A 57053-nucleotide genomic window follows, 5' to 3' on the forward strand; every position below is an offset into this window, starting at 1 on the left:
AGGGAAATCTCGGCGTCGTAGAGCGCTGCCGTGATGCGGAAGATGATCGAGCCATGGATGGGCCCGGGGACTGTAACGGGGTTGACAACAAGTTCACAATCGACTGCGCCGACACCCGCGTGCTCGAAACTCGCCGTCATTGGGTCACTTCGACTTACGCAACCTGCATCATCTAAGTCGCGAAGACGAACGGGATTGCGCTCCCACAGCTTCACGTAGCTGATGCGGCACGCTGGTCGTGCACACTGATGCCAAAGTATTGGCGACACCATCGTGCAATAGATTTGCCTCCTCACTTGCATGACTCTGTGCATGGCATCCGACCATGCAGACGTGCTCAGTGGAAAGGAAAATCGCGTCATGACACTCTTGTCTCTCATCACGCAGCTTCTATCAGCGTTTCGCGAATTCGTCGCACCTCGCTACCGGCCGGAGTGCCACTACATGCGCGGCCCCGGACCAGCCTACGAGCGCCGCATGGTCCCGGTCGACGCGAGGCGCGCAATGCCGAGACCGCGCGGCCGATGACGACGCGGTGCCTCGGCGACGAGCACCGTTTGTACCTGCAAGAGCCCAACTTCCACCTCGCGTTGTCAACCGCTGCGCAGCCGGAGAGCGTCCGAACGCTAATTAGGTCAGCGATATTACGATGAAATCTGCACACGACGTCCCGATCCTCGTCCAGCCGGCCATGGTCCTTGCTCCCGAAGGAGACACCCCGGTCGAAGCATTCAATGTCATGGCTTGCCTGACTGAGATTGAGCTTCTGGTCAAAAACATCTGGGAGCCCAAGATCCGTTTCGATCTGCAGGCCAGCACGGACATGCCGGTCGTGACATGGTGTCGTGCAAGCCTGCAAAGCGCTATCATGCACTTGCTATTCAATGCGCGCGACGCAATGCCGGACGGCGGCGTGATCTCGATTGTCGCTGCTCCCCGATATCAGGGGCGCGTCGCGACGGGGATTGAGGTGCGTGTAACCGACAACGGCCTCGGCATGACGAGCAATACGCTGCTCCATGCCATCGATCCTTTTTTCACTACGAAGACGACCGGGTTGGGCGGCCTAGGCTTGCCTATGGTCATGTGTTTCGCCCAGGAGGCAGGAGGACGCCTCCACATCGAAAGCGAACCAGGCGTCGGCACGATCGTGACGTTGTGGTTGCCTATTCACAGGTTAGAAACCGCTTCAGTGGGGGACCGCGCGTCTGATCTCCGGACCGTTCTGACGGCCGCCACGACGAGCTGTCTCCGACCGGTCACCTCGGGCCCAAATGCCTTAGATTGAGGAGTTCCCGCTGTGACGACGCCGAACGTACTGACACCAAGCAAGGTTCTGTTTCTTCTCACCGGCCTTGCAGGATCGCTGCTCATCAGCCTGTCGGCCCAGCTGCCCTCGGCCAATATTGCCGACATCCAGGGAGGCCTATTTTCCACGCCAGACGAGGCATCCTGGATCTTGACGGTCTACATCATGGCCAGTTTCGCCGGGATCGTCACCTCCGGCCCACTCATCAGGTTCCTCAGCATCGGCCGATATCTCACGGTGAGCGCAAGCACCTTCACGATCACGGCGTTGGCCTGCGCCACAGCCCCCAATATCGGAGTGATGATCGCGACGCGGACAATCCAGGGTTTCGTGGCCGGCGGGTTCGGTCCGGCCGCCTTCGTCGCCGTCTTCATGGTCACGGGCGGGCCGCGACTTCCGTTCGGCGTGACCCTGCTCGCCTTCGTGCTTCTGTTCCCCGGCTCGATAGGACCAGTCCTTGTCGAAGACAGCCTTGGCTGGCAGATGCTGTTCCTGATCCAGGCTGGTTTCGGCGCGACGTTGGCGCTCGCGGCCTGGGCCTGGGTGCCGCGTCAGCCTGATCCGGATTGGTCCGCCCTTAAGACTGATTGGATCGCCGTGGTCCTGCTCTCGCTCGCCCTCGCGACGCTGATGCTTATCCTCAGTCAAGGCACGCGGCGATTCTGGTTCGAGAGCGAAATCATTGTTTGGTGCGGGGCGGCTTGCATCGCCGCGTGGGCTGGATTCCTGTTCCTGGTGCGGTTTTCACCAATGCCGATCATACAACCCCGGCTTCTTGCGACGCGCAATTTCGGCATCCCGATCGCCCTCAATCTGGTGTTTCGCGTCGGCCTGGTCGTGACCGCTTATCTCGTGCCGCAGTTCCTCGCAGTCGTGCAAGGCTATCAGCCGCTGGAACTCGCTGAACTGTTCTTATGGGCTGCGATCCCGCAGCTTCTCGCAATTCCGCTGGTCTGGTGGCTCATGCATTGTTTTGACATGCGGGTGGTCATGGCGCTCGGCCTGGCGTTCTGCGCTGTCGGTACGGCCTTGGCTGTTGGTGGCACCGGCCTCTATGCCGCCGAGCAGTTCCGCCCCACCCTTGTCGTCTTTGCGATAGGTCAATTGCTGTTCCTGGGACCAGTCTTGGTCATTGGCACGAGCTCTCTGAAGCCCGCGGACCTTCCGACTGCCTCCGTTGTTTTCAACATAGCGACGCTCGGTGGCACGACCCTCGGGATCGGCCTGGTATCCCATTTCGTAACCGAGCGAGAAAAGTTTCACTCGAGCGTCATTACCGAGAAGGTGTCACTCTACAACGCGCTCGATGCTGATCGTCTGGAGACCCTCGCGGGAGGGTTGGCAAGCCGGCTGGTCGACGACAACGGCACGACGGCCCGAGCGGTCGCGCTCTTGGCATCCATTGCACGGCGCGAGGCCTGGGTCCTGGCTTTCAATGACGGCTTCCTTCTGATCGTTGGCGTGTTGCTGATCGGAGCGATCGGGATTGTCGCCATCGGCAGGTCGCCACCTTTGCGGCCGCTTAGCGTCGCCATGGGAGAAATACCATGAAGCTATTGAGCGCTGGCCTGAGCAGTCTTCTCGTAGCCGGGATGGTATTCGTCGCCGCCTCCACTTCGATGGCTCCAGGGCGATGGTTCACAAGTCTGCTTTCGACCACGACCGACAATGCTTACGTGCGTGGCGATGTTACGTCTATTAGTCCCAGGATCAGCGGTTACATCACGGAAGTGGCCATACGTGACAATCAGGCGGTGAAAGCCGGGGACATCCTGTTCCGGATTGATGACGGCGACTACCGTGCCCGGGTTGACCAAGCTGCCGCCGGAGTTGCCATGCAGCGCGCGCTACTGGCCAATCTGACCAGCCGGATCGATTTGCAGCACGCTACTATTGAACAGACACTGGCGGCATTACAGGGCGCCGAAGCCGATGCCACCCGCGCCGCGCGCAACTTTCGGCGCACTCAACAACTGAACAAGGGCGGCTGGGCTTCGCAGTCTATAAGCGATCAGACGGAAGCGGACCATCTCCGGGCGCGTGCCAAGATCGCTGAAGCGCAGGCAAATCTGGCCGCCGCTCGGCAGCAGATGCATGTGCTAGAGACCCAGCGCCCGCAGCTTGAGGCCGATATCGCCGCAGCTGCGGCGGCTCTTACGCTGGCAGAAATCGAACTCGAAAGTACCGTCGTGCAGTCGCCCGCGGACGGCTGGGTCGGCGAACGCGAGGCCAGAGTTGGGCAGTATGTCCGCGCGGGCACTCTGCTGGTCGCGGTCGTGCCTCGAAACTTCTGGGTTGTAGCCAATTTCAAGGAGACGCAGATCCCGGCGCTGCGGATCGGCGACAGTATTGCAATCTCAATCGACGCGATCCCCGGGAGAGAGTTCAGGGGGCGGGTCGAGAGCTTCTCACCAGCCAGCGGAGCACAATTTGCGCTCCTACCACCGGACAACGCGACCGGCAATTTCACCCGAATTGTTCAGCGCATTCCAGTCAAGATCACTTTTGACGCGGGGCAGCCGGACCTTGATCATCTGCGGCCCGGTATGTCAGCGGTGGTGGCTCTGTCACTAGGCAACCATCCCGGAGTACAGAATCGAACCTCGGCGGCGCAAATCGATGATCCCGAAAGCTCAGGCAGCTCCGTGCGACCTGGCAATCCACGATGACGAATTGTGGTCGAGAAAGAGGATATCAAGGCCTTCGCTGCCAAATTCGATCCGCAGCCTTTCCATCTGGATGAAGCGGCGGCGCATGAAACGATCTTCGGCGGATTGGCGGCGAGCGGCTGGCATACCGCGGCCATGACAATGCGTCTCCTGGTAGACAGCGAAATCAAGCCGGCGGGCGGGATCGTGGGTGCTGGGTTCGACGAATTCCGCTGGCCGCGTCCGGTGCGACCCGGGGACGAACTGCGTCTTGAGAGCGAGGTTCTCGATGCGCGACCGTCGCAGTCGCGCCCTCGCCAGGGTCTAATCAAAGTGCGCACGACCACGCTGAACCAGATCAATGAACCCGTGCAGATCATGATCGCCAGTTTGGTCGTGTTGCGCCGGCCAGAAGAGATCGCGAATTGCTATCTGGCAACGAGGGTTCGCTCGCTGCGCAAACAATCCAAAGGTATTGCCAACACCATTGTATAATAGTTTTTCCTGCGCTGGCAGTCGATCCTTGTGGCGCATTCGAACAGATCGGGTGGACACAGAAGGCGACATGTCAGTCCGAATCCAGATCGCCATCGCGCCCAGGAACGCGGTTCAGTTCATGGCCGAGGATTCAAGGATCTCCACCACGCGATGGTCATGGCTCGCGACGTCGTATTTGCTCGATAGCGGAGAGCGCGCATGTGCGTCTGCGTAACGCCGCGGCACATCGCCAATCGTAGATGAGGAGAGACATCATGGCCTTTATCATTAAAGTCAATGGTCAGACGCATAGCGTAGATGTCGACGACGACACTCCTCTGTTGTGGGTACTGCGCGACGTGCTTGGCATGACCGGCACCAAATTCGGCTGCGGCCTGGCGCTCTGCGGCGCGTGTACGGTGCATGTCGACGGCGTCGCCACCCGTTCCTGCATCACGCCGATCGACAGTATTGGCGAGGCCCGGATCACCACCATCGAGGCGATCGGCGCGACGGCGGAGGGCGCAAAGATCCAGAAGGCCTGGCTCGATCGAGAGGTCGTTCAGTGCGGCTACTGCCAGTCCGGCCAGATCATGTCTGCTGCGGAACTCCTCGCTTCCAACCCCAATCCAACCGATGCCGATATCGACGATGCGATGTCCGGCAACATTTGCCGTTGCGGGACCTACGTCCGCATTCGCGAGGCCATCAAGCAGGCCGCGGCGAGCTGAGAGGGAGGTAGCCATGATAATCGACCAACAGACGTCTCAAGCCTCCGTCCGGGATGAACTGCCATCGGTAAATACTCTCTCCCGACGCAGCTTTCTCCGGGCCAGCGCTGCTGCGGGCGGAGGTCTCATGCTGGGTTTCAGCCTGCCGTTCGCTACCGGCGAAGCCGAAGCGGCCGCCGGCGATGTTTTCGCGCCGAACGCCTTCGTACGCATCGGCAGTGATGGCAAGATCTCCCTGATCATGCCTTACGTCGAAATGGGTCAAGGCACCTACACGGCGATCCCGATGCTGATCGCTGAAGAGCTGGAGGTGGACCTCAAACAAGTGCAGCTGCAGCACGCTCCGCCCGATGAAAAGCTCTACATGAACCCATTGCTGGGAATTCAGGCGACGGGAAACTCGAACGCGATCCGCGGGGCATGGGAGCCGCTGCGCCAGGCCGGTGCGGCCGCTAGGACCATGCTCGTGGCCGCGGCTGCGGACCGCTGGAAAGTCGATCCGGCGACCTGCCGCGCCGAAAGCGGCGAAGTGGTTCACGCGGCGACCGGGAGACGTCTTGGCTATGGAGAACTCGCCGCCGATGCGGCCCGCATGCCGGTTCCCCCAAGCATCGAGCTCAAGCGACCTGAAGATTTCAGGCTGATCGGCACCCCGGTGAAGCGTCTCGACACGCCCGCGAAAGTAAACGGAACAGCGGTCTTCGGCATTGATGTTCGCCCGCCCGGAGTGAAGGTCGCGACTCTTGCGCAGTCGCCGGTGTTCGGCGGCCGCGTGAAGAGCATCGATGATGCCGCCGCAAGCGTCGTCAATGGCGTGCGTCAGATCGTGAGGCTCGATGATGCCGTCGCCGTGGTTGCTGACCACATGGGCGCCGCCAAAAAGGGCCTTGAGGCGCTGGTGATCGAATGGGACGACGGGCCGCACGCCGGGCTCACCACCGAAGCGATTGCCGCCGAGCTCGAACAGGCGTCGCTCAAGTCGGGAGCCGTTGCGGAAAACATTGGCGACGTCGACCGGGGGATGGCGGAGGCCGTCACCAAAGTCGACGCAATCTACCAGCTTCCGTTCCTCGCGCACGCGACGATGGAACCGATGAACTGTACCGTCCACGTGCGCAAGGACGGCTGCGAAATCTGGGTCGGCACCCAGGCGCTCGCGCGGGCTCAGGCAACCGCGGCGCAGACTGCGGGCCTCCCGCTGGACAAGGTTGTCGTGCACAATCACCTGATCGGCGGCGGTTTCGGCCGCAGGCTCGAGGCAGACTGGGTCGCTCGCGCTGTCGAGATCGCCAAACACGTCGACGGTCCCGTCAAGGTCGTGTGGACGCGCGAAGAAGACATCCAGCACGACATGTATCGGCCCATGTTCGCCCACCGGATGTCGGCCGGCCTCGACGGCAATGGAATGCCGGTCGCCTGGAACAACCACTATGCCGGCTCGTCGGTCATCGCGAGATACCTGCCGCCAGCGTTCAACAATGGTCTCGATCCAGACACGACCGAAGGTGCCATCGATCTCGTCTACAATCTCCCGAATCTGCGCGTCGAATACGTGCAGGTGGAGCCGCCTGGCATTCCGACCGCGTTCTGGCGCAGCGTCGGACCGTCGCGCAATGTCTTCGTGACCGAAAGCTTCATGGACGAGCTGGCGGTGGCGGCGAAACAGGACCCGGTCGCATACAGGCTCGCGCTGCTCGACAAGACGCCCCGAGCAAGGGCCGTACTCGAGCTTGCCGCCGACAAGGCGGGCTGGGGAGAGAAGCAGCCGCCACGGGTCGGCCGGGGGGTCTCGGTACAGAACGCATTTGCAACTTACATGGCACTGATTGCCGAGGTCGAAGTGGCGAAGGATGGCGCAGTGCGCGTTCGGCGCGTCGTCTGCGCGGTCGACTGCGGCACCGTCGTTAATCCCGACACCGTCGAGGCCCAGATTCAGGGCGCGATCATGTTCGGCATCACCGCGGCGCTTTACGGCGAGATCACGCTCAGGAACGGTCGTGTCGAGCAGACCAATTTCGACAGCTACCAGATCCTGCGCATGAACGAGGCGCCGGCTGTCGAGGTGCACATCGTTCAGAGCTCCGAAGCGCCTGGCGGCATGGGCGAGGCAGGAACTTCATGCATTGTCCCCGCCGTCGCCAATGCGATCTTCGCGGCCACGGGTAGGCGCCTGCGAACGCTACCCGTCGACACCACCGCTTTGAAGCAGCCGGCATGAACGGAAACACGGCATGATCGACATCAGCAATTGCGATTCTTTCGTTCATCGTGACTTAAGCACGTCGTCAAAGTTTAACTTTAGGTGCCAAGTAGAGACCGGAAAGGAGTATCGCCATGGTCACACGCGGTTTTATCGGTAGGCCGGGCAATACCGATCAGGCTACCCGTCTTCCGCCTGGTCAACATGTCGTCACAGACTTTCCAGTCTTGTCAGCAGGGCCGACGCCCCGGATCAGAACCGAGGATTGGACATTCACCCTCAAAGTCGGACCACGCATTGTGACGAAATGGAACTGGGCTGAGTTTCATGCTCTGCCGCAGACCAAAATGACGCGGGACATCCATTGCGTGACGACCTGGTCGAAGTTCAACACCTTTTGGGAAGGTGTACTGATCGACGATCTTCTGGCCGCGGCCAATCTTGAGGCGCCGACCGCCTACACGCTCGCGCATTCTTATGAAGGCTACTCCACCAACGTGCCATCAGCCGACCTCCTTGTTGGCAAGGCGATGGTGGCAACCAAGTACGCCGGCCAACCCCTTGCGGCCGAGCATGGCGGACCGGCGCGGCTGCTTGTGCCGCATCTCTATTTCTGGAAATCCGCGAAATGGGTGAATGCGCTGCAGTTCACCGAGCGCGATGAACTCGGTTTCTGGGAATTGCGCGGCTACCATCGCTACGGCGACCCTTGGCGCGAACAGCGCTACACAAACGATTGACGCGCCGATGCACTGGCAAAGCGCTATCATCACGCGGATCGAGAAGCTGTCGCCGCGCGTGAAAAGCTTCTTCTTTCGCCTTCCGGAGCCCATTTCGTTCCGGCCCGGTCAGCATCTTGTGCTACGGCTGACCGCACTAGACGGTTATCGCGCCCAACGCAGCTACTCGATCGCTTCCGCGCCCGGGCCTGGTAAGGCCGAAGAGCTCGAACTCACGATTGAAAGATTCGACGACGGCGAGGTCTCACCATTCATGCATGACGCCGCGCAGGTGGACGATGAAATCGAGCTGGGCGGCCCGATCGGTGGACACTTCAACTGGAGCCCTGAGGATGGCGGCCCCGTGCTTTTCATTGGCGGCGGCTCAGGCGTGGTGCCCTTCATGTCGATGCTGCGCCACCGGGCAGCGATCGGGTCGAGGGTTCCAGTTGCTCTGGTTTCTCAGCGCGATTGCGTGAGGATTTGCTGTTCTTCGACGAACTATCGGAATTGGCTGCCTTCGACGATGGCTTTAGCCTGATGGTGACGCTGACGCGGGAGGCCGTCGCGCACTCATTCCGGGCTGGACGCATCGATGCCGCTTTCATCGCGGGCGTTGTCTCGGCCATGAAGATGCCGCTGCGCCATGTGCTGATTTGTGGTTCAGATCCGTTCGTGGAGACGGCGGCCGAAGGAACGATCGCGGCCGGAATAGATTCGGCCTTGATCAAGACTGAACGCTACGGGAGTTGACCGGGCGGTCCCAAAACTCCTTCGAATCTCGTGCAAGAAATAGCGAGTCCGCCGAAGTCGGCCCTCTAGAAATTGGACGTGCCCGAGCGGCAGGCGGACCGTCCGGATGGATTCCGACGGAAAACTCAAGCTCCAGGCACTGCCCGGTTTCTCAACCGATACCGGGTATTCGCCAAGCCGGCCGCGCCGGTGGGAGTGAGCACTCCAACGTACAACAGACTCACCAGGCTTTCTTCGGGATTGGCCTCGGCGCTGCCGCCAGTGCAAGGGCCTTCAAGGTCAGCATGGAGGAGGCGCCGACGGCCAGGCCTCTGGTGAGGCGGAGGATCTCGCGTCGGCTGTAGTTCATGGTTTACGCGAGGTTGATTTACGCTGTGGCTGCAGTCGATCTTGGCGGCGATCACGAGCGAACCTGGCGCCGCTCAGGCGGCGATCGCCTCGTCGACCGACTATGCGATCAGGTTCGCCTAGAACAGAGGGTCCGGCCCAAACCCACGAAGCCACCTCGAACGAGCTCGCAGTCTTGGGAGGCGCGCAGGCTCTTCCCGCGTTCCTCTGTTGCCTGGAAGCCCAGCCAGAGCCGTCACTGAGTCCCCACGGCGAGAACGATTTTTCCGTGCGGCGGAGGACGCCGGCCCTCCAAAATGTAGTGAGCCTCGCGGGCGTCCGCGAGCGGCAGGACGGCGCCTACCCGTGTTCTCAGATTGCCGCGGTTGATCAGCTCGGTGAGTTCTGTCAGGTGCCTGGTTGTGACTTTGACCAGGAAGAAGGTCGCATCGACGCCGCGATTCTTTGCAAGCTCCTGATCGGGTTGGGACACGGCCGAAATCAGCTTGCCGCCGTGGCGCAGGACCTGGAACGAGCGGTTCTGCGTATCGCCGCCGACGAGATCGAGGACTGCGTCCACATCCCGGGCCGCGTCCTCGAAGCGCTCGGTCTGAAAATCGACCACCGTGTCTGCCCCAAGCTCGCGCACAAACGCAACTTTGTCGGTCGCTGCCGTTGTGATGGTCCGAATGCCGGCACGGCGGGCGAGTTGCACCGCGTACGCCCCAACGTTGCCTGCGCCTCCGTGTATGAGCACGGTCTGGCCTGCTGTGAGCTGCGCCTCGTCGAACAGTCCCTGCCAGGCGGTTACCGCGATCACAGGAACTGAGGCCGCTTCAACGTGCGTGAGAGTGGTCGGCTTGTGGGCAATCATGCTCACCGAAGCCAGCGCATATTCGGCGTAAGCGCCAATGAAGCGCGGATTAGTGACGCCATAAACCTGATCGCCGACGCGCAGGCCGGTGACGCCCGGCCCGACGGTCTCGATCTCTCCTGACAGGTCGGAACCCAGCGTGAGGGGAAGCGGTTGCGGAAGCACGCTCCTTCCGCCTCTGATCCAGCCATCCCACGGCCCTACCCCGGCGGCATGGACTTTGACGAGGACTTCTCCGGGGCCCGGACTGGGCACGGGAACGCGATCGAACTGCATCATTTCCGGAGGGCCGAACTCATGTATGCGCCAAGCCTTCATAGACGTGCCGACTTGGCCCCGGGCTTCTTCATGAGAGATGCTGATTGTCGTCATCGGATGCTCCTTGCATCTGTCGTGTCTTGGCAGATCTCACGCACCATCAGCTGCGGCCAGCGGCGTGGCGCGGAAGCTGATCGCCAGGCGGTTGAAGGCGTTCATCAGGCCGATCGCGATCGTCAAATCAGCGAGTTCCTTTTCGCCGAACGTAGCGCGAGCCTCGGCATAGGCCTCCTCGGGCACATGCGTGTCGCTGACCCGAGTGAGCACTTCGGCCCACTTCAGTGCCGCCTTCTCCTGGCTGCTGAACAGGCGCCCGGCCTCATCCCAGGCCGGGACGAGCACGAGCTTCTCGACCGGCACGCCCGCCTTGAGCAGGTCGCGGCTGTGCATGTCGATGCAGTAGGCGCAGCCATTGATCTGCGAGATGCGAAGATAGACAAGTTCGATCAGGGCTGCCGGCAATCCGCTCTGGGCAACATAGCCGTAGACGGCGCCGAGAGCCTTCATGCCACCCGGAGCGGCGGCCGCATAGTTCATGCGCTGGGGCATGGTGGCGGTCCTTACTGCTGCTGCGGGATGGTCAGTGTGTCTGTGGGATCGGTGATAAAGACGGCGAGCAAGCTTGCCGGTTCGGTGGCGCTGGCGTTCTCACTCACCCTGTGGTGCGAGCCAGGGTTCTCGTAGAAGCCCTCGCCGACCTGGTAGACTTTGGCGGGTTCGCCATCGACCTGGCTGCGAATAGCGCCAGAAAGTACATGGGCGTAGATGAAAGCGGACTTGGTATGGAAATGGGGCGCCGACTTGCCGCCGGGCGGGTAGATCACCTCAACAGCGATCAGGCTCTTGCCTGGGATGTTCGGGATGGCGCGCTCGAAGACAGGCCTCACCGTCTCATCGAAACCCTGCGCTCCTATTTTCTGGGAGACAGGAATCACCGTCTTGTGCTCCGGCCCGTTGGCGTACAGGGTTGTACTGGCGAGTGCGACTGCGATGCCCGCTGCGCCGATGAAACCCGTTAACTTGATCATTCTCATTGTTTTGTCCTCATGTTGGGATCAGGGTTGCGGCGATCTTGCAGCCAGCATGGGCGCAAAGCAGACGCAAGATTGAGTAAAACGACTGTAGCATCAGTCGGACTGGCAATAGCTGACGGCCGGCTACTCGGCTCGTCCAAGCGTTGCAGTCCGCCTCTTCCTCAAGGGCCACGGGCATATTGGCGTTGCCAAACAGACGCACCGTGTCGTCCTCAGAATCCACGCGGCGGTACAAACAGGCAGATTGTGTGCCCCTCACTCGCTCCGGCCGCCGAACACCAATGAAACACGCCGTCGGGACTGTTCTTGATGCGGCTGTCTGTGTAGGTAATCACTTCTCCCGTGCCCTTTATAACGTAGCCTTCGGGCCGCTCTCCGATGGCATTGTATGCGACTTCGCGGCAATCGTAGCCGGAGCAGCAGGAGAAGGGATAAGACCACCCCTGCGGCTGCGCAGCGGTCGGCGACGCGTCATGCGCACTCGCCTCCGACGCCACGAGGAACACCCGTGCGCCGACCACAAGAGCTGCGGCCAGGCGCAGCAGCGTTATGCCTGCGAAGCCGTCTCCGGGTGCGGGCTTGCTACCGTCGTCAACGACACAGCCGACATGACAGCGGCAGATCGGGTAGTAGACTGCCTGCTTCGGTCTCATAATGGGAACTCCTGTACTTGGCGTCAGCAGATCGGCGCAACAGGCTGCTGGCTGTGGAAGTTCGGCTCTTGCAGGTACGAAACGGTACACTCACCCCGGGCACCCATTGCGTCGTCCGGCTCCGTATTGTCATCGCCCGCGCGGTCTCGGCATTACGCGCCTCGCGTCGACCGTGACCGGGCGGCGTGCGTAAGCTGGTCCCGGGCCGCGCATGTAGTGGAGCTCCGGCCGATAGCGAGGCGCTACTAGTTTGCGAAGCGCCGATAGATGCTGGGTGACGAGAGACAAGAGTTTCATGACGCGATCTCCTTTCCACTGAGCACGTCTGCATGGTCGAATGCCATGTACAGATTCATGCAAGTGTGGAGGCAAATCTATTGTACGATGGTGTCCCCAATACTTTGGCATCAGTCTGGGCCGCTAAGCGCGGCCATAAGCTGCAGTTCTGATCGAAGCGGCCGTCACGAAAACAGGCTTCCGTGTCGGCCCCAAGTTGATCTGGCCTCTTTGCTCGGCGGCCGTCGTGGCGATATCGGCCGCAGTCAGCCGTTCAACATACTCGCGCATGTCCCGGGATTGCCGACGTGACCCTTTGTTGCCGCAAAGCGAACAAGGCGCGAAAGGGCTTCCACGACGTAGTTCAAGGTAGTTCAAGGATGCACAAGACGTGATGCACCTCGCTGAATTCGGAACCTGCAAAGAGCGTCGGACTTTCTCCCGTTCGCGTCTTCTCGCATTTCTGCGCACCCGTTGAGCGGTTAATCGGTCGACCGTCTCGCCTTCGGTTGCTGCCCCTCGCCACATGTGCGCGAGCATGCGCCCAAGGCAATGCCTAGGTTTTGTTGTGCGGTGGTGTCGGTCTCAATTATCGCAGCGCCTGCTCAGTGCGCGAGCCGATCCAAAAGTATTGCCGATACTATCGTGCAATAGATTTGGCGCGAATGTCAGTCCATCTGGGCCTATATCCGGATGTCGATTGGCTCTCGTGCGGCGCCCATGGCGCTCGCCCGGATTCATTCAATCGGAACCCTGATCAACCCCGTCTTCCATCTGAGCGACGAATGGAGGTTCTCATGAAAACGGTTCGTGTCATGGCGACAGCAGCCCTGATCATCGGGGGCGCGTCATGAGCCGTAGCTTCGACGCGATCATCATCGGCGCCGGGCAGGCGGGACCCTCGCTCGCCGGGCGCTTGACGGCCGCCGGCATGAAGGTCGCGCTAATCGAACGCAAATACCTCGGCGGAACCTGCGTCAACACCGGCTGCATGCCTACAAAGGCGATGGTCGCGAGCGCCTATGCGGCGCATCTCGCCAGACGCGCCGGCGATTATGGCGTCTCGGTCGGAAGGGAAATCGCAATTGACATGAAGAAGGTCCACGCGCGCGCCGCCAAAATAACACTCGATTCCCGTTCGGGCCTTGAGAACTGGTTGACCGGCATGGAGAACTGCACCGTCATCCGCGGCCATGCCCGGTTCGTCGACCCGCACACGGTCAATGTCGGCGGCGAAACGCTCTCAGCGCAGAGGATCTTCATCAATGTCGGTGGACGGGCGGCGAGACCGGATATGCCCGGCATCGACCACGTCAAGGTCCTCGACAACACCGACATGGTCGCGCTTGACCAGGTGCCGCGCCACCTCGTCGTTGTTGGCGGCAGCTATGTCGGACTCGAATTTGCACAGATGTTCCGCCGTTTTGGCGCCGAAGTGACTGTCGTGGAAAAAGGGCCTCGTTTGGTCTCGCGCGAGGACGACGATGTCGCTGCAACGATCAAACACATTCTCGAACGCGAAGGCATTGCGATCAGACTGGACGCCGAATGCATCCGCTTTGAACAATACGGCGATGAAATCCGCGTCGGCCTTCACTGCGAGCGCGAGCCCCGCGACGTGCTCGGCAGTCATGTTCTGCTCGCTGTCGGGCGCCGCCCTAACACCGATGACCTCGGCTTGGAGGAGGTAGGAATCGCGCGGGACGCCCGCGGTTTTATTAGGGTTGACGATCATCTCGCGACCAACATCGAGGGTGTCTTCGCGCTCGGCGATTGCAACGGCCGCGGTGCCTTCACCCACACGGCGTACAATGATTTTGAGATCGTTGCGGCCAATCTGCTTGACCGCGAAAGCCGCAAGGTCAGCGACCGTGTTCCGGGCTACGCGCTCTACATCGACCCGCCGCTGGGACGCGCCGCCATGAGCGAAGCGGAAGCGCGAAAGGCCGGCCTCCCCGTTCTCGTCGGCACGCGGCCGATGACTCGGGTTGGGCGTGCTGTCGAGAAGGGCGAGACGCTCGGATTCATGAAGGTCGTCGCCAATGCCGAAACGGGCAAGATCCTCGGCGCCGCGATTCTCGGGACGGGCGGTGACGAGGCGATTCACGGCATACTCGACGCAATTAACGCAGGCACACAGTATCGCGACCTTCAATGGGCAGTGCCGATCCATCCGACGGTCTCGGAGCTAATACCAACTGTGATCGGTGCAATGCAGTAGAGTGGTTGGGCGGGTACTCGCCACGAAGGCAGCAGTGGAGGATCGATACCAAAGTCTGATAGACCTTAGTAGGAGTAACCCCAATACTGCGTGAGTGAGTTCCATCCTCCGGCGTGGGGCGTGGACTAATGGCTGGCGCGAGGGCTCCGACTCTGGGCCTGGGCAATTCGGGCCATCGAGGTGTCCACGTGGCCAAATCCGCTACCATGTGGCGTTTCGCTTGAGAGGTGACGAGCCTGCGGGACGCTTCACAGAGGTCGGGCCATGAATCCAAGTTCTGCAGAGATTGCAATTCCGTCCTACACTCTTCAGAAATGGCAGCGAATTGTCGACCTGTTGGCCAATATCGTGCACGTTCCGTCGGCGGTGGTGTGCAAACTCGACCCGCCGCACTATACGCATTACAGTATCTTGGCTTCTAGCAACTCGGAGGGAAATCCTTTTCCAGTCGATGACACCTTCTCGATGGATATTGGGACCTTTTGCGAAACTGTAATCAAGAGCCGCGAACCGCTGCTTGTCATCAACGCCTTGGAAGACGATCAGTGGAAACTGGCTCCCGAGATCCAAGTGGGGATGGTCTCGTATTTGGGATTCCCCGTTGTCTGGCCTGATGGGCGGATGTTTGGAACCATCTGCGTCCTTGATGATAAAGCCAATCGATACAGCGACCTCTACCAGGAACTCCTATTGCATTGCCGCGATGTCCTACAAGCGGACCTGCAGACGCTGGTCCGCTTCGGCCACGAACTCGAGGATCAAAAGGCACATCTCAGTGAACTGTTCGCACGGGTTCCAGAAGCTGTTGTCATGGTCGATGGCGACTTCAGGATTACGCGTGTCAACCCGGAGTTTACGAAGATTTTTGGGTACACGGCAGAAGAAGCGATCGGTCAGGGAATCAAGGAACTCATTGCGCTCGACGATCGGCAGGAGGAGGTCGAAGGTTTCTTGTATCGGATGTTCCATACGGGGGAGGCATTCGCCGGTGAGACCATCCGCAGACGTAAGGACGGCAAGCATGTGCCAGTCTCCCTTATCTGCGTTCCGGTTCCATCCAATGGTGGTGGGAGGGTTGGGTACGTGATCTATCGCGATATGACAGATACGAAGCGCCTCGAGGATGAGCGGCGGCGATATCACGAAATTCAGTTGGAACTCGCACACGCAAGCCGAATCGCGACGCTAGGGCAACTGTCCGCGTCAATTGCGCACGAGCTTAACCAGCCGCTGTCGGGCATCATAACCAATGCCGGCACCTGCCTTCGTATGCTGGCCGCCGATCCACCGAACATGGACGGCGTGCGAGAAGCCGTGCGGCGCACGATGCGAGACGGTGACCGCGCCTCGCAGGTTATCACGCGGCTGCGTGCTCTGTTTAGCAACAAAGAGCCCGCATTTGAGCCAGTGGACCTTAATGACGCGGTGCGAGAGGTGGTTGCGCTGTCGCTTGGTGAGATCCGGAACAGTCAGGTGATTTTGCGGACTGAACTTGCCGACGACCTCCCGTGTGTCTCGGCAGATCGTATTCAGTTGCAGCAAGTCGTCCTGAATCTGCTACGGAACGCGTTGGATGCGATGACCACGGTCGATGATCGTCCAAGAGACTTGCTGATCAGAACCGAACGGGAGGAGGAGGATTCGGTGCGGTTGAGCGTGAAAGATGCGGGGGTCGGTTTCGACCCTCACACTATGAAAAAACTATTCGAGGCTTTTTACAGTACAAAGAATGCCGGGATGGGAGTCGGACTTGCAGTGAGCCGCTCGATCATTGAGAACCATCATGGCCGCCTATCAGCGGCTCTAAACGATGGCCCGGGGGCTACGTTTTCGTTTTCTGTTCCACGGCCATGAGAATGCCGGTTCGCCCAGTCCTGATCTGCGGTTCGAATCCTTTCGTGGAGACGGCGACTGAGGGAACGTTCGCGGCTGGAATAGATCCGGCCTTGATCAAGACCGAGCGCTACTGGTTGCCAGATCCCGAGTTAATATGCGATTCCGAGCCTCGCCGCCATGTTAACCAAGTCGGGGAGAGAGCCAGCCTTCATTTTACGCATCACCTGGCCTCGGTGTGCCTTCACGGTGATCTCGCTGATGCCGAGCTCGAAGCCGACCTGCTTGTTCAGCAGACCGGAGACCACCAGTGCCATGACCTCTTGCTCCCGGCGGCTGAGGGATGCGTGACGATCCCGCAACTCATGGATCTCGGAGTTTAGGGCAAGCGAGTTTCTGCTGCGCTCGAGCGCCTGCTCGATCGCAGTCAGTAGCACCTCGTTGCTGAACGGCTTCGTGAGGAACTCGGCGGCCCCGGCCTTCATCGCCTTGACGGTCATCGGCACATCGCCGTAACCCGTAACGAAGATGATCGGCATGTCGGTCCGCTCGACTGAGACGGACTGCTGCAGATCGAGCCCGTTGAGATCCGGAAGATTGACGTCCAAGATCAAGCAGTTCGGAACCACCGGACGGGGACAGGCGAGGAATTCCCGCGCCGACTCGAATATCTCCGACTGCCAGCCAGCGGAACGGATCAGCAACTCCAGCGATTCGCGCACGGAAACATCATCGTCGACGACGAACACGACAGCCATTTCGTGCGACATGGATGCAGACCTCGCTTCGTCGCTAGGTGCAGTCGCCAGATCCGTATTCATCACTTATATCTCCACGAGATGGCCACAAAATGGCGTGCGCTAGGTCCTACTGAGCGCTGAACTGAGCGCCTCCTCAAGGGCAGCATCGCTGAACGGCTTGAACAGGCACTCCACCGCGCCCTGCTCAAGCAAACGCGGGCGCACGGTGTCGTCCCGGTGCGCAGTGATGTAAACGATCGGAATCGGAAAGCCCCGACGTTTGAGTTCCCGCTGCAGCTCGGGACCTGTCATCCCCGGCATAGAGACGTCGAGGATCAGGCATCTGGTCTTGCCGATGGTATCGGACGCCAGAAACTCTTCCGCCGAGGAGAACGCCCGCACGCTGAAGCCGAATTCCTTAATCAGATCGGGTAATGACTCGCGTACGGACTCGTCGTCATCGACGACCGATACGAGTGGATGCGCAATTTTCATGAAATCCCCGCTACACTTTGGGCACTGCTGATGACTGACGCCCCCGCCGCGCTGATATCTTGCGCGGGTGCCTCATCCCCTGAGAACCTGGGGATCGAAAACGAAAACGTGGCCCCGGGGCCATCATTGGATACTGCCCACAAGCGGCCGTTGTGGCTCTCGATGATAGAACGGCTGACGGACAAGCCTATCCCCATACCGTCGCTCTTAGTCGTGTAGAACGCCTCAAAGAGCCGCTCCGTATCCTCGGGTCCGAGACCGACGCCGGCGTCCTGCACGGTCAGGCGTACATGATCGTCCTCGTCCAGATCGGTCCTCAAGAGCAACCGCCTCGGGCGATCGTCAACACCGCTCATCGCATCCGCAGCATTACGCAGCAGGTTCATAATGACCTGCTGAAGCTGGATACGGTCTCCGCCAACAAACGGAAGCCCGACGGCAAATTCGGTGCGTAGAACCACCCGGCTTCTCTGAAGATCACTCCACAACAGATCGATCACCTCTCGTGCAGCCTCGTTGAGATCGACCGGCTCGATCGCCGCGGTTCTCTTGCTGAAGAGTGCGCGCAGCCGCGTGATCACGTCGGCTGCACGGTTGCCGTCGCGGATGGTGCGCCGCGCGGTCTCCCGCGCGCCGTCCATGTTCGGTGGATCGGCGGCCAGCATACGAAGGCAGGTGCCGGCATTGGTTATGATGCCCGACAGCGGCTGGNTGTTCGGTGGATCGGCGGCCAGCATACGAAGGCAGGTGCCGGCATTGGTTATGATGCCCGACAGCGGCTGGTTGACTTCATGGGCAATCGACGCTGTCAACGCTCCGAGGCTAGTGATCCTGGTGACATGTGCGAGTTCCGAGCGGGCCTCAGTGAGTGCCTCGTCCGCGAGCCGACGCTCCGTGACGTCCTGGACCGCAGCTAAACACTCCAATCGGCCATCCTGGTGACGGACCACACGACCGAAGGTGCGCAGGTACTTCACCCTGTCATCTGGCATCCGCAGCCGGATCTCGTAACCCGGATAGCCGTGGCCAGCGCGAACCCGATCCAATTGCGCCGACAGCGAGGGCATGTCGTCCGGGTGGACTCGCGCACGAAACTGCTCGAGCGTTACAACGCCATTCGGGTCAAACTCGAAGATACGACAGAGTTCTTCCGAAAACGCGATCTCGTCCGTGTCCACGCGCCAGGAGAAGCTACCGGTCGAACTGAGCTGTTGACCTTCGGCGAGCAGTGTTTCACTGCGCCTAAGCGCTGCCTCAGTACGCGCGCGTTCGATGGCGATGCTCGCGAGGTGCGTCGCATGCGCGATGAGACTCTGATGCTGAGGCGACGGGCCCGCAGGCTGGCGCTGATAGAGGCAAAGGGTGCCAAGGACCCGTCCATCCTTTGCGTAAATTGGCGTGCTCCAGACCGACCGCAGTCCGTGTTCCAGAACATGGATTCGAGCAAAGGAGTCGCGCCAGCGTGGGTCCGTATCCATGTCCTCCGCAACTACCTGCACCTTCTGACGAACTGCTATCGCGCAGGGCAATGCGTCGCCGCTAAGAGAGAGCCCAGCAATTGGGTCGGTGTAACTGGCAGGCAGCGAAGGCGCCACGCTATATTCGATGGTTGAGCCGCTCCAATCGATCGGGTGGACATCGCAATAGCAGCCTGGGCCAGCCCCCTCGACCATCTTGCAGAGCTCGCTGAGAACGTCGTGGAGCGGACTGCCGGACGCAATCATCTCCAGCAGATGCTTCTCGAGGGCGAGATTGGTTTCCGCGCGTTTGCGGTCGTCAATGTCGGTATTGACCCCATACCATTTAACGATCTTTCCGGACGCATCGCGCAACGGGTTGGTGCGAAACAGAAGCCATCTATACTCACCATCAAACCGGCGCAGCCGCGCCTCCGCTTCTCCTTGCTTTCCGGAAGCCATGATGGACTGCCACGTGGCAGTCAGCCCGCTCAGATCGTCGGGATAGACCGCGACGGTCCAGCCCCAACCCTGCGCCTGCTCGGCTGAGAGGCCGACATAGTCGAGATAGTGCTGGCTGAAGAATTCGGCTGAACCATCAGGACGAGCCGACCAAGCGAAAGCCGGAATGGTGTCGATGATTAGTTTGAAACTGCGCTCGCTCTGGCGAAGCGCTTGCTCGGCGCGCTTCCGGTCGTCAATGTCGATGCTTACTCCGTACCATTTGACGATATTCCCGGATTCGTCGCACAGTGGGTTGGCACGAACTAGAAACCATCGATAAATGCCGTCGAAACGGCGGAGGCGTGCCTCAGCTTCCCCCGATTTTCCGGATGCTAAAATGGCCTCCCAAGCAGCAGTAAGTCCGTCTACGTCGTCTGGATGGACCGATGCTGTCAGGTCCCAGTAATCGGACAGCGCAGTTGTCGGTACCCAATCCTTTGATTGGCCGATCGAAAGGCCCGCATAATGAAGATAGTGCTGGTTGAAGAATTCGGTGGAACCATCTGGACGGGCAGACCATGCCAGAACGGGAATCGTGTTGATGATCTCGTTGAGATTGCGCTCGCGCGCCGCGAGGGCTTCTTCGGCGCGCTTGCGCTCGTCAATGTCAATGAGCAGGTTGTACCAGCGGACGATGCGCCCGTTCGTGTCCCGAAGTGGAGATCCGCGAGACTGAAACCAGCGGTAGACGCCATCGAAACGTCGAGCGCGGACTTCGTCCGTGAAGGGCTCACCCGACGCGATCGATCGAGTGAAGTACTCGACAGCACGCGGTAGATCCTCCGGGTGTGTCATATCGCTGGTTGCCCAGCGCTTCAACTCCTCAAGTGGCTTGCCAAAGAACTCGATGATCTGGCGGTTAACGTATTCGAGCTCACCATTTGGCGTAAAGGCCGCGATCATGCCCGGAATACTGTCCACGATCGATCGGGCATAACTTTCGCTTGCACTGAGCGCCTCCTCAGCCCGCTTGCGATCATCGATATCGACCAGCAAATGAAACCAACGGAGGATGTTGCCTTGCGGATCACGCAAAGGCAGGCCAAGGACGTTGTGCCAGCGATAGACGCCGTCAGCACGGCGGTGGCGGCTCTCGACATTGTAGGCGCTGCCCTTTCGGTGCGCATCCAGCTGAGCAGCGATCGTCCGCTCCAGATCATCTGGATGGACGACGTCAGAGGCCTTCCAGCCTTTCAGTTCTTCGAATGTTTTGCCGAAGTAATCGAGGGTGAACTGATTGAGACCCTCGACCTCGCCCGACGGTGTGGTCACGGCGACCGGCATCGGAATGCTATCGACGATCAGCTGAAAATCGAGCTCCCGCCGCCGCAAGGTCTCCTCAGCTCGACGAAAATCCTCGACGTCTGTGCCCACTCCACACCATTTGATGATCTGTCCGCCGTCGTCGCGCATCGGGCTGCACTGGACGCGGAACCAATGGTACTGCCCATCGAAGCCCCGTACGCGCGCTTCCAAGTCGCCGGGCTCGCCAGTCGCCAGAATCGATCGCCAGCGTTCGAGTACCGTGGGCAAGTCGTCTGGATTTACCGCGGCCTGCCACTCCCAGCCATGGGCTTCATCAAGGCTGAGACCGGTGTAGTCGGACCAGCGTTGATTGGCGAAGTCGAAATGCCCGTCGGGCTGCGCAGTCCACACCATCGCCGGAAGCGCGTCGAAGACGCGNCGAAGACGCGGCCGAGATCGATCTCCATTGCCATCCTTTCGCGTGTGTCTGCGCGCATGAGCATGCGCCGGGCCAATCCAAAGGTCTATTGTGCCTTGGTGTCGGTTTTGGGCGGTAAATAGGTCTCGCCGTTCCACCAAGACAAAAGTATTGCCGATACCATCGTGCAATAGATTTGGCTGCTCTGACAGTCGACCTGTGTGGTACGAATCCCCGGACACGTGGACGTTGGCGAGGCCACTTTTTCTCGTCGCCGAGGATGTAGCAGCGGCTGTGACGTCATCGTTTGCGCGGCAGCATCAACCAGGAGGACCTCATGCTCAAGATATTCGGCGCGGTTGGATCGGGCTCAGTTCCGATCGAGGCCACGCTGACGCTGCTCGGAATTCCCTACGAGGTGATCGAGGCGGTCACTTGGGAGGACGAAGCGGCGCGCAAGCGGGTCGAGACGGTTAATCCGCTCGGCCAGGTCCCGGCGCTGGTGCTGCCGTCCGGCGAGATCATGACCGAAAGTGCTGCGATTTTGATTTATCTCGCCGATCTCTATCCACAGGCACGGCTGGCGCCAGGACTCAACGACCCCGCACGCGCGCAATATCTACGCTGGATGACCTATGTGTCGGCGGCGATCTACGCGTTTGCCTGGATCAAGGACGACGCGATGCGTATCGCCGCCAGCAAAGATGACGCGCCGCGCGTGATCGATCGCGTTCATGACCGGATCGCCGATTGCTGGCGCAAGATGGACGAGCAGATCACACCCAGCCACTACATCCTCGGCGACGAACTCTCTGTGCTGGATCTCTATGTGACGGTGATCTCGCGCTTCGGCCCTTGGCGCACGCGCTTTTACAAGAGCGCGCCTAAGATGGCCGAAATCGTCCGCCAGATCGATGCCGACCCGCGCCTCAAGGAGTTCTGGGCGAAGCGGTTTCCATTTTACGAGGGATGGGAGCAGTAAGCGCCACGTCACTCTCGAAATGAACTTGAGTTCGAGAGGCATCTTTAGGACGCCACCGTAGGCCAAGCCTTGGGTGAATTGTCGTCGACAAAGAGCAATATAAGAGGCGCAGATGCCGAGTTCGACCCCCTTCGTGCGCGAGAATAGGCACCAGCCGAGTGTTCTATTCTTCTTGGTGCCCCGTCTTCTTATCGGACCGGATCGCTAATCACGCAAACCAATCCAAAAGTATCGGCAATACCTTCGTGCAATAGATTTGCGCAGGCTGTCGCTTCATCTGTGTGTATCCCGATTGCATCGGCGGACGAGGCTGAAAGCCCTGCCCTGGAATGCGGCGCCCTCCAGCGAAATTGGGCAATATTCCAACAACGGAGTAGGACAATGAATTACGCAAAGACTGACGAAGCTGTCAGGAAGCTTACCCCGGCGCAATATCGGGTAACGCAGGAGAGCGGCACCGAGCGCCCCTTCACAGGGGAATATCATGACAACAAGGAGCCGGGCATCTATGTCGACGTCGTTTCCGGCGAACCGTTGTTCGCTTCGGCCGACAAGTTTGATTCCGGCTCCGGCTGGCCAAGCTTCACGAAGCCGATTGTATCGGCAAATGTCAACGAACTGCGGGACGACTCGCATGGCATGATTCGCACCGAGGTTCGCTCGGTACATGGCGACAGTCATCTTGGCCATCTGTTTCCCGACGGCCCCGAAGACCGGGGCGGGCTACGCTATTGCATCAATTCCGCTGCGCTGCGTTTCATTCCGCGCGACGAAATGGAGGCCGCGGGCTACGCCGCGTACCTCGACCAAGTGGAGGACATCTAAATGACCGAGAAAGCTGTTCTGGCTGGTGGCTGCTTCTGGGGCATGCAGGACTTGATCCGCAAGCTGCCTGGCGTAATTGAGACCCGCGTCGGCTACACCGGCGGCAACGTGCTGTACGCGACCTATCGCAATCACGGCGATCATGCCGAGGGCATAGAGATCGTCTTCGATCCCGAGATGACCAGCTATCGCCGGATACTGGAGTACTTCTTCCAGATTCACGATCCCACCACGAAAAATCGGCAGGGCAACGACTTCGGCAGCTCCTACCGCTCGGCAATCTACTACGTCGACGATGAGCAGAAGCGCATAGCAGAGGACACCATCGCAGATGTGGACGCTTCGGGCCTGTGGCCGGGTAAAGTCGTCACCGAGGTCGAGCCGGTGGGAGACTTCTGGTACGCGGAACCGGAGCACCAGGATTACCTGGAGCGCTACCCCGGCGGCTACAGCTGCCATTACCCTCGCTCCGACTGGGTGCTGCCCCGCCGGGTCGCGGCCGAATAGGCGCCCAGCCCAGTTCCGGCTGGGAAGAACAGCGAGCCATGCACATTCCGTTATGCCCCGTCGGTGCGCTTGGCCTGACCGCCGCGAAACCCCGGGTATCGCGGCGACCGATGCGGCAGGAAGGGCAGTCCGCCAACAAGTTTGCCGCAGGCCGAGTTTCATTCCATGCCGATAAGCGCACCAGCCAAGTTCGGATGATCCAAGGAGAAACGAATTGAAGGCCGAGACGACCAACGCCGATGACTTCTCTGCTTTCCTCGACCGCCTTGGTAGGCTTCCCACTGGCTTCTCACGGGGCATCTACGAAGGGTCGCCGTATGGCGTCACTATCGACAGATCGGCCGGCTGGACGAAGTTGTTCGCCCGTGAACTCGGGGGCCGCGAAATCGTTAGCTTCAATCTCTATCAGACCCCGGCGGGTGAGGTTCATCTTCGACCGTGCGAGATGTCCTCGGCCAAAGTGATCGACTTCGTCCGTGGCTTCTCCGCGGACACGGCTGGATGGCGGAACACGACGCGCTGGCCACTGAGAGGAGTTGACCGGTCATGACTTTTCGAGACTCCCGCCCCTACACGCGGCGCTTGCGGCGCAGAAAGCCGCAGCGACAGTGATCAACATGTTTCTCTGGAAGCTTCTAGAACAGGAGCGGGGCGCGATTTCCGGTAGCCGAATGAGCGAATTCCTCGTGAACATTTCAGGGTCTGGCCCTGCAGCCGCAAGCATGGAGATTTGGGCGGGCATGGCTTTGCTCGGAGTGCTGGGATTTGTTCTAGGTTTCGCGCTCAACCATGGATCAATCTGCACCGTTATCGCCACGAGGGAACTGGTTTCGGAGAAGAGGCCCGCAAGATTCATCGCGCTCGTCGAATGCGCCGTCTGGGCGACCCTCGTCTACGCAATCCTGGAAACACCACCGATGATGCAGGAAGGTTGGTCGCCACTCGGCTACCTGGTTCCGGCAGCCATCTTGTTCGGGCTTGGCACCTATGTGAACGGCGCTTGTGTGTTCGGGTCAGTCGGCCATTTCGGGAATGGGGAAATCGACTTCGGATTCGCGTTTCTCGCCATCTTTGCGGTGTTCTATATAGAATCTCTGATTGGCTTGCTGCCGGATCAGCCGCCGATAAGTGCTCCCCCGCCGCTTGGGGCGGTGCTTCTCGCACTTGCACTGTCGGCCATCCTGGCGCTGAGGCTCGGTGTGTCATTCAGATCCGAGTCCAACTTCCGGCGGCTGACGCTGTCGATGGGAGCGGTCGGAATCACCTTTACGATCCTGGCAGTTTTTGCGCCTGGGTTCTCGATCACTGCATCGGTTGGATCGATCGTTTCGATACCCGTCGCGGGCGCCGTGATTGCAGTCTGCATGTTCGGCGGCAGTCTTTTCTCCGCAAGATTCCGGAAGCGCCGATTCAAGCTGAAATGGCCGACAATCAACACCATTGTCAGGAGAACACTAGGGGGCATCCTTATGGGATTGGGTGCGCTACTCATTCCCGGTGGGAACGATACGCTGCTGATGATTGGATTCCCCATGGGGGCATGGCAGGCCGTGCTCGCCTACGCTTTGTTCGTTGCGACGCTTGCCGTTCTCATCGCCAAATTCGGTTCGATGGCAAGGTCTTGGTCATGACGGCGGCTATGTCAGGACATTGCGCTTGCGAGCGCCTCCACCATCCCAGGGGGAAGTGCAACGAGCGCACGGCGAAACAAATAGCGATCTGCCCTGTGCAAGTGTGAAGCCTCCGCGACTCCGCCGCTCGGTCGTAAAGATCACAGCGCCGCTGCAAGCCGCGGCGCTTTATGAACTTTCTCGCGACCCGAGGCGGCGCCCTTGCTGCAGTCACCGTGGCGAGCGCAGGGGCTGGTGAGCGAGGTTGTTCCGGCCAAGCGGCCGTCGCCACGCGCTTTGGAGATTGCCGGTTCGATCGCCCGGTTGCGATTACGCCTACGCAACAAGGACGTGCTCGCCGGCTGCCGAAATGACGTGGGAGGACTGCGTATCGAGCACCGGCTGGCCGTCGAGGCTTCGCCAATCCGGCTCGCCGATGACGGTGGGGAGCGATGAAGGCTGGAACTGTCGAGTTCCTAAGCAACCCTCAACGACGAGGTGTGGTTGACAGCAATCGAGCATTCACTCGAACGGAGCAGGACCGCCCTGCTTTCGATCCGGAGGTCCGGCTGCCGCCGGCATCGTCGCCCACCGCTCAGCCGTCGCGAGCAGGAGGTGTCCTGGCGGGGTATAGTTTCTGGGCTGTTGAGCAAGCAGGCCGGCTTCGAGCTCGGCATTCGGAGATTACGGTGAAGGAATACCGTGGCCAAGTGATGCGAAAGATGCAGGCAACTTCCCTCGCCGACTCGGTAACGATGGCGGCAAGTCGTGCCGCAATTGCACTCTAGCGGCGTATGCCGCGGTATGCCGCCAGCTTTACTCATTAGCCAATCTCGGTGACTGATCCCGGCGCGGTTGTCGCTACCCGGCGTTCGCGTGCAGATCACCCGCGGCTGGTTCACTCAATAGTCCCACTTTCAACTGCCAAACCTGACGCGATAGCGCGGCGCGCAGCGCCTGTTTGTAACACCGTGAACGGCATCCACCACTCCAAAGGTATCGCCGACACCATCGTGCAATAGATTTGCATCTGCTGATGGTTGATCTTTTTCCCGCATCCGCACGGTCGGGTAGACAGAGGAGAACGTCATGTCAGCAGTATCGCTACCGCCCACTCGGCGCGAACTACTTGCCGCCACGGCTGCCGCCATCGGCCGCTGCGGCACGAGATCTGACGCCCGCAACCGGTCATTGACCCAGGCAAATTCCTATAGCAATGGAGAGACACCCATGAAACGGGCGCAGAAGAGTCATGTCACGGCAGCCGCACAATATGCCGTCCGTGGACGCAGGAACAACGTTGTCGCGGCAGTGGCTCTTGTTGCCGCTGTTATGGGTGCCAGGCCAGCCATGGCCGACAGCACGGCTTCGAACGCGATCGCAGCGAATCCCAATAAATCCGTTGCGACGTTGCCGGTAGATGCCACGTCGTCGAAGAGGCAGGTTCGAGTGGAGCGTCGCACGCCCGCCTATTGGCGTGTAACATTCGACAACCCGCCATTCAATATCTTCGGGCCAAAATCGATACCGCAGCTCGACGAGGTGATCACCGCGATCGAAAACGATCCAGACCTCAAAGTCGTCGTATTCGACAGCGCAGTTCCAGGCTTCTTCCTCACCCACTATGATTTTATTCCCCCGCTGTCGGCTTCCACGGGCCTGCCTTCCGGCACGACTGGCCTTCACCCGCTTCCCGATATGCTGGTCCGTCTGTCTCGTGCGCCAATCGTATCGATCAGTTTGATCCGCGGACGAGCAACCGGCGTCGGGAGCGAATTGGCTCTGGCAAGCGATATGCGTTTCGCAAGCCGTGAAAAAGCGATCCTGTCTCAATGGGAAGTTGGCGCCGCACTTGTGCCAGGTGGCGGACCGATGGCGCGCCTTCCACGACTCGTAGGTCGCGGACGTGCACTGGAGATACTCCTCGGTGCCGAGGACATCGATGGCGATCTGGCCGAGAAATACGGCTACGTCAATCGCTCCTTTCCGGATGATCAGCTTGACGGCTTCGTAGACGCGTTCGCCATGCGCGTTGCAACGTTCGACAACCAGGCGATCGCCGACACCAAACGGCTCGTCGACTTCGCAAGCCTGCCTTCGGACCCGGAGATCGCTGCCGGATGGGATGCGTTCATCACGTCCGTGCAGCGCCCTCAGGCTCAGGCCAAGATCAAGCAGCTCATGGAACTGGGACTGCAAACTGATCCCGAGATCGAGGAGAGGCTTGGCCACTACACGGCAACACTCGGGCAGGACTAGCTCTCACCTTTCAGTAGGTTGTCCTCCGGTCCGAACCGGGGAGCTGAGGTTGTCGAAGCTTCGGTGATTCTCGGAGGATCAAAGCAGGTCGAGAGCGGGCAAATGCCGGAGGCCGTCGCCGAAGCCGCAGGCGACTGCCCGCGGACGAGGCCGACGACGCCGAGCTCTATGCCAGCATCGACACCATGGTCTGAAGCACAACCTGCTTGTTAACCCCGTCGATGAGACATTTCACGTCCACGGCGGTGGTCGCCGCCTGGCAGCGTTGCAGAAGCTCGCGACCGAAGGTCACGTCGCGCCGGACGAGAAGATCATGTGCAAGGTTGAGGACCCCGATGAGGCCGAGGAAACCTCGACCATCGAAAACGTGGTGCGCCGGCACGCATCCCGCCGACCAGTTCGTCGCCTTTGCGGCGCTCGTCGACAAGGGCCGCAGTAGGGAAGAAATCGCAAACCGCTTCGGCGACTGCCGGCCTGGTCGAGCGCCGACTGAAGCTCGCCCGTGTCGCAGTAGAGATCCTCGATACCTTCCGCAAAAATGAGATGTCGCTCGAATGCGTGATGGCCTTCACGCTGAGCGAGGATCACGCGCCAGTGCAAGGTATCCCCTACAGCCCTAGGCAACACCAGCTGCGCACTTCGTTCCGCCGTGCCGTGCCTCCTGCGTATCGACGCGAACGGTCCGCCGTCCGGAGTCAACGCTCCCGGTCATCGTCCAACGAGCGCTGCGTGTCGCGGTTTTGGCGCTCAACACGGTCCACCTGCTGCTCGGCCTTCTTTCCCGCCGCGGAGCCCGGCGCGGCCCGTTTGTCGGGCTGCCGTGGGTTTTGCTCGTTCGCGCGGTCCTGTGTCTTGGCCTGCTGGCCCTTTTCGCGCAGTAGGCGGCCTTCGTCGCGCTCCGTATCAGTGGCCACGGTTGCGCCTGTGGCCGCCTGCACCCGCACATCATTCAGCCGTTCATTCAGGAGGTCGTCCATTTCCTCGCGGATACCGGCAAGCTCATGCTTGTCCTCCTTCTTCGACAAGGAGCCTTCGATCCGATCGAAGGCTTTGTTGACATCCGCGATCTTCCGGCGAAGTTCGAGCGGCGAAAATCCCATGCTCACGATCTCCTGTATGTGATTGGTTAGATTAATTAGAGTATCAACTTTTTCGATCGACGGCGATAGCGATGTCTCCTCCCCGCCTGATGCCGGCGCCGCGCGAAGTTCGGCCCGCTGAACGGCCGCGACTTCGGCGATCGCAGCCGAAAATGCATTGGCGGCTGTGTCCGCTTGCAACCCGGGCATAGCCTCGCGCGTCATAGTGGCGGTCAGCTGCCAGCCACGCGTAATCCCGGCCTCATAGGCGGCAATTGTCTTTGCCTCAAAAATGGCCTGCCGCTTCGCTTCGACGCGCTCAGCGATCGTCGGCGACACAGAGTAACGCGTGTCCCGCTTCGATCGTTCGTACGCCCCGGCCTGGCGCATATTGAACGGCCGCGAAGCGGGAAAGTCCATGCGGCTGGTCGCAACCATGGCAATCCCCTCCTCGCGGGCTTTTTCGGCGAATGCTGCGCGCAAGTCGTAAAGGTCCGCTTGGCTGAAATGTAGCTGCCGGCCACTTTCCGAGCGCGCCAGGATCATCGCGTGCACATGGACGTGCCCGGTCTCAGGATGATGCGCGATCGCCCATTTGTGGTCGGGAATCTTTTCGGCAAGCACGTTCTCGGCCGCGCGCAGCAACGCACGCGCGTCTGTGCCGGCCCTCGCCGAAAAGACGACGTGATAGACGTTGCGTGGCTCCACCGTCTTGAAATCCGCCTTCCACGACGCGTACAGGGCTTGCGCGGCCTTGTCCGCGCGCTGGCCGGCAGGCAGCTCGTCACCGTCGGACTTGATCACGCCGGCGTTGGCGCGAATGAATTTCTGCAAAAAATATTGGCCGCCTCTTTCGCTCGAGACGGCCGCTTTGATCTCGGCCTTGCCGGCCACACCAGCGTCCTTCAGCCGGGCCGTGATCCCGTCATCCGCGCGTTGCAAGATACGGCTCCTGCCGTTTTGGTGATCGGCCCTCTGCAACGCTTTGGCCAGCGCGGCAGCTTTCATGTCGGTGTAGGCATAGACCTTCGCGGTGTGGCCGGCCCGCGCATAGACGAAGGGCTTGCTGCCGAACCCGGCGTTCAACGCGTCGTGCAGTTCATCCTGGCCGGGATCGCCGGAGAGCTCGACGTCGACCTCGATAAAATTCGTGTTCTGGAACGGCTCGCGAAAATCTTCCTGCCACTCATCCAGAAGCACCCGCCGCTGCTCGCGAGTCTCGACGCTGAGCCCCGAACTCGTGAAAACCTCGATATCGTGTTTTTTGCCGCCCTCATCGGGCCTGGTGCCGAGATATTCGAGCAAGGCGCCGGCAGCACCCTTCGTCCCGGCGGTCGAAATGACCTTGAACNCCGCCGGCTGCGCCCCGGCCGCGATTGCGGCGCGCGCCGCGATCGCCTGCGCGTGGCTTGGTCCGCGCGTGGTCTTTGCGACAGCGGTCGGGACTGGGCGGCCGCCACCGCCACCCCCTCCCCCTCGCCGTCTTTCATCCTCGTCGTTGGCGACCGAAAGTGCTGCGACTTTGGTGAAAACAGCGATCGGGTCATTTTGTCCCGCAAACGGCCGTAGAGTGGCGGCAATGGTTACCGAGTCCCTCGGGCTCGCAACTGCCGCCGGTGCCGTGAGCGGCGCTGCGGGCGGGCTTGGCGCTGAAATTCCGGTGGCGGCGAACTTCACGGCCGCCGGCGCAGCAACTTTCGCTTTCGGCGGGACGGCCGCCGCTGCGGCTGGCCGCTGCCTCGACAAAACTTTCGCGCTGCCCTTCCCCATCCCCGCGGCACGCCAGCCCGATCGCCTCGCCGCAGCATCGTCAATTCCCGGTTCCGCTGCCGGTGAGCTCCAGGCCGCGACAGTAGCTGCATAAGCCCGTCGCCGAATCTCCTCTGACTCTGAAAGCTCGTCCGTTATTCCTGCCTCGACGGCCGGCGCGTTGTCGCCAAGCATCGCGTCAATGCTGAGCGCCAGTTCGGTGAAATACCCGCTCATTGATCCGGACTCCGTCGTGCCTGGGCTGGACGCGCCATGTCAGCGAGCCGCTTGTTCATCGGCTGCATCATTCCGAGAAGTGCTGCGAGGCTTTTGGCGAGCGCTGGTTCATAGCCGACACGGCCGGCATTCATGGCGCGAACGGCTTGGTTGAGGTTGCCGCCGATCTTGCGCAGCTGCTCCTGAAGTCCCTCGATCGCCGGTCGATCGACATCGGCCACCGGCAGAAACAGCCCCGTTTCCGCGCGCAAAAGACGGCGGATGACCTCGGATTCCGGTACTCCTTCGCGCTCGCTGACGGCGGCGAGTGCGCCCTTTTCGTCGGCGCTGACGCGGAACCTGACGACTTCTCCGTAGCTGACGCGCTGGCGTGGCACGGCCTTGTTTTACCCCATGTTGTCCAACCTAAGCCCGCAAAGCGGGCGCGCAAAAGGGATTTGTTCCACAAATCTCGCTATCCTGCCAAAGAAAAAATACCTTAAACATGGGGGAAAAACAAGATCATGACATTGCCACCGTCAGAGCAATTCATTCTTTATCCTGTGCGCCGCTGCGCGCGCATTCTTTATAATTGAATGATGCTTTAGCTCTATAGCGGTATTACTCTATGCCGTTGTAGCGGCACGCCATCACAATGGCACAGCGTTACGACGGCACAACGCTGTAATTCATGGCGGCGTAACGTCATGCCGCCAAGGCTCTGCAGCGGCATAAATTAAAGTATCAAATTGCTTGAAAACTGCAGCGCCGCAACGTTATAAATCAGAACGCTATAGCGCTTTCAGCGAAGGACGGAGCCTGATGATCATCACCGTTGCCGTGGCAAAAGGCGGCGTCGGAAAATCCACGCTCGTGCGTGCCCTGGCGAGTGTCGCTACGCACCAAGGCCACCAAGTTTTTGTCATCGACGCCGACGAGCGCAGGAATATCGACCGCTGGTCGATGCTGCTCGACCGCTTCGGCAACAAGCCCCCAAATCTGGAAATCGTGGCGGTCACGACGCCCACCGACATCCTCGCGCTCGCCCAGGAACAGGATAGAAAGGGCAAGCTGGTCATCATCGACACCGAAGGCAAGACCAACGACGAGTTGACCGCAGCACTTTTTGCTGCCGACATCGCCGTGGTGCCGGTGCATCTTGCGATGGACGACATTACCGCCGCACATCAGCTTGTGAACGGCCACATTCCCCTGGTCGCCGAGAATCGCGGCTTTGCCCTGCCGGTGATGTATGTGTTCACGAACAACACTGTCATCGACAGGCGGGCAAGGGCGCTTGCTGACTTGCGGGAGATCATCCAGCAAAACGGCACACGAATTGCCGGAGATGAAATGCCCTACCGCATTGCTTACAAGGACATGCAGACCGGCGCGACGCTCTACGCGGGCGGCCGAGTGGACCTGAAGGCGATAGTCGAATCCGAGGCGATATTTGCCGAGATTGTCCAGTATGTGATTGAGGCAAACCGGTCGGCCGCAGCGGAGTGACGTGATGGACAACAACGCCAAAAAGGACGCCCTGCTGAGCGTGATGCAGCCGGCTTCGCCTGCGCTTCCCAAGCTGAGCCGCCCGAAACTGGAACTGAGCGGCACCGATATCCGCAAGGTTAAGGAAGCGGGCGAAAAACGTGATCCTGTCGCAGGAAAATCGCTCCGGGAGGACAAAAAAGAGCCGACAACCATCTATGTCGCTGCCAAAGACAAGCGGCGCCTTCGCTTGCTCGCTGCTTCGGAAGGCAGGCGGGTCAACGATTACTATGTTGAAGCGGTCAACGATTTTCTGGAGAAGCACGCCGCTCGCCTTCCGAAAATGTGACCGCGTTTCGCGCTGTCAAGGCAACCGCTTCGCGGCGCACTGATCTGCGGCGCAGATCCGCGCGACCTTGACAGTGCTCAAGCACGCTCACCGGGGCTTGGGAGCATCGACGGGCCATTCTGCCCGTCGATGCGGGCCGCACCTACAGCGCCACAAACCATATCTTCGCGCTTGACGCGTCGTTCGCGATAGTTCGCCAACCCCAGGAGATCAGCGCACGGTTGGTCGACCTTGGAGATTTCGGAAGCTGCTGGTGTGCATCCGCCTCTTGTCAAAGCATGGAAGATCCTGGAATTGGTATCCGCGGCTATTTCCAGTGGATTGCCGACGCCCCGCTCCGTGAGTTCCAGTGGCATGTTTTGATTGCTATAGCTAGGCATAGCTAGGCGAGGATGATGCAACAGAGGATATGCAGATCATGACGACGACAACCGAAATCGCCGACAAGATTGCCGCGGAGCAGAGCCTGAGCAAGGCGCAGGCCAAGGCAATCGTGGAAAGCGTGTTTAAGGAGATCTCTGACGCCGCCCGATCGGGGGCGGAAACCAGCATACCGGGCTTCGGCAAGTTCAAGGTCAAGGATACGCCGGCGCGTGAGGGGCGCAACCCGTCGAGCGGCGCCACGATCAAAATCGCCGCCTCGAGAAAGCTCACCTTCGCGCCGGCGAAGGCGGTGAAGGATGCGCTGAACGGCTGACCGCTCTGGCGGCTCGTTTCCGGTGGGCCGAGATCGTCGAGAAATTGAAGGCTCCGGTTCGCGACTTCATTGATTGGCAGGAAGCCGACGTTGTCAACCTCGGCGCCTGGGGCGTGTGCCGGTCCAACGACCCATCACGAGAATGAATCGATCCGGGTCCAACGATTCAAAGCTGTCATTGGACGGCGGACTCCGCCTGCGCGATCCTGTTGGCATGGTTGCGCAACGCTATCGCCTCTATATCGAACGCATGGACGCGAGTCGGAACATGGCCCGGTTCTATGCGCTGTCGATCGAAGGGACGTTGTTCGGGCAGATCTGCCTCGTGCGCCGATGGGGTCGGATCGGAACGACCGGCCGCATGGTCCAGCACTCTTTCGATGACGAGGGCGAGGCCGTGGGCCTTTTCCTGGAAGTGTTGCGCGCCAAGCGGCGCCGCGGCTATCGACCCAAGTTTGGCGCTCGGCATGCAGAAACGGCCCTGTCGGCGTGACGGGGCCGAAGAGGTCAGGTCTGGTTCGCGAGCTCTATCAGCACGTCGCCGTGGCACCCCTGCGGCGCGCACCAGCAGACCAGATCGCTGCCGCGGAGTTCGTCAAGCGCGTCGAGCAACTCGGGTTGCGACGCGAGCCACGTGCGATATTTCGCGATGACCTCCTCGCGTGAACCATCGTGGCCAATGACGAAGGGATTTCCCCATTTGCTCGGCCGCCCGATATAGACGCGCCCGGGAGCAGGCGCTTTCCCGACGATGCGGGCGTTGAGAACTTTGCACATCCTCGGTGCTCCTTTCTGCATGAGGGATGGCCCCGCCTCGCGGGCGGGGCCATCATATCCGGGCTCAGAACGGGATGTCGTCTGTGCCCTCGGTCTGGTTGCCGGCGCCGTCGCGCTTGGGCCAGGCGAGGAAGTCGATGGCGTCGGCGATGATCTCGGAGCTGAAGCGCTCGATTTCGTCGTTGTCCGTCCACCTTGTGTAGTGGATGCGCCCGCGCACCGCGACCTTCATGCCCTTGATGCAGTGCTTCTGCACCGTCTCCGCGAGGCCGTTGAAGCACTTGATGCGGTGCCATTCGGTGTCCTGCTCGGCGTAGCCGTTTTCGCCCTTGACCACCTTGCCGTCGGCCCGCTTCGGGCGGGAGGTCGCCAGCCGGAAGTCGGTGATCTTGGTGCCGCCGCGGGTGTTCACCATTTCGGGGTCGTTGCCGATGTTGCCGGCGAGAAAAACGATGTTGGTCATTTCCTGTCTCCATCTTGCTCGTCCGGGGGACCGTCCCTCCGAACGAGACCCGGCCAAGGACAGCGGGAGACGCCTGCAACCGGAGCGGACGCGACGGCTCGCCCCCAAGGCAAGGAGTGGTGCGGGCAGGCGCGAAGCGCCAACTCGGTCCGCCGCCGCGCGGGGTTGCGTGCGGAAACCGAATGGACTTAGGGGCTCAATTCGTTTCGGAGGGATAGATCCACCGGCAGCTCAGATGGGGCGGGACTGACACAGCCGTTTTCCACTGCCGGCATTCGCGCCGTTCCGGGAATCCTGACCCGCGAGACGCGGCCGATCGCTGAAACCCGGTGACCCCTGCCCCCCGGCAGGCTGACATCAAGATGAGGCCTTGGGTGCCGGCGCTGCCGAGCAGCGTCACATGCTCCGCGACATTGGGCTCGGCAACGTCCCCGCGAGGGATGTGGCCCTGCCTCATGGGCTGATGAGTGCACCGTGCGCGAAGTCACGGACATCATGGCGGTGGACGGCGCCGAGGTCGGAACTGGCCACCAGCCCGATCGCACGATGCCCCGTCGCTCGCTGGCCTCGTCGCGCCAGCCCCAGACCACCTTACGGCGACCTTTCCTGCCTGAGCGCGGATCAATGCCGCTGCGATGTGGCGGGCTGCACCCAGCCGTCGAACCGATAGAAGTTGCCGGCATGGATCGCAGCATCCTGATAGCTGACCGCTCAGACGAAACCGCATTCCTGGCACAGCGTCGGGAAGACGAAGGCGCGCCACATGCGCAACATTACGCGAGACAGATCAGGCCGCGCCGTGCAGAGCCGCGACAGCTCGATGGCTTCGTGGCTGCACACCCGCTCCGAGCGAGAGGGCGCGCAGTCGGATCGGGGAAGGTGCGTCACCTTCCCCGCCGATGATGGATGCGCGGAACATCAGGCGGCCTCGCGTTCTTCCGAGGCCGCCGGCTGAAGGCCGTGCAGGAAGGCGACGGCGCGCTGCGCGTGAGCAGCGGCCGAGAAGATCGCCCGCTTGTCGTCGGCGAGCACCTTCAACCAGGAATTGAGATAGCTCGCATGATCCGGACGCGGCTCGAGCTCCGGCACGATACCGAGATCGGCGGAGAGAAAGCAGCTCCCGAGCTCGGCGATTGTCGCCGATGCTGGCGTCATCGCCGGGCGAGTGCTATATGTCTGACTAGCTGACTAGGTGTGAGACGATGGGCAAGCAGACACAAGTGACTAAGAAGGCGCGGACGGCAACCCGTCCGGCGACAGGACGGTGGAAGCTCGAGGACGCGAAGGCGCGATTCAGCGAGGTGGTGCGCCATGCCCGCGAAGAGGGGCCGCAGCGTGTGAGCGTTCGCGGCCATGACGCAGTCGTGGTGATGAGCGTCGAGGAGTTCGATCGTCTCGTGCCGGAGAAACCCCGTCTGCCCTTTTTGCAGTTCATGGAGAGCCTGCATCTCGACGGCCTCAACCTCGAACGCGAGATGGATCGCGGCCGGGACGTGGAACTGTGAGGGGATGGCTGCTCGACACCAATGTCGTGGCCGCTCTGATCAATCCGCAGGGTGCGCCGTCGGTGAAGCGTTGGGCCGAGGGGCAGGACGAGACGAGTTTCCATATCAGCGTGCTGACGCTGGCCGAATACGACAAGGGCATTCACAACCTGCCCGACGATCATCCGGATCGACCGCGCTACATGGCGGCGCGCGATGCGCTGGCGGAGCGGTTCGGTCGTCGCGTGCTGTCGCTTGAGGACGAGGTCGTTCGGCGCTGGGGCCGGATTTCCGGGGCAGGCAAGCGCGCCAGTGGTCATGCGCCGCCGGTGATTGACACGCTGCTCGCGTCGACGGCGATCGAGCACGATCTCTATCTGGTGACGCGGAACGTCAAGGACACCAGGCCGTCAGGTGCGGTCGTGTTCGATCCATGGAATGACGATGTCGAGAAGTTTCCATTGAGCCCGCGCAGTTGACGGGCGAAATAGCGGCATAATGGAGGCGGGCCCCGGTAGGGCCCCGAATCGCTGAGGTAAAGACAGGCGGGGCCGGAGCCCCGCCGCAGTCAGCGGCTCATCGGAGCGCCGCCATCTGGAGTTCTGCCGCCTTGCGATCGACGCTCTGCCCGGGGTTCTCCACCGGCCGTTCGAAGGGCTTCCAGACCTCGCCGACGACCTGTTCATAGGCATTGACCGCGCCCTCCGCGGCCATAAGCAGCGCGTGGGCCTGGAGCGCCATGTCGGCGGCGAACTCCCGCTTGCGCTGGGCGGCGCTGTCGAAGCCGACCGGGCCACCGACATCCTCGTCGCGATCATCGCAGGCGGCCTTGGCCGTCGCATCGCGGGCCTCGGTCACGGAGCGGCTGTAGAATTGGCCGGCGCCATGAGCGGAGCCGACATATGCTCCGACGATGCGCTGCAGGTGGATCTGCATGGCGCGTTCGCCAAGTCCCTCGTCGAGCGCTGCGGCCGTGTCGACGATGAGCTTCTCGTGCAGCTCGCGGATGCCGTCGCTGTCGAGGACCGGCAGGCCGAAGCTCTCGGAGATGAGGGAGCACTGTGCGGCATCGGGGCAGGCGAGCCGGACCATCTGGATTGTGGTGCCCTTGCGGAGCGGGACGACGCGGGCGCTGGAGCGGGAACTGGCGGCTTTCTTGGTCATGGCATTTTCCTTCTTCGGTTTCCCGAAGCTCGGACCGGCCCCGTGCCGGCCCTCCCTCGGGCGCGGACCGACAGAACCGGCGGTATGACGGGCGCTTCAGGGTCCGGGCGGACCGGGGCGAGCATGGTAGGTTTGCGGCCAAGCAGGGCGCCCTTCAGCCCTCGCGCAGGACGCGGGCCTGCCATGTCGAGACCGGTTCGATCCGGCCGCCCCGCGGCGCGGAACGCGGCCTTGAAGCGAACGGCCGCCGGTTCAGGACCGCATGAAGCCCGTGGGAGGACCGGCACGGGACCTCGATTTCGACATGGGAACCGAAGGACAGGCGGTTGTGACCATCTGCCAATTCACCGTGTCGATCCTGCCGTATCGCTGCCGCGACCACCATCAGCACGATGGTCGCTCGTGTGTTTGCCGCATGCGGCATCGACACCGCCCACCTGTCGCTTGGACAGCGGCGTCGCTAGACCTGCTCGCTCATGTCAGCGGCTTCGCCCTGCCGGTAGCGGAATCTGGCGATCGCCTGCTCCTGCCGCGCGAGCTTGCGCGACAATGCGTCGATCTCCGGCTGGCGCTCTGCAGTCAGGGCTGCGAGCTGGGATCGGTAGCGCTCGAGGAACGCGCTGGGATCGGTTGCCTTGCCGCGTCGATAGTGCGTCCGGCGTGGGAGCAGGCCGGGGATCAGCGCGGTCATGCGGCGCGTGATCTGCCGGTCCACCATGTCCAACTGACGCTGCGTTTGCCGGCGCGCCTCCTCCATGCGGGAGAGCTGACGGCGCAGCTCGGGCGCGAGAGTCATGGCGACCCCCTCCCCCGCCAGCCGATAAAGCTGGACGGACCGGCATAGACGAGATGACGGTCCGGATCGATGACGAAACCGAACCGGCCGATGTCATATTCGCCGCTGGGCACGAGGAAGCGACGTTCCTCGGTGCCGGGGCCGCGTTTGCCACCGGGCGTGGCGACGCATTCGACGAACCCTTTCTGCCGGTCCGACGTGATCGCTGAAACGACGATCCAATCGGCAGCATGCTCCGCCTCGAAGGCACGTTGATCCTTCGTGCGGGACTCGCCCGCCGCAAGGGTGGTGCCGAAGATCGCTTCCCACGCGTCCGGCCAGGAGTCCTTGATGGTCCGCTCGGCGCAGCGGCGCTCGAAGGCGGTGAACAGATGCGGAAAGGAGATGGCGACGATCGCCCAGCGTTCGTCCTCTTCGTACCAGCCGTCAGTGGCGCGGAGCAGAGGGAGGACTTCTCGGTTTCGCTCCGGGGAGACATGGAAACCGCCGTGACCGGCAGTCGAATAGAAGGTCACACCGTCCGCGTAGATGGTTGCTCCCTGTGACGGTCCCCATGGAGTATGCGCCGGGGACCGGTCCTCGCGCCGGTCGAGCGCCAGCTTCTCGCGCTGATGTTGGGCCTGTTCCAGCACTTTCGCTCGGAAGGCTGGTTCGTCGGCAATCTCGCCGGAATGGCCGTAGAAGTCCAACCGGATCCATTCCGACATGGGCCGGCGAATCCGCCAACCGCTAGCGAGATAGTGCCGGCCGTCGCGAGTGGGAACCATCGCGAAAGCATGCTCTCCGACCAGAGCGACGAGCATGCCGTCGGCGCTGCGCCCAAAAAGGGCCCCGGACGAATCCGGGACTTCGGTCGAAGGGGGTGAGGTTTCGAGGATCCGGGTCATGCCGCGGTCCTCCCTTCGACGACATCGGCCGCCGCCTCGTCGGCCGTGACGTCCTCGAGCACGGCCTTGGGATAGCCGTGCTGCGACAGCCAGTGTTGGGCGGCGGCTCGATGGGGAGCGAGGTGGACCAGCTCGGCATGGTCACCAGCACGGTCGAACACGCGCACCGAGCCAACCGGAGGGCGCTCGACGATGATGAAGCGAAGGCTGGAGCCGAGCGAGAAGGTCCGGTGGACGCGGATGGCGATGACGCCGCCGGCGCCGAAATCGGCCTCGTGCAGAGTGAAGCTTCCGCTGGAGCCAAACTTGCCGGCGTCGCGACCACCCTGTTTGCGGATGAGCCGTCCCTGGCTGTTGCTGTTCTTCCAGGCGGCGAGCTTTTTGGAATGCCCTTCCGGCGGCCGCGGCGTGCCGTCGGACCAGGCGACGATGGCGCCGATCGGCGCGGATTCAAATATCGGGTGCGCGGACATGCGGTCCTCCATAGGTGGGCTGGAAACGAAACCGCCGCCGGGCGAACCCGGCGGCGGCGGAGCGATCGAAAGAAGAAGCGGGGCGCTACTCAGCGGCTTCGCGGTAGCCCTCCTCGATCTCGTCGCCCTCGGGAGCCCGGTCCTCGCCGCCGACGTCCTCGGCGCCGGACGCGACAGGCAGGAGAGAAAGTCCTCCGTGCCCATGTTGGCGAGGAACCCGTCAGCGTATCGGCGCACGAGCCTTCGAGCGTCAGGCACATCGTCGTCCTCGACCTCGGACACGGCGCTCTTGGCGAGCCATTCGGCAAGGCTGATCGCATCGGGGGCGAACAGCGCCGCTGGGTGGACGAAATGGCCCTCCTTGAAGTGCTCGACGAGCGCGGCGCGCGTGTCCTTCACGCGGGCGCGGGGCAGTACCGGCGCGCGATGCGCAGTGTGTCGGTACCAAAGGCAAACTTGCCCTCGGCATCGAACAGCGCGGCCGCATGCCGACCGAAGCGACCACCGAAGCGGAAATCGCAGCCGGTCCCGGAATCGACCCGGACGTTTTGCCCCGCGAAGGCGAGGACGAGCAGCGCGAGCAGCGTGTCGTCCTCGATCGGTGCCCGTGACAGCGCCTCGTGCAACGCATCGGTGCGCAGGTCACCAATCATCTCGATACCCTTGCGGGTAACGTCGGGGCGCGGCTTGGATACGACAATCGTCTCGTCGGCAGCATCGCCCGCTTCCGAACCCTTGGCCTTCTTCTTGGCCTCGGGCATGCGGAAGTGGACCGTCTTTACCTTGCCCTCGCGGTCAAGGTACATCGCAGTGTGGTCCGACTTCTTCGGCGTTCCATAGACGCGCTCGGCCTTGGGCGGCAGCTTGACCTCGCCGTAGTTACTGACCTCGGCGATGACACCCTTTTTCGGAAGGTTCTGCGTCATCCATTCCTGCTGGGCGCCGAGGAAAGCGTCGACGTCCATGGTGTAGCGGGTGTCCTGGTCAGCCGGGGCGAACAGGTCCTCGACCCAGGCGATACCGTAAGCCTGAGCGAGGTTGTCGCCGAAGCTGGCATCGCGCGCATACATGCGGGTCTTGGCGAGAGCGTTGGCGACACTCCACCACGAGACCTGCGGGTCGCCTTTGGACGGCTTGTTGGCCTTCCAGACCTCCTTCTGATCCTCGAGCGAGGCGGCCGCGATGGTGCGGAGCTGCCGCTCGTCGGGCATGTCGCCCTTGGCCATGTGATCCAGCATCGCCGGCAGCACATTGGCGAGCAGGCGCAGCTTCTTGATCTGGCGCACCGACTGGGCGAGCGCGATGCCGATCGCCTCCTCGGTCCACCCGAGCGCCACGAGACGTTCGATAGCGCGCCACTGGTCGACGGGATTGAGTTGCTCGTGCGCGATCGTCGTGACGAGCGAGCGCATGGCGCCGCCATCCACGGCCCGAGGCACGACCAGAACGGCGATCTCCTTGAGGCCGGCGGCGATCGCCTGCTTGACGCGCCGATGGCCCTCGTCGATGACGAAGCCATTGCCGCCCTCGGTTCCGGCGGCGACCACAGGCGGCTGCACGATGCCGACGGCCTTGATGGTTGCCAGCAGCAGGGCGTCGGCCTGCGGGCTGGACTTGGAACGGCGCGCCTTGTCGGGATTGTCCTTGAGCGAGCGCGGATCNGCTGGCCAAGCGGGGCTTCCAGCCCTGCGCGGGACGACGGGCCGGAATCGCGACGGGGGCGATTGAGCGCCAGCGTCGGCGGACCACCCGATCTGCGAGCAGTCCTCTCTTTCTTCCTGGTCCTTTCAGGCCTCCCTTGCCTCTTCCGGCCTCACCCCGTCGATATCCTGTGCCAGCGACGTCTCGATTTCGGCCAGGTGCCGGCGCTTGGCCGCGAGTTCATCCGAGAAGGCAAAGGCTCCGCCCTCGCGGGAGCGATAGGCGGCAAGCCGACGCTCAGCCTCCGCAAGCCGATGACGGGTGCGCTCCTGTTCTTCATCCAGGTTGGACAGAACGTGTTCGAGCTTCGCGATTGCGCCCAATGGCGTAGTGGTGACGGGAAGTTCGATTTCCGTCTCGGCACCCGTGCGCTTGAGCATGGTGGCGTAGCGATAGCCGTCCTGGCCAAAGCGCTCGCCGGAATATGCGAGCTCGAACCCGCCGATCCTGGCGACGACCACGTCGCCTGCCTGCTGGAGCTGCACCAGGGTCAGGATCTCGGTTATCAGCGCCCGGCCGGCGAGCTTGCGCTCGATGAAGGTATCGTCGCCGACGCTCATGCGGAAGGCCTCGCCCGTCGTCGGGACAAACCGCTCGAGGTCCTCACCGATCTCCGCTATGCGGCGGGTCGAGTATTCCATGTCGCGTTCGGCATCGCGGATCTGGCGACGGATGGCGAACTGGTCGTCCTGATGCGCGAAGCGCAGGCGTTCGAGCCGGGCGATATCGGCTTCGAGACCCGCCTTCTGCATCAGGCGCGGATCGCCCGAGGCAATGGCCTTGGCCATGGCGAACTGGTTCGCCTGTCCTTCACCAAGGTCTTCGAGCCGGCGAACGGAAGTGTCGCCTGAGAGCGCCGCCGCGATGAAACGAGCCTTGCGCTCATTGTTCTGCCACATCTGCGCATCCATCGAGCCCTCGGTGGCATAGGCGAAGATGTCGATGACGTCGTGCTGGTTGCCCTGCCGCAAAATGCGACCTTCGCGCTGCTCGATCTGCGAGGGCAGCCACGGAACATCGAGATGATGCAGAGCCTTGAGGCGGAGCTGCGCATTGACGCCGGTGCCCATGGTGTCGGAGGAACCGATCAGAAAACGGACCTTGCCGGCACGGACGTCGCCGAACAGACGCTGCTTGGCCTCGGACTTCTTGAAATCCTGCATGAAGGCGATCTCGGATGCCGGCACGCCTATGCGGATCAGTTCGTCTCTGATCCAGCGATAGGCAGAGAAGCCCCGGGTCTTTTCGACCGAGATGGTCCCGAGGTCCGAGAAGATCATCTGCGCGGCGCCGGATAGCTCGAAGGGCTTGCCGTCGGGGCGGACATAGTCGTTGCCGGCGGTTTCCTGCCAGATGCGGAAGGCATTGGAAACAAGGTCGTTGAGCTTGTTGTCCGCCTCTTTGTCATTGTCGGCATCGACCAGGCGCAGATCGATCGCGGCATGCCGCCCATCGGTGATAACCGAGAGCAGGATGTCGTCGCCGGGCTCTGGCGGTCCTTCGCGCTCCTCGATGGCCTTGATCCGGGCGTCGAGCAGGACCTGATAGCGCTTGAAGGCGGCTGAGGGCTTGGAGGTCCTGATCTGCCGCGCGCCGGTCGAAAGCGCCGGGATCTTCACATAGTCGCGCAAGTCCTCCGGCATCACCACATCCGCGAACGAGCGGAACATGGCGATGAGCTCGGGGACGTTGACGAAGGTGGCGAAGCGCGTCACGGGCTTGTACTTGCCGTTGGGCTGCAATTCGAGCTCGGTGGTCACGTCGCCGAAGGTCGAGGCCCAGGCATCGAACTCGTGCAGCCCACGCTCGAGTAGCGCCGCGTATCCGAGATAGCGCTGCACCGAGAACATCTCGCCCAGCGTATTGGTGATCGGCGTGCCGGAAGCGAGCATAAGCGCTCGCCCCGGGTTCTTCGTCTCGACGAAGCGGGACTTCACATAGAGGTCCCAGGCGCGTTGCGAGCCGTTCGGGTCAACGCCCTTCAAGGTCGACATATTGGTGGGGAAGGAGAGTTTTCTGAACTCCTGCGCCTCGTCGACGATGATCTGGTCGATGCCGATCTCGGAGATCGTCAGCAGGTCATCCTTGCGCGTCGCCAGCGACTCCAGCCGCTCCTTGAGGCCTTCCTTCAAGCGCTCGAGGCGCTTGCGCGAGACGCGATCGCCGCTCTCCACCTTGGTCAGCAGCGTTTCGTAGAGTTCGAGCTCATCCTGAATCATCTGCTGCTCGAAGGCCGAGGGCACGCTGACGCGAGCATCGAATGGGATGACGCCGGAAGGGCACTACGTGAAGGCCGCGATGCATTGAAATGCCTATACGACGTCTTGGTCCCCAACTCACGCGACTCCCCACGCGCGGTACCGACCTCTGCCCGTTATCTCGCGGACGCCAAGCTCGGCGACGAGGTCCAGCGCGGCGCGCTGGCTGATTTTCAGCTCGGCCGCGATCAGTCCCCCCGACACCACCGGCCGCGCCAGCACCAGATCGATCAGCGCCGGCAGGCTCGAGCTTTTGCGCCGGTTCCTGAGCCGGCGTTCCATCTGGCTTTTTGCCATCACCAGCCGGTCGAGTTCCTTGAGCCCGGCCGTGGCGGCCTCGGCGAAGCCTTCGAGGACGGCCAGCAGCCGTGTGGTCCGGTCGCGCGCCCGCCGCCGTTCCCGCGGAACAATGCGCAATCCGGCATTGAGGCAAAAAAGATGCGAGACGACCTTGCCGTGCTGGCGCAGTAGCGCGGCGACCAGCAGCGGGCCGAGCCAATGCTGATGCTGCAGCGGTTCGATGTCTTGCCAGGCCTCCCAGGCGATCGCCGCGGCCAGCACCGCCGGCATGGTGGGCCGGTCCATGACAAGGTACATATTCCTGATCGACCAGGCTGGTTATGATGCCGATCCCACAGGTGCTTTTGCGTGTCGCCTTGAAGCCGCCCGGCTGGTGGTTGCATCGGGGCAGGCCCGTCTTGAACTGCGACGTGATTCGAAGACACCTGTGGCACGCAATCATCAGAAACTGTCGAAGAGCGTACCGAACGCATTCGCCGCGGCCCGAGGCGGTAGCGCTCGGCAAGGCTTGATGATTTGTTGCCGGTATACGGAGAACGAATGATGCGCGACCGCGCCGGCCGGGGCATCGCCTCGGACTATACCGCGATGGAGCGTTCTACGTCTCAATCGGGTCGATTCGAGCCGTTGCGCGAAGGGCAGCTTTTGAGAAGCGCCATGAATGTCGCGATAAGGCGCAACCTTCCTGTTCGAGAACCGGAGGAATTGACCCTTTGCTCTCTTCCCTTCGCGGAAGTGGAAAGGCCTGAACGGGGGGTGGAAAGCGGACATATCGCAGAGACAGATGCATAACCGATGATGTAGGGGCGTCGAAGGCTGAACATCATTCCGTCAGGCTATTGAGTCGGGCTACCCGGAAGGCCGGCGCGCGCAAGGTCTGCCGCGGCTTGATCGAGAATGGAAGGGCGGGTGTTGCCTTGGCGCCAGGACAGAACCGCAGCTTGAGGCCGAGGCGGTTCTCGAAGCCGATGCCGACGGCGCCGCCCAACGTGTTGTCGGGTGCATCCGCCAGGGCCGCATAGGCGAATGTCGCGCCTTCTCCCGACCCGACGACAATGGGTGGCAGATAGGTGGCTACATCGAGTTCGCGCTGTGCCTTTTGCGCGAGATCACTGATCTCGCCGACCACGTAAAGGCACTCGCCATCATCGGCCTCGAGCGCCTTGGCATACTTTGAAAGATCGACCGAATGCACGATACTGCCGGCCGTGCGGAGGGCTTCGACCGTACTGTCGTCGCTGCTCGTCCAACCGGAGCGGTCGGAGAAATAGACAACAAGCGAGGAGGGATCCCGGTCCGGAATTCTGACCGGAATGGGGTCTTCCTCAATTTGTGTGGTGGACGATCGGCTGCGCTACTCACGTCATAGACGGCTAAATGGAAGACCAGAACAGTAGATTGGGGCTTTCTGGACGCTCGATGAATTGCCACGCAGGCGTCGAATTGCTGCGAGCACGGCCGTTGCCGCTCGTTTCGTGCATCGCCACACAAATTGAGGAAGACCCCCATTAACTGCCAAGCGACACCGGTTATGATCTCGATGTCGACAAAGTCCTCAAAGCGTGTGCGAAACACGGCGTCGTCGACTGGCGCTGGCATCAAAAGGCACTCGATCAGGGCTGCATATTCAGCATCAATCCGGACGTACATTCGATCCGCGAGCTCGACCACATGCATTGGGGCGTCGAGATGGCGCGCAAGGGCGTGTCCCTGCGAAGCGGGTCCTGAACGCGATGCTTTGACGGCCCTCCTTGCGCATCTCGCACGGCGCAGGCAAACGTCCTAACCTGCTTGTGCGCCCGGCCTATCAGCNTTTGACGGCCCTCCTTGCGCATCTCGCACGGCGCAGGCAAACGTCCTAACCTGCTTGTGCGCCCGGCCTATCAGCGCAGGAGTCCGTCATTCTCAAAATCTTCCCAGCCGCGCAAACTGGAGTGCGAGTTCTCATCGGTTCTGCGGTGTCAATGACCACTGAACCGGGACCCTGGTTTTCGCGCATTCCACGAAAAATCACACAATGCCTTTCGCATCTGGCAGGAGACGGCGGACCTTGCCTATGTCCGTCCGGACGGCAAGCCGTTCGAGCAGACCGGCGCCGCCCAGATGATCTTCTCCGATCTCGGCACGCTCAGCGTCGAGAAGACCCGGGGCTTCTCGGCCTGTCCTCGCGTCATATCGTTCGCGCGAGGGCGGTGCCTTCGCGTTTTCGGGCGAGCTGTCCGACAAACGCCGGCAACTTGGTGAGATCGAGAAGTCGCTCGCCCAGGATGTCGAGGACCCCAGGACGGGAGTGGTGGAGCCGGCTTAAGGCCGGCCTCCTTAGCCTCGAGAGGCGTCAATCTTCTCGGACAGCCAGGTCTTGATAAGGGACTGATAGGGCACGTCCCGCTTGTTCGCCGCGACCTTGATCCGTTCGAGCAGGCCATTGGGCAGCCGCAACGAGATCGAGGTCGACGACGGCTTGAGGTTGGGCAGGCGGACCCGCTCCGCCTTGCTCCAATCGACATGCTCACTGGAGTCGTTGGACTCCCAGAAGGCGCGCTCCTCGGCCTCCGATGTAAAGGTCGGAACCGGCTTAGCTGTCTTGGTCATAGTAGCCTCGCTCCTTGCGGCTCATATCCCGGGCGGAAATCACCCGGATCTTGCTGTCCTTGTCCCGAAGCGTGAAGGTGATGTGCAGCAGCCTTCCGTCATCGGTGCGCCCCAGAGCATGAATTCGTTGCTCGAAGGCGCTGTGCTTTGCGTCAGGTACGGTCAGCAACGGCTCGTTGAAGAAGACCTGTTCCGCCTCGGCCTGGCTGACGTCGTGCTTGTCGATGCTCTTGCGGACATTGCCCGCATCCCAGTCGAAGCCGGCAATCCGTTCCCATTCGATCATCCGTGTATATTGCCATAATATACACGGATTTCAAGCTCCGTCAGGCGTGAGCGCTCCGCCAAGCAGATTTGGACAGCATGGGGAGAGGAAATGGAGGTAAAGGAAAAACCCCTTGCTGATCGGTCAGACCGGTGGCGCTGACGCTCAATCGCCCCCGTCGCGATCCCGGCCCGTCATCCAGCGCAGGGCTGGAAGCCCCGCTTGGCCAGCCGGGCAGGAATGNCGCTCGCTCAAGGACAATCCCGACAAGGCGCGCCGTTCCAAGTCCAGCCCGCAGGCCGACGCCCTGCTGCTGGCGACGATCAAGGCTGTTGGCATCGTCCGCCCATCGTCGCCGCCGAAACGGATGGCGGCAACGGCTTCGTCATCGACGAGGGCCACCGTCGCGTCAAGCAGGCGATTGCAGCCGGCCTCGAGGAAGTCGCCGTTCTCGTCGTTCCCCGCGCCGACGATGGCGGCGCCATGCGTTCGCTGGTCACGACGATCGCGCATGAGCAGCTCAACCCCGTCGACCAATGGCGGGCCATCGAGCGTCTCGTGGCGCTCGGCTGGACCGAGGAGGCGATTGGCATCGCGCTCGCGCAGTCGGTGCGCCAGATCAAGAAGCTGAGGCTGCTCGCCAATGTGCTGCCGGCGATGCTGGATCATATGGCAAAGGGCGACATGCCCGACGAGCGCCAGCTCCGCGCCATCGCGGCCGCCTCGCTCGAGGAGCAGAAGGAGGTCTGGAAGGCGCACAAGCCGACCAAGGGCGATCCCCAGGTCTCGTGGTGGGCCGTCGCCAACGGCCTCGCCAAGACCCGCATGTATGCGCGTGACGCCAGCTTCGGCGACGATCTCGCCCAGGCCTATGGCATCGCCTGGGTCGAGGACCTGTTCGCGCCGGCCGACCAGGACAGCCGCTACACCACCGATGTCGACGCCTTCCTCGGCGCGCAGCAGGAATGGATGACGCAGAATCTTCCGAAAAAGGGCGTCATTGCCGAGTCTAACAATTGGGGCGAGGTGAAGCTGCCGCCCAAGGCGGAGCTGCCGCCCAAGGCGGAGCGGGTCTATGGCACGCCCAAGAAGTCGGACCACACCGCGATGTATCTTGACCGCGAGGGCAAGGTGAAGACGATCCACTTCCGCATGCGGCCAGGAAGCCCAAGGTTAAGGGTGCGGAAGACGCCGGCGGCGCGGAAGAGGCGATCGTCGTCTCCAAGCCCCGTCCGGACGTCACCCGCAAGGGCATCGAGATGATCGGCGACCCGCGCACCGATGCCCTGCAATACACGCGACTTAACTCACGCCAGACAGTTGCTCGACCTATTACACTGAGACTCACTGTGCCGAGCACGATCGACGCGTCGGCAATGTGCGGCAACGACGTCAGCTTTACACAGGAGTGGAAATTCGATCAGGTATGTTGAAAGGTCCAGACTTGGCACACCCACGTCCTTGCCGGAGGCGAGCGACGGTCAATCCTTGCCGAATGCGAAGGATTGACCCCAGAGCGGTCACCCGGGTGGAGAGAACTGCCTCGACGCCAGCCCCGCAATTTGGCGCACGCGGCGGGGATCGAGAAACTAACCACCGGTATTGCCGCCCGCACCGGAAATCGCCCATGAGCAGCGCGGTAGCGGATTCGTTCAAGCGGGCCTGCCCGCGGCGAGGCTGCGGATGAAGGCCTCTAGGACGTTGCAGAACTCCGCCGTGGCCGTAAATAGGGGCAAGTGGCCCTTGCCGTTGAAGACGTGCAGCGTTGCATTGGGAAGCAATGATGCAGTCAGCTCTGCAGCCGCCAATGAGACCAGCCGATCCTCTGCGCCATGCGTCACGAGCGTCGGCGCGTGCACGGCAGGGAGAATTCCTGTCACGTCGCCGTCCGTGGCGTCCAGGAAGAAGCTCAGAAGTGTCTCCTTGGGTAGCTTGAGCCTGGAGCGAACGACGGAGTCCAACATTTCGTGCATTTCGGGCTCTGAGAAGATCTGGCCTACGTGAAGCCGCAGCATGGGCTCGACCTCTCCGGTTCGTCTCATCTCTGCTTGTAGCGCGATCCAATCGTCTGAGAAATGTTCCAGGCCCTGGCCGGCCGTAGGCGCGCCGATGGTGACGATCCCACTCAAAAGCTCTGGCGCTTGATGCGCGACTCGAAACAGAACGTTGGCTCCCAAGGAGATGCCGACGCCGATCAGCCTCGTAGGCCCAAGCTCGCGTATCACGGCGAGCGCATCGCTCGCATGCTCGGCGATCGTGTAGGGCCTGCGCAGGCCAACCGAGCGACCGGAGCCGCGCGGATCCACGGTGATGACCCGGAAATTGTCGCAGAAGCGCTCAAGGAAAGGCTGGAACATAGCCAATCCGACCGCCTGTGTGCTGACAAAGAGCAGCGTCGTGTCCCCCGCACCGTGCTCGTAAAAGGCGATGGGCGCCGAGCCTCGCTTTGTCATTCTGCAGTGGTGGCGCTTTTTCTCAATGCGTTGGCGGACCTCGGGATCTGAGGCCTCGTATATCGCCTGGCGGTAATGATCGTCCGACGTAGCGATGTCCTCGGCAAGGCTCGCGAGATCCCCAAGCATGACGAAAGCATCCGTGCGGATGTGGCGAATTTCAGGCGTCACTTCCGCACCTCCGGCGAGAGATCGCGACGTGGCGAGGCAAGCCGACAGATGGGAAGCGGCCTCGCGCGTCGCGAACGTGGCTTTCGCCTGACGGGCGGCCTCGAGCCAAAGGGCCGCTGCCCGATTGATCTCTCCGGCCTCGGCGTAGTGTCGGGCCAGCCACTCAGGTCCATACGCGCGGAACTCGGATGTGCGCGCATCGGCGAGATAGGCGATGCGGGCGTGCAGCGACCGACGGCGGCTCTTGAGCAGGGAGGCGTAAGCCGCCTCCTGAATGAGAGCGTGGCGGAATCTATATGTCACCGACGGACCGGCACCTTCGCGGACGATCAGGCCGCTTGCCACCGCGCGCTCCAGGGCCTCGTCGGCAGAGCCGCTCTCGACCCGCAATACCGCAATCGCGAGATCGCGGGAGAATTCCCGACCGATGGCGGAACCAACCTGCAAGACCTCCTTTGCCGAGCCCAGGCGATCCAATCTGGCAGACAGCAGGCCGCTCAGAGTGCTCGGAATCTCCTTTTGAGATGGCCGCGACATCTCGGAGAGGTCCGACTCGGCTTCGCCAGGAGGCCCCGTCTCAAGCACCACCCTGGCCAGCTCCTCAATGAAGAGCGGAACTCCATCCGCTCGGGAGACGATGCGCTGGATTGCCGTGGGCTGCAGGCGTCCCGGATCTGCGGTCCGCTCAGCAAGTGTTGCGGCGTCGCGCCGGTTCAGACGATCGAGAGTCAGGGAAAGTGTGTGCGGGAGGTCACTCCAAGCCGCCGTGAACTCCGGCCGATGACTGACAATCATCAGGACCGGCAGAGAGGCTGCCCTTTCCGCCAATGCAGCGAGCAGCTCGAGCGAAGTTGGGTCCGCCCAATGAACATCCTCAAAGACGAGCAGGAGCGGCCCGCAGAGTGCCAAGGCCTCGACCTGCGTCATCAGGATCGCCAGCGTCTTCGCTTTGACCTGCTGCGGCGTGAGGTCCGGGGAGAGCGCGCCCTCCGCGGGCAAGGCGAGAAGCGCCGCGAGAAATGGCGCGGCGGCCGTGGCACTGGTTCCCAACCGCCGCGTTAGCAGGGCATTCAGTTTTTGCCGCTGTGCCGCGGTCCCATCTTCGCGGCGGAACCCAGCGGTCCGCGCGAGTTCGCTGGCGAAAGGATGGAGCGCGGTCTGGGCGTGGAGCGGGGAACCCTGATATTCCAAGCGGGCGTGAGGCGAGGCGTCGAGCCGGGATTTAAGCGCTTCGACCAGCCGCGACTTGCCGATCCCGGGCTCGCCGACAAGCAGGACGACCCGTCCTTGTCCGTCGGCGATTCCGGCCCACGCGTCGAGAAGTATGGCGAACTCGCGTTCACGTCCGATCAGCGGCGCGACCTCCAGCCCGTGCAGCGCACCGAAGCGGCTCTCCGTCGAGCCGCTGCCCACGATGGCGTAGGCGCGGACAGAGGCGTTGTAGCCCTTGAGCGCCAAGCCGTCTCGCTCGGAGAAGGCAAAGACCTGGCCTAAGAGACGCCGCGTACCCTCAGCGACAAGCACCTCCCCGTGCCCTGCGCATGCCTGAAGCCGAGCCGCAAGGTTCGGGGTATCGCCGGTAACAGAATGCTCCTGCGATGGCCCTGACCCCACTAAGTCGCCGACGACGACCAGGCCGGTGGCAATGCCGACCCGCGCCGCCAAACAGCTACCTTGAGGTGCCGGGAGCCCTCCAACCGCGCGTGTCACAGCGAGCCCGGCGCGCACCGCCCGCTCGGCGTCATCTTCATGCGCATGTGGCCAGCCAAAATAGGCCAGCACGCCGTCGCCCATGAATTTGGCAATGTGGCCCCCAAAGCGGGTAATTTCACCTGTGCAGCAATTCTGATACCCTCGGATGATCTCGCGCATCTCCTCGGGATCGAGGCGAGCTGATAGCGCCGTTGAGCCGACGAGATCAGTGAACATCACGGTCAGCTGCCGACGCTCGCCACCCGACGGCGACACGACTGCCGACGCGTGTTCCGTGACTTGCGTGGACGCTTTCGCTTTATCGACCGGCGTTGGGGAGGATCTGTCTCTTAGCTCGGCAATCGCGTCCCAAAGTTTCCGGCGGTGTCCTACCGAACTAACCCCAATATCCTTGAGGTCTTCGGCCGTTAACCGCAGGAGCACATCTGCCTCGACGTTGTTCTCACGAAAGGCCGTAACGTATTGCTGCAGCTCTAAGCCGCGCAGCCACTCCTCTATGTCCATGTCCCACCTCCCAGTGGAGACGCCGGAGGGCACCTTCGAACTGGCACAATACCACGATGGACGCAGGAGGTCGCGTATAACGTCCGCTAGTGGTGGCGCAAGTTAACCGTTCGCTGAACCGACACCTCTGACCCGAAGCCGCCCTTCATCAGCCCATTTCGTTGCCCGAATAGCCGACGTTCATCGCAAGCGGTTCTGACCTTAAGCGGACCCCAAGGGCAGAGTCCAAATGCACGGCTTCAGCCTCTTCGCCAGCTCGATGTGGCAGTTTTCGCAGAGCTGGCGAAGTCCCATACCTTGGGGAATTCATCACATTGCTGTGTGGGACCGCATTTCAGCGCCGGTGACATTGCCGAGGTTGGGTGTCATATTGCCGTTGACGGCGAATGGAGATCCTCATGGCCGAGATTCCGAGCTGGCACGTCGTGGGAGATTGGTTCGACAATTGCAGTTGCGTCGTCGCGTGCCCCTGCACCTTCGCGCAAGCCCCGGACAACGGCTTCTGTGAGTCAGTCCTATTTTGGCACATCCGCCATGGCCACTATGGCGACATTAATCTCGACGGTCTGAGCTTTGTCCGGGTGGGAAGATGGGAAGGCGATCTCTGGGCGGGAAAGGCAAAGGGGGCCGCCGGCATCTTCATCGACGACCGCGCCGACGAGCGTCAGGCGGAGGCGCTTCCCCTCATTTTCGGAGGTCGTGCCGGAGGATTTCCGGCGCTCCTTGCTGCACTGTTCGTCGGGGGCCGGGAGGCCCGGGGCGCGGAGCGCGCGCAGATCACCTTCGAAATCGCGCCCGACCGCGCCCAGTGGGGAACGGAGATCGCCGGCAAAGTGAAGGCCTGGGCCAAGGCTCTGACCGGCCCGACCAGCCCGCCCGGAAAATATCCGCAGCTCATGAACCCGCCTGGCTCCGAGACAGGACCCGGTCAGCTCGTGACTTGGGGCAAATCGACGGTGTGTTCAGTCGATGCCTTCGGCTTCAAATTTCAGTGGACGACGAATTCGAGCAAACACATCCCGTTCGACTGGGTCGGTCCATGATGGCTCGCGCCGCTGACCAAACCCTTCTAACCTTGGCCAGCGGAGCAATCACCTTTACGATTCGACCAGGATCACCAAGGACTCTGGCACCACTCCATCGAAGGCCATCGCATCCGCGGCTTCCTTGCTCTGCATAGCTTTCATCATGGCGTCCATGTCCGGAACGTCCATAAGAACGGCCACCCGAGTCGGATTTTGTGGATCTACAAATGTTCGTATGTTGGTCACGCCGAGCGGACCAAAAAGCTCTTTGCGCTTCGGCGAGTCGAGCCAGTGCTTCGCTTCCTTTGTGATGTTATGGTGGCCAATGACTGTCGGCATTGCATCCTCCCTATCGTGACGGCGAAGGCCGGCATCAACCAAGAGTGCCAAGATCCATCCCCGTCGAACCACGGAGCGCCGTTTTGGTTGGACTGTCAATTATTTCGTTAAGGGCGCGCGGAAGACGATTCGGAGAGGGCGTTTCTTCCGGACGGTTCGACCTTATCGGGATCCGGCGCGGGGGTCGGAAAGGGCAGTTGCGGGCGTAGGGCTGCCATTCATGACCCGGCGGGCCAAGGTCGTCTTCGGGTCGCCTCAAGCCGTAGCGCGAAGGTCGGGTTTGGAGAAGCATCGGGAATGCCCGGTTGTGGCGCGACCGAGCCGGCCGGCATCGGCTCGGACTATACCGCGATGGAGCGTTCTACGTCTCAATCGGGTGGAGAGCCGAAGTTCGGCCGCCCGTGCCTCACGTCTGGTCAGCGCCTATAGCAGTCAGGTACGCTCCATTATGGAATGCATAAAATTTTTATCCTTGTGCCCGTGCGATAAAGTAAACTGAAAGCTATAGCTTTCTTAAATCTTTCACATGCTCAATGAAAGCTCGTAGCTTGGGGTGAACCTGGGAGCGCTGAGGGTAGTACAAATAAATCCCAGTGCTAATCCCCGCGTATTGGCCCAGGACGATTTCGAGATTCCCGCTGTCGACTTTGTCCATGATCGCATCTTCAGTGATGTAAACCAGTCCAAGCCCGCCTACAGCCGCGTCGGTCGCCAGCATCGTGTCATTCATGATGAGCGGGCCTTTCACCTGCACCTCGAATTCCTTCCCGTCGATTTCGAACTCCCACCGATCATAAATCCGGCTGCCTGCACCGACGCAGATGCAACGATGCGAAAGCAAGTCTTTGGGGCGCTGGGGACGCCCAGCATGCTTGAAATACGCAGGTGCGCCCGCGACAACGAAGCGGACGGGACCGAAGAGCTTCAGCGCCACCACGTCTTTTGCGAGGATGTCCAATAACCGGATACCCGCGTCGAAGCCTCTCTCAAAGATGTTTGTTGCCGCGTTCTCGAAGAATAGCTCCACCGTGACATCCGGATACTTCTCGATGAAGCTCGCAACCACGGCCTTGAGGAAATTCGGATAGACCATCTGCGGAACATTCAACCGCAGGCGCCCGGCTGGTTTATCGGCCGCACTTCCAGCCTCGTTCATCGCGCCAAAGATAGCCTCTAGCGCCGGTCCTGCTTGCCCCAGAAACTTCTCCCCCGCCTCGGTGAGGCTCGTAGCGCGCGTGGTTCTTGTGAGCAGGGTGACGCCCAGGCGTGCCTCTAGCTGCCTGATCATCTTGCTGATTGCAGACGGCGAGATCCTCAGCGCTTCGGCCGCGGACGTGAAATTCCGCTTCTCGGCAACAAGGGCGAAGGCCACGAGGCCATCGAGCTGGTCTTTGTCCATTATGAACTCCTGGTCAATGACGCATCAACCAGAATGGCATTTTTGGAAACGCTCGACCACAGTAATCTCCGCCTAGTCACGATCTCGCAGCGCCATAGGCAATTGTGAATCGAAGGCTCGTTCAACCCACTGGAGGTGCAGCAGCATGAAAAACCGCACACACGACGAAATCGAGACCGGTGGTCCCGCGATGCCGGGCCGCCGTAAATTATTCGCCGCCAGCCTCGGCGTTGCAGCCGCATCGTTGCTGCCTCTTCCAGCGGTGCGAGCCCAGACCGGAACACCGGGAACTGCCGCGACGAGTTCAAGCCCATCCAGCGTGCAACGCCGCATGCTCGGCTCATTGGAAGTTTCTGCCCTCGGGATGGGCTGCCAGAACTTCGCCGGGATGTATGGGCCGCCGACCAATAGGCAGGAAGCGGTCCGGATTATCCGGGCAGCCTATGACCGGGGCGTGACCTTTTTCGATATCGCTGAAGTCTACGGGCCATTCCTGGGCGAGGAGATCGTCGGCTAGGCCCTTGCGCCGATCCGCGACAAAGTGATTATCGCCTCCAAGTTCGGATTCGACATCACGCCGGAAGGCCAGGTTCGGGGCGTCAACAGCCGCCCCGACAATATCAAACGGGTGACCGAACAATCGCTCCGCCGCCTGAAGACCGACCACATCGATCTTCAGTATCAACATCGCGTTGATCCCACGGTGCCCATCGAGGACGTGGCCGGGGCGGTGCAGGAGTTGATCCGCGAAGGTAAAATCCATCACTTCGGTCTGTCTGCTGCGGGCGAAGCGACCATCCGTCGGGCGCACAAAGTGCAGCCGGTCACGGCGGTGCAGAATGAATACTCCGTCTGGACACGCGATCCGGAGCTGGAAGTTCTCGCGACCTGTGAAGAGCTGGGCATCGGGTTCGTGCCATGGAGCCCGCTCGGAATGGGATATCTGACCGGCACCGTAACCCCCTTGATGGTGCATGGCCCTGCAGATTTGAGAGCTAACCTACCCCGCTTCACCCCGGAAGCACGCCGCGCGAACTGGCCCGTTGTCGAACTGTTGCAGCGCGTAGGTGCCCGTCATCAAGCGGCGTCTGGGCAGATAGCCCTCGCATGGCTGCTCGCCCGCAAGCCGTGGATCGTGCCCATTCCCGGCCCGACCACCCAGGACCACATGGATCAGAACATGGACGCGCTTCAGGTCCAGTTGACCGCCGCCGACATCCAGGAGATCGAGGATGGTTTTGCTCAGATCAAGGTGCAGGGCGCGCGACTGAGCGTGCCGATGCTTGCGATGATCGATACCGGCGCCAAGCTCGGGACAAGTTCCAAGGGTGGAAACGGCATGTCGCCCCTGCGGTAAAAGCAAAGGGGAACCGGTGGAAGCTTGAATGTCCAAAACCGGTTCCTCCGGCGGACTCCGGCACCTTGCCGCCGCCTCTTGTGGTCGGCCGACCAAATATCCGCCCTCCCGGATCAGTATCGACCAGGCAAAGTAAGAAACAAAAGGAGATTGTAATGAGTAATATCAACCGAGTTGCGGTGATTACCGGCGCATCCTCCGGAATTGGAGAAGCGATAGCCCGAGAGCTTGTTGCGGAGGGATACCGGGTCGCTCTTCTAGGGCGCCGCCTTGAGCGCATCGCTGCGCTTGCCGATGAACTGAGCCAGGGCACCATTGCCATTCAGGCTGACGTGACGGACCGGGATTCCATCGTCGCAGCGGCCGCGCGCGTCCAGCAGGAACTCGGCGGCGCCGACATCCTCATTAACAACGCCGGAGTCATGCTGACGGCCCCCTTTGCATCGGACCAGCGATCCGAGCACCGGCAGATGGTCGAAACGAACCTTTTGGGTGCCATGACTGTGACCGAAGTTTTCCTCGATCAGCTTCGCGCCAAGAAGGGAGACCTGGTGAACATCTCTTCCGTGGCAGGACGTGTCGCCCCGGCCGGTTTTGCCGCCTATTCGGCAACGAAGTGGGGGATCAATGGCTGGTCAGAGGCGCTCCGCGTAGAGCTTCAGCCTGATATCCGCGTCATGGTCATTGAGCCTGGTGCAGTGGCAACGGAATTGTCCGACCACATCACCCACGATGAGAGCAAGAAGGCCGCGCAGGACTATCGCGATAACGTGGCGATGCCGCCTGAGGATATCGCCGAGGTGGTTGCATTCGCTCTCGGCCGGCCGAAGCGGATCACTCTTAATGAAATCCTGGTGCGTCCGACCGTTCAGGCCATGTGAGGTCGTCCCTCAATAGAATCTACCCCATCGGCAGCACAAGCGGCCTCGAACGGGGGATCAGAAACAACGAAAAGGAAATGTGAGATGAGTAATAACGTGTGGTTTATCACTGGCGCAGGACGCGGCCTTGGTCTGGATATCGCGAAGGCCGCATTGGCAGCGGGTCACCAAGTGGTAGCGACCGGGCGTAATCCCGAGAAGGTGGCGAAAGCCGTAGGCGCTTCCGACAACCTGCTCGTCGTAAAGCTCGATGTAACAAACGCAGCAGACGCCGAAGCCGCCGCACAGGCCACGCTTGAGCGGTTTGGGCGCATCGATGTGCTGGTCAATAACGCAGCCAGCTTCTATGCCGGGTACTTCGAGGAGCTGACCTCCGAACAAATGCAGTTGCAGCTCGGCACCAGCCTTGTCGGCCCCATGAACGTGACCCGGGCCTTTCTTCCGGCAATGCGTAAGCAGCGTTCCGGCAGGGTCATCTCGATCTCATCATCGGCGGGCCTGATGGGCTTCGAATTCTGCACGGCCTACTCGGCCTCGAAGTTCGGCCTCGACGGCTGGATGGAGGCGCTACAGGCCGAGGTCGCCCCATTCGGCATCGAGACGATGATCGTCAACCCGGGCTTCTTCCGCACCGAGCTCCTCACGGAGGAGTCCACCAACTATGCGGAGCCCTCCGTCGAGGACTATCACGAGCGGCGCACGGCGCAGATCGCCTTCTGGAGGTCCCAGGACGGCAAGCAGGGGGGGTGACCCCGCCAAGCTCGCGCGCGCCCTGATCACGCTCACGGACCAGGACGAACTGCCGCGACGCTTCCTCGCAGGCGCTGACGCTGTCGGCACCGCAGAGCAGAAGATTGCATCGCTGCAGCAGCAGATCGATGCACACCGGGAACTGTCAAACTCGCTTGCCATCGACTAAAGCAGCGTGGGCGCGTCCACCAAGCCCCGAAGCTTGGGGCTTGGTGCATCATCGGTGCATAAATCAAGAATCCTGCACCGCGCTGCCGTTGCTGTTCCATCAAGTTGCTCGGTGCACAATTCGCGCGCATTTCAAAGTC

Annotated in this window: 53 protein-coding genes and 7 pseudogenes; 34 read left to right on the forward strand and 26 right to left on the reverse strand. The window is 61.6% G+C overall.

What is annotated here, in order from left to right:
- Positions 1–360: 360 nt before the first annotated feature.
- The 10 genes from X738_RS86260 to X738_RS88770 all read left to right on the forward strand — a co-directional run bounded on the left by X738_RS86260 (position 361) and on the right by X738_RS88770 (position 8837).
- Positions 361–528 (forward strand): hypothetical protein, encoded by a 168-nt coding sequence (locus X738_RS86260; RefSeq protein ID WP_198032864.1) that lies wholly within the window; start codon positions 361–363, stop codon positions 526–528.
- 121 nt (positions 529–649) lie between these two features.
- Positions 650–1288, forward strand: coding sequence for a sensor histidine kinase (locus X738_RS0142860; protein WP_023801690.1), 639 nt, complete (start codon positions 650–652; stop codon positions 1286–1288).
- A gap of 12 nt (positions 1289–1300) precedes the next feature.
- Positions 1301–2860, forward strand: a complete 1560-nt coding sequence (locus X738_RS69410) for an MFS transporter (protein ID WP_023801691.1) — start codon at positions 1301–1303, stop codon at positions 2858–2860.
- Positions 2857–3978: an HlyD family secretion protein gene (locus tag X738_RS69415; protein WP_023801692.1), complete on the forward strand. Its 1122-nt coding sequence runs from the start codon at positions 2857–2859 to the stop codon at positions 3976–3978. Before X738_RS69410 ends, X738_RS69415 begins: the two co-directional genes overlap by 4 nt.
- Before the next feature lie 6 nt (positions 3979–3984).
- Positions 3985–4452 (forward strand): MaoC family dehydratase, encoded by a 468-nt coding sequence (locus X738_RS85080; RefSeq protein ID WP_023801693.1) that lies wholly within the window; start codon positions 3985–3987, stop codon positions 4450–4452.
- Positions 4453–4709: 257 nt separating this feature from the next.
- Positions 4710–5165 (forward strand): (2Fe-2S)-binding protein, encoded by a 456-nt coding sequence (locus tag X738_RS69425; protein ID WP_023801694.1) that lies wholly within the window; start codon positions 4710–4712, stop codon positions 5163–5165.
- 13 nt (positions 5166–5178) lie between these two features.
- A complete protein-coding gene (locus X738_RS69430) occupies positions 5179–7383 on the forward strand; it encodes a xanthine dehydrogenase family protein molybdopterin-binding subunit (RefSeq protein ID WP_031255888.1) in 2205 nt (734 codons plus the stop codon).
- A 116-nt stretch (positions 7384–7499) separates the two neighbouring features.
- Entirely contained in the window at positions 7500–8105 is a 606-nt protein-coding gene (locus tag X738_RS0142870; protein WP_031255890.1) for a sulfite oxidase-like oxidoreductase, read from the forward strand.
- 7 nt (positions 8106–8112) lie between these two features.
- Positions 8113–8625: an FAD-binding oxidoreductase gene (locus X738_RS69435; RefSeq protein WP_023801697.1), complete on the forward strand. Its 513-nt coding sequence runs from the start codon at positions 8113–8115 to the stop codon at positions 8623–8625.
- Positions 8595–8837, forward strand: a complete 243-nt coding sequence (locus X738_RS88770; protein WP_306454979.1) for a hypothetical protein — start codon at positions 8595–8597, stop codon at positions 8835–8837. Before X738_RS69435 ends, X738_RS88770 begins: the two co-directional genes overlap by 31 nt.
- A 583-nt stretch (positions 8838–9420) precedes the next feature.
- On the opposite strand, the gene X738_RS69440 is transcribed toward X738_RS88770, so the two are convergent.
- The 4 genes from X738_RS69440 to X738_RS69455 all read right to left on the reverse strand — a co-directional run bounded on the left by X738_RS69440 (position 9421) and on the right by X738_RS69455 (position 12043).
- Positions 9421–10410 carry an NADP-dependent oxidoreductase gene (locus X738_RS69440; protein ID WP_373420453.1) on the reverse strand — a complete coding sequence of 330 codons (990 nt, stop codon included), beginning with the start codon at positions 10408–10410 and terminating at the stop codon, positions 9421–9423.
- 36 nt (positions 10411–10446) lie between these two features.
- Positions 10447–10905, reverse strand: coding sequence for a carboxymuconolactone decarboxylase family protein (locus X738_RS69445; protein ID WP_031255892.1), 459 nt, complete (start codon positions 10903–10905; stop codon positions 10447–10449).
- Positions 10906–10916: 11 nt separating this feature from the next.
- Positions 10917–11390 (reverse strand): cupin domain-containing protein, encoded by a 474-nt coding sequence (locus X738_RS69450; protein ID WP_023801702.1) that lies wholly within the window; start codon positions 11388–11390, stop codon positions 10917–10919.
- Positions 11391–11602: 212 nt separating this feature from the next.
- On the reverse strand, positions 11603–12043 hold the full coding sequence (locus tag X738_RS69455; protein WP_023801703.1) for a hypothetical protein: 441 nt from the start codon (positions 12041–12043) through the stop codon (positions 11603–11605).
- 1126 nt (positions 12044–13169) lie between these two features.
- Between X738_RS69455 and X738_RS69460 the strand changes: the two genes are divergently transcribed.
- On the forward strand, positions 13170–14540 hold the full coding sequence (locus tag X738_RS69460; RefSeq protein WP_023801705.1) for an FAD-containing oxidoreductase: 1371 nt from the start codon (positions 13170–13172) through the stop codon (positions 14538–14540).
- A 264-nt stretch (positions 14541–14804) separates the two neighbouring features.
- Complete coding sequence (locus X738_RS81070; protein WP_051407898.1) at positions 14805–16394, forward strand: GAF domain-containing sensor histidine kinase; 1590 nt, start codon at positions 14805–14807, stop codon at positions 16392–16394.
- Positions 16395–16525: 131 nt separating this feature from the next.
- Here X738_RS81070 and X738_RS69470 read toward each other — a convergent pair whose 3' ends face one another.
- From X738_RS69470 to X738_RS0142890, 3 genes are all read right to left on the reverse strand, one after another.
- The gene (locus X738_RS69470; RefSeq protein ID WP_036270113.1) at positions 16526–17143 is read right to left on the reverse strand and encodes a response regulator transcription factor; all 618 of its coding nucleotides are present in this window, start codon (positions 17141–17143) and stop codon (positions 16526–16528) included.
- A gap of 90 nt (positions 17144–17233) precedes the next feature.
- The gene (locus X738_RS69475; protein ID WP_023801708.1) at positions 17234–17608 is read right to left on the reverse strand and encodes a response regulator; all 375 of its coding nucleotides are present in this window, start codon (positions 17606–17608) and stop codon (positions 17234–17236) included.
- Complete coding sequence (locus X738_RS0142890; RefSeq protein ID WP_306454980.1) at positions 17605–21474, reverse strand: PAS domain-containing protein; 3870 nt, start codon at positions 21472–21474, stop codon at positions 17605–17607. Before X738_RS0142890 ends, X738_RS69475 begins: the two co-directional genes overlap by 4 nt.
- Positions 21475–21569: 95 nt before the next feature.
- Between X738_RS0142890 and X738_RS69480 the strand changes: the two genes are divergently transcribed.
- The 8 genes from X738_RS69480 (at position 21570) to X738_RS69500 (ending at position 27415) form a co-directional block, all read left to right on the forward strand.
- Positions 21570–22214, forward strand: a complete 645-nt coding sequence (locus tag X738_RS69480) for a glutathione S-transferase family protein (protein ID WP_031255899.1) — start codon at positions 21570–21572, stop codon at positions 22212–22214.
- A 381-nt stretch (positions 22215–22595) separates the two neighbouring features.
- Positions 22596–23039 carry a peptide-methionine (R)-S-oxide reductase MsrB gene (gene msrB / locus X738_RS69485; RefSeq protein WP_023801712.1) on the forward strand — a complete coding sequence of 148 codons (444 nt, stop codon included), beginning with the start codon at positions 22596–22598 and terminating at the stop codon, positions 23037–23039.
- Complete coding sequence (gene msrA, locus X738_RS69490) at positions 23040–23546, forward strand: peptide-methionine (S)-S-oxide reductase MsrA (RefSeq protein ID WP_023801713.1); 507 nt, start codon at positions 23040–23042, stop codon at positions 23544–23546.
- A 214-nt stretch (positions 23547–23760) separates the two neighbouring features.
- On the forward strand, positions 23761–24096 hold the full coding sequence (locus X738_RS0142900) for a hypothetical protein (protein WP_023801714.1): 336 nt from the start codon (positions 23761–23763) through the stop codon (positions 24094–24096).
- Between the two features lie 121 nt (positions 24097–24217).
- Positions 24218–25177, forward strand: coding sequence for a YeeE/YedE thiosulfate transporter family protein (locus tag X738_RS69495; RefSeq protein WP_031255903.1), 960 nt, complete (start codon positions 24218–24220; stop codon positions 25175–25177).
- A gap of 234 nt (positions 25178–25411) precedes the next feature.
- A complete protein-coding gene (locus X738_RS85085; RefSeq protein ID WP_156942648.1) occupies positions 25412–25612 on the forward strand; it encodes a hypothetical protein in 201 nt (66 codons plus the stop codon).
- The gene (locus tag X738_RS89200) at positions 25609–25944 is read left to right on the forward strand and encodes a LuxR C-terminal-related transcriptional regulator (RefSeq protein WP_156942649.1); all 336 of its coding nucleotides are present in this window, start codon (positions 25609–25611) and stop codon (positions 25942–25944) included. The genes X738_RS85085 and X738_RS89200 overlap by 4 nt, the downstream gene beginning before the upstream one ends.
- A 442-nt stretch (positions 25945–26386) precedes the next feature.
- Positions 26387–27415, forward strand: coding sequence for an enoyl-CoA hydratase/isomerase family protein (locus X738_RS69500; RefSeq protein WP_023801716.1), 1029 nt, complete (start codon positions 26387–26389; stop codon positions 27413–27415).
- Positions 27416–27581: 166 nt separating this feature from the next.
- Here X738_RS69500 and X738_RS87405 read toward each other — a convergent pair whose 3' ends face one another.
- Both X738_RS87405 and X738_RS69510 read right to left on the reverse strand, forming a co-directional pair.
- A complete protein-coding gene (locus tag X738_RS87405; RefSeq protein ID WP_245277761.1) occupies positions 27582–27797 on the reverse strand; it encodes a hypothetical protein in 216 nt (71 codons plus the stop codon).
- Between the two features lie 313 nt (positions 27798–28110).
- Complete coding sequence (locus X738_RS69510) at positions 28111–29799, reverse strand: relaxase/mobilization nuclease domain-containing protein (RefSeq protein WP_198032867.1); 1689 nt, start codon at positions 29797–29799, stop codon at positions 28111–28113.
- A gap of 274 nt (positions 29800–30073) precedes the next feature.
- Here X738_RS69510 and X738_RS86270 point away from each other — a divergent pair, with 274 nt between their 5' ends.
- The gene (locus X738_RS86270) at positions 30074–30358 is read left to right on the forward strand and encodes a hypothetical protein (RefSeq protein ID WP_198032868.1); all 285 of its coding nucleotides are present in this window, start codon (positions 30074–30076) and stop codon (positions 30356–30358) included.
- A 118-nt stretch (positions 30359–30476) separates the two neighbouring features.
- On the opposite strand, the gene X738_RS81075 is transcribed toward X738_RS86270, so the two are convergent.
- Positions 30477–30857: a plasmid mobilization relaxosome protein MobC gene (locus X738_RS81075; RefSeq protein ID WP_023801719.1), complete on the reverse strand. Its 381-nt coding sequence runs from the start codon at positions 30855–30857 to the stop codon at positions 30477–30479.
- Between the two features lie 424 nt (positions 30858–31281).
- On the opposite strand from X738_RS81075, the gene X738_RS69515 reads away from it, so the two are divergent.
- The 4 genes from X738_RS69515 (at position 31282) to X738_RS69530 (ending at position 33486) form a co-directional block, all read left to right on the forward strand.
- Positions 31282–31968, forward strand: coding sequence for a ParA family protein (locus X738_RS69515; RefSeq protein ID WP_023801720.1), 687 nt, complete (start codon positions 31282–31284; stop codon positions 31966–31968).
- 4 nt (positions 31969–31972) lie between these two features.
- Positions 31973–32296 (forward strand): hypothetical protein, encoded by a 324-nt coding sequence (locus X738_RS69520; RefSeq protein ID WP_023801721.1) that lies wholly within the window; start codon positions 31973–31975, stop codon positions 32294–32296.
- Between the two features lie 418 nt (positions 32297–32714).
- Positions 32715–32993 carry an HU family DNA-binding protein gene (locus X738_RS69525; protein WP_031255910.1) on the forward strand — a complete coding sequence of 93 codons (279 nt, stop codon included), beginning with the start codon at positions 32715–32717 and terminating at the stop codon, positions 32991–32993.
- 214 nt (positions 32994–33207) lie between these two features.
- On the forward strand, positions 33208–33486 hold the full coding sequence (locus X738_RS69530; protein ID WP_031255912.1) for a WGR domain-containing protein: 279 nt from the start codon (positions 33208–33210) through the stop codon (positions 33484–33486).
- Positions 33487–33500: 14 nt separating this feature from the next.
- Here X738_RS69530 and X738_RS69535 read toward each other — a convergent pair whose 3' ends face one another.
- From X738_RS69535 to X738_RS69545, 3 genes and pseudogenes are all read right to left on the reverse strand, one after another.
- A complete protein-coding gene (locus X738_RS69535; protein ID WP_023801724.1) occupies positions 33501–33770 on the reverse strand; it encodes a DUF4326 domain-containing protein in 270 nt (89 codons plus the stop codon).
- Between the two features lie 64 nt (positions 33771–33834).
- Positions 33835–34233: a single-stranded DNA-binding protein gene (locus tag X738_RS69540; RefSeq protein ID WP_023801725.1), complete on the reverse strand. Its 399-nt coding sequence runs from the start codon at positions 34231–34233 to the stop codon at positions 33835–33837.
- A 918-nt stretch (positions 34234–35151) separates the two neighbouring features.
- Positions 35152–35367, reverse strand: a pseudogene (locus X738_RS69545) (zincin-like metallopeptidase domain-containing protein); the annotation flags it as partial.
- A gap of 68 nt (positions 35368–35435) precedes the next feature.
- On the opposite strand from X738_RS69545, the gene X738_RS69550 reads away from it, so the two are divergent.
- A complete protein-coding gene (locus X738_RS69550) occupies positions 35436–35738 on the forward strand; it encodes a type II toxin-antitoxin system Phd/YefM family antitoxin (RefSeq protein ID WP_023801727.1) in 303 nt (100 codons plus the stop codon).
- Positions 35735–36196 (forward strand): type II toxin-antitoxin system VapC family toxin, encoded by a 462-nt coding sequence (locus tag X738_RS69555; protein ID WP_023801728.1) that lies wholly within the window; start codon positions 35735–35737, stop codon positions 36194–36196. The genes X738_RS69550 and X738_RS69555 overlap by 4 nt, the downstream gene beginning before the upstream one ends.
- A gap of 97 nt (positions 36197–36293) precedes the next feature.
- Here the strand turns inward: X738_RS69555 and X738_RS69560 are convergent, their stop codons facing one another.
- From X738_RS69560 to X738_RS69590, 7 genes and pseudogenes are all read right to left on the reverse strand, one after another.
- Positions 36294–36881, reverse strand: a complete 588-nt coding sequence (locus X738_RS69560) for a hypothetical protein (protein WP_023801729.1) — start codon at positions 36879–36881, stop codon at positions 36294–36296.
- A 460-nt stretch (positions 36882–37341) separates the two neighbouring features.
- Complete coding sequence (locus X738_RS69570) at positions 37342–37677, reverse strand: hypothetical protein (RefSeq protein WP_023801731.1); 336 nt, start codon at positions 37675–37677, stop codon at positions 37342–37344.
- Positions 37674–38564 (reverse strand): DUF7007 domain-containing protein, encoded by an 891-nt coding sequence (locus X738_RS69575; protein ID WP_023801732.1) that lies wholly within the window; start codon positions 38562–38564, stop codon positions 37674–37676. The genes X738_RS69570 and X738_RS69575 overlap by 4 nt, the downstream gene beginning before the upstream one ends.
- Positions 38561–39037: a hypothetical protein gene (locus X738_RS0142915; RefSeq protein WP_031255936.1), complete on the reverse strand. Its 477-nt coding sequence runs from the start codon at positions 39035–39037 to the stop codon at positions 38561–38563. The genes X738_RS69575 and X738_RS0142915 overlap by 4 nt, the downstream gene beginning before the upstream one ends.
- Positions 39038–39286: 249 nt before the next feature.
- Positions 39287–40698: pseudogene (locus X738_RS69580) on the reverse strand (plasmid partitioning protein); the annotation flags it as partial.
- A 126-nt stretch (positions 40699–40824) separates the two neighbouring features.
- Positions 40825–42987: pseudogene (locus X738_RS69585) on the reverse strand (helicase-related protein); the annotation flags it as partial.
- 87 nt (positions 42988–43074) lie between these two features.
- On the reverse strand, positions 43075–43581 hold the full coding sequence (locus tag X738_RS69590) for an RHE_PE00001 family protein (protein WP_023801736.1): 507 nt from the start codon (positions 43579–43581) through the stop codon (positions 43075–43077).
- 255 nt (positions 43582–43836) lie between these two features.
- Between X738_RS69590 and X738_RS69595 the strand changes: the two genes are divergently transcribed.
- Positions 43837–44088 carry a hypothetical protein gene (locus X738_RS69595; RefSeq protein ID WP_023801737.1) on the forward strand — a complete coding sequence of 84 codons (252 nt, stop codon included), beginning with the start codon at positions 43837–43839 and terminating at the stop codon, positions 44086–44088.
- A gap of 31 nt (positions 44089–44119) precedes the next feature.
- On the opposite strand, the gene X738_RS69600 is transcribed toward X738_RS69595, so the two are convergent.
- Positions 44120–44491, reverse strand: coding sequence for a hypothetical protein (locus X738_RS69600; protein WP_023801738.1), 372 nt, complete (start codon positions 44489–44491; stop codon positions 44120–44122).
- 332 nt (positions 44492–44823) lie between these two features.
- Here X738_RS69600 and X738_RS87410 point away from each other — a divergent pair.
- Positions 44824–45082 (forward strand): annotated as a pseudogene (locus X738_RS87410) (DNA polymerase/3'-5' exonuclease PolX); the annotation flags it as partial.
- 533 nt (positions 45083–45615) lie between these two features.
- On the opposite strand, the gene X738_RS69610 reads toward X738_RS87410, so the two are convergent.
- Positions 45616–45888, reverse strand: coding sequence for a BrnA antitoxin family protein (locus X738_RS69610; protein WP_023801740.1), 273 nt, complete (start codon positions 45886–45888; stop codon positions 45616–45618).
- Positions 45872–46174 carry a BrnT family toxin gene (locus X738_RS69615; RefSeq protein WP_023801741.1) on the reverse strand — a complete coding sequence of 101 codons (303 nt, stop codon included), beginning with the start codon at positions 46172–46174 and terminating at the stop codon, positions 45872–45874. Before X738_RS69615 ends, X738_RS69610 begins: the two co-directional genes overlap by 17 nt.
- Positions 46175–46349: 175 nt before the next feature.
- On the opposite strand from X738_RS69615, the pseudogene X738_RS69620 reads away from it, so the two are divergent.
- A pseudogene (locus X738_RS69620) lies at positions 46350–47442 on the forward strand (plasmid partitioning protein); the annotation flags it as partial.
- 363 nt (positions 47443–47805) lie between these two features.
- On the opposite strand, the gene X738_RS0142925 reads toward X738_RS69620, so the two are convergent.
- On the reverse strand, positions 47806–50994 hold the full coding sequence (locus X738_RS0142925) for an alpha/beta fold hydrolase (protein ID WP_023801743.1): 3189 nt from the start codon (positions 50992–50994) through the stop codon (positions 47806–47808).
- A gap of 398 nt (positions 50995–51392) precedes the next feature.
- On the opposite strand from X738_RS0142925, the gene X738_RS69625 reads away from it, so the two are divergent.
- Entirely contained in the window at positions 51393–52037 is a 645-nt protein-coding gene (locus X738_RS69625) for a DUF1326 domain-containing protein (protein WP_023801744.1), read from the forward strand.
- 54 nt (positions 52038–52091) lie between these two features.
- On the opposite strand, the gene X738_RS69630 is transcribed toward X738_RS69625, so the two are convergent.
- Together X738_RS69630 and X738_RS69635 are read right to left on the reverse strand one after the other, a co-directional pair.
- Positions 52092–52358, reverse strand: coding sequence for a hypothetical protein (locus X738_RS69630; RefSeq protein WP_023801745.1), 267 nt, complete (start codon positions 52356–52358; stop codon positions 52092–52094).
- Between the two features lie 502 nt (positions 52359–52860).
- Positions 52861–53757 (reverse strand): LysR family transcriptional regulator, encoded by an 897-nt coding sequence (locus tag X738_RS69635; protein WP_023801746.1) that lies wholly within the window; start codon positions 53755–53757, stop codon positions 52861–52863.
- A 319-nt stretch (positions 53758–54076) separates the two neighbouring features.
- Here X738_RS69635 and X738_RS69640 point away from each other — a divergent pair.
- The 3 genes and pseudogenes from X738_RS69640 to X738_RS69650 all read left to right on the forward strand — a co-directional run bounded on the left by X738_RS69640 (position 54077) and on the right by X738_RS69650 (position 56914).
- A pseudogene (locus tag X738_RS69640) lies at positions 54077–55114 on the forward strand (aldo/keto reductase).
- 65 nt (positions 55115–55179) lie between these two features.
- Entirely contained in the window at positions 55180–55995 is an 816-nt protein-coding gene (locus X738_RS69645) for an SDR family oxidoreductase (RefSeq protein WP_245277762.1), read from the forward strand.
- Between the two features lie 84 nt (positions 55996–56079).
- A pseudogene (locus tag X738_RS69650) lies at positions 56080–56914 on the forward strand (SDR family oxidoreductase).
- Positions 56915–57053: the final 139 nt, after the last annotated feature.

Source organism: Mesorhizobium sp. L48C026A00, from assembly GCF_000502375.1.
Taxonomy (GTDB): domain Bacteria; phylum Pseudomonadota; class Alphaproteobacteria; order Rhizobiales; family Rhizobiaceae; genus Mesorhizobium; species Mesorhizobium muleiense.

Bases quoted from the DNA above. Each gene is read 5' to 3' on its own strand.
- X738_RS69455 (WP_023801703.1), bottom strand. From the start codon at position 12,043: ATGAGACCGAAGCAGGCAGTCTACTACCCGATCTGCCGCTGTCATGTC.
- X738_RS69425 (WP_023801694.1), top strand. From the start codon at position 4,710: ATGGCCTTTATCATTAAAGTCAATGGTCAGACGCATAGCGTAGATGTC.
- X738_RS69615 (WP_023801741.1), bottom strand. From the start codon at position 46,174: ATGATCGAATGGGAACGGATTGCCGGCTTCGACTGGGATGCGGGCAAT.
- X738_RS69625 (WP_023801744.1), top strand. From the start codon at position 51,393: ATGGCCGAGATTCCGAGCTGGCACGTCGTGGGAGATTGGTTCGACAAT.
- X738_RS69535 (WP_023801724.1), bottom strand. From the start codon at position 33,770: ATGTGCAAAGTTCTCAACGCCCGCATCGTCGGGAAAGCGCCTGCTCCC.
- X738_RS69495 (WP_031255903.1), top strand. From the start codon at position 24,218: ATGAGCGAATTCCTCGTGAACATTTCAGGGTCTGGCCCTGCAGCCGCA.
- X738_RS69630 (WP_023801745.1), bottom strand. From the start codon at position 52,358: ATGCCGACAGTCATTGGCCACCATAACATCACAAAGGAAGCGAAGCAC.
- msrB (WP_023801712.1), top strand. From the start codon at position 22,596: ATGAATTACGCAAAGACTGACGAAGCTGTCAGGAAGCTTACCCCGGCG.
- X738_RS69635 (WP_023801746.1), bottom strand. From the start codon at position 53,757: ATGGACAAAGACCAGCTCGATGGCCTCGTGGCCTTCGCCCTTGTTGCC.
- X738_RS69450 (WP_023801702.1), bottom strand. From the start codon at position 11,390: ATGAGAATGATCAAGTTAACGGGTTTCATCGGCGCAGCGGGCATCGCA.
- X738_RS69540 (WP_023801725.1), bottom strand. From the start codon at position 34,233: ATGACCAACATCGTTTTTCTCGCCGGCAACATCGGCAACGACCCCGAA.
- X738_RS69460 (WP_023801705.1), top strand. From the start codon at position 13,170: ATGAGCCGTAGCTTCGACGCGATCATCATCGGCGCCGGGCAGGCGGGA.
- X738_RS86270 (WP_198032868.1), top strand. From the start codon at position 30,074: ATGGTTACCGAGTCCCTCGGGCTCGCAACTGCCGCCGGTGCCGTGAGC.
- X738_RS69415 (WP_023801692.1), top strand. From the start codon at position 2,857: ATGAAGCTATTGAGCGCTGGCCTGAGCAGTCTTCTCGTAGCCGGGATG.
- X738_RS69520 (WP_023801721.1), top strand. From the start codon at position 31,973: ATGGACAACAACGCCAAAAAGGACGCCCTGCTGAGCGTGATGCAGCCG.
- X738_RS69430 (WP_031255888.1), top strand. From the start codon at position 5,179: ATGATAATCGACCAACAGACGTCTCAAGCCTCCGTCCGGGATGAACTG.
- X738_RS69475 (WP_023801708.1), bottom strand. From the start codon at position 17,608: ATGAAAATTGCGCATCCACTCGTATCGGTCGTCGATGACGACGAGTCC.
- X738_RS69500 (WP_023801716.1), top strand. From the start codon at position 26,387: ATGAAACGGGCGCAGAAGAGTCATGTCACGGCAGCCGCACAATATGCC.
- X738_RS69575 (WP_023801732.1), bottom strand. From the start codon at position 38,564: ATGACCCGGATCCTCGAAACCTCACCCCCTTCGACCGAAGTCCCGGAT.
- X738_RS0142915 (WP_031255936.1), bottom strand. From the start codon at position 39,037: ATGTCCGCGCACCCGATATTTGAATCCGCGCCGATCGGCGCCATCGTC.
- X738_RS69480 (WP_031255899.1), top strand. From the start codon at position 21,570: ATGCTCAAGATATTCGGCGCGGTTGGATCGGGCTCAGTTCCGATCGAG.
- X738_RS69610 (WP_023801740.1), bottom strand. From the start codon at position 45,888: ATGACCAAGACAGCTAAGCCGGTTCCGACCTTTACATCGGAGGCCGAG.
- X738_RS69440 (WP_373420453.1), bottom strand. From the start codon at position 10,410: ATGACGACAATCAGCATCTCTCATGAAGAAGCCCGGGGCCAAGTCGGC.
- X738_RS0142860 (WP_023801690.1), top strand. From the start codon at position 650: ATGAAATCTGCACACGACGTCCCGATCCTCGTCCAGCCGGCCATGGTC.
- X738_RS89200 (WP_156942649.1), top strand. From the start codon at position 25,609: ATGAAGGCTGGAACTGTCGAGTTCCTAAGCAACCCTCAACGACGAGGT.
- X738_RS69595 (WP_023801737.1), top strand. From the start codon at position 43,837: ATGATGCGCGACCGCGCCGGCCGGGGCATCGCCTCGGACTATACCGCG.
- X738_RS69570 (WP_023801731.1), bottom strand. From the start codon at position 37,677: ATGACTCTCGCGCCCGAGCTGCGCCGTCAGCTCTCCCGCATGGAGGAG.
- msrA (WP_023801713.1), top strand. From the start codon at position 23,040: ATGACCGAGAAAGCTGTTCTGGCTGGTGGCTGCTTCTGGGGCATGCAG.
- X738_RS69590 (WP_023801736.1), bottom strand. From the start codon at position 43,581: ATGGACCGGCCCACCATGCCGGCGGTGCTGGCCGCGGCGATCGCCTGG.
- X738_RS86260 (WP_198032864.1), top strand. From the start codon at position 361: ATGACACTCTTGTCTCTCATCACGCAGCTTCTATCAGCGTTTCGCGAA.
- X738_RS69470 (WP_036270113.1), bottom strand. From the start codon at position 17,143: ATGTCGCACGAAATGGCTGTCGTGTTCGTCGTCGACGATGATGTTTCC.
- X738_RS69530 (WP_031255912.1), top strand. From the start codon at position 33,208: ATGGTTGCGCAACGCTATCGCCTCTATATCGAACGCATGGACGCGAGT.
- X738_RS69550 (WP_023801727.1), top strand. From the start codon at position 35,436: ATGGGCAAGCAGACACAAGTGACTAAGAAGGCGCGGACGGCAACCCGT.
- X738_RS81070 (WP_051407898.1), top strand. From the start codon at position 14,805: ATGAATCCAAGTTCTGCAGAGATTGCAATTCCGTCCTACACTCTTCAG.
- X738_RS0142925 (WP_023801743.1), bottom strand. From the start codon at position 50,994: ATGGACATAGAGGAGTGGCTGCGCGGCTTAGAGCTGCAGCAATACGTT.
- X738_RS69445 (WP_031255892.1), bottom strand. From the start codon at position 10,905: ATGCCCCAGCGCATGAACTATGCGGCCGCCGCTCCGGGTGGCATGAAG.
- X738_RS69560 (WP_023801729.1), bottom strand. From the start codon at position 36,881: ATGACCAAGAAAGCCGCCAGTTCCCGCTCCAGCGCCCGCGTCGTCCCG.
- X738_RS69525 (WP_031255910.1), top strand. From the start codon at position 32,715: ATGACGACGACAACCGAAATCGCCGACAAGATTGCCGCGGAGCAGAGC.
- X738_RS69515 (WP_023801720.1), top strand. From the start codon at position 31,282: ATGATCATCACCGTTGCCGTGGCAAAAGGCGGCGTCGGAAAATCCACG.
- X738_RS0142870 (WP_031255890.1), top strand. From the start codon at position 7,500: ATGGTCACACGCGGTTTTATCGGTAGGCCGGGCAATACCGATCAGGCT.
- X738_RS69435 (WP_023801697.1), top strand. From the start codon at position 8,113: ATGCACTGGCAAAGCGCTATCATCACGCGGATCGAGAAGCTGTCGCCG.